The 55,128-nt window shown below is 71.5% G+C and carries 51 protein-coding genes and 2 pseudogenes (2 of these 53 running past the window's edge); 25 read left to right on the top strand and 28 right to left on the bottom strand.

Annotated features, from left to right (window positions below; all coding sequences use genetic code 11):
• From P3T39_RS04910 to P3T39_RS04895, 4 genes are all read right to left on the bottom strand, one after another.
• A protein-coding gene (locus tag P3T39_RS04910; protein WP_280696076.1) for a chorismate pyruvate-lyase family protein crosses the window boundary here: on the bottom strand, window positions 1–166 show its start. It extends 425 nt beyond the left edge of the window; the window shows 166 of its 591 coding nt (coding positions 1–166); it begins with the start codon at window positions 164–166; its stop codon lies beyond the left edge, outside the window.
• A gap of 178 nt (window positions 167–344) precedes the next feature.
• Window positions 345–845: a DinB family protein gene (locus tag P3T39_RS04905; RefSeq protein WP_280696075.1), complete on the bottom strand. Its 501-nt coding sequence runs from the start codon at window positions 843–845 to the stop codon at window positions 345–347.
• On the bottom strand, window positions 842–1,855 hold the full coding sequence (locus P3T39_RS04900) for a hypothetical protein (RefSeq protein ID WP_280696074.1): 1,014 nt from the start codon (window positions 1,853–1,855) through the stop codon (window positions 842–844). The genes P3T39_RS04905 and P3T39_RS04900 overlap by 4 nt, the downstream gene beginning before the upstream one ends.
• 53 nt (window positions 1,856–1,908) lie before the next feature.
• Window positions 1,909–2,451 carry a hypothetical protein gene (locus P3T39_RS04895; RefSeq protein WP_280696073.1) on the bottom strand — a complete coding sequence of 181 codons (543 nt, stop codon included), beginning with the start codon at window positions 2,449–2,451 and terminating at the stop codon, window positions 1,909–1,911.
• 283 nt (window positions 2,452–2,734) lie between these two features.
• Between P3T39_RS04895 and P3T39_RS04890 the strand changes: the two genes are divergently transcribed.
• Entirely contained in the window at window positions 2,735–3,589 is an 855-nt protein-coding gene (locus tag P3T39_RS04890; RefSeq protein ID WP_280696072.1) for a helix-turn-helix transcriptional regulator, read from the top strand.
• Between the two features lie 81 nt (window positions 3,590–3,670).
• Here the strand turns inward: P3T39_RS04890 and P3T39_RS04885 are convergent, their stop codons facing one another.
• From P3T39_RS04885 to P3T39_RS04875, 3 genes are all read right to left on the bottom strand, one after another.
• Window positions 3,671–4,876 (bottom strand): 4-hydroxybenzoate 3-monooxygenase, encoded by a 1,206-nt coding sequence (locus tag P3T39_RS04885; RefSeq protein ID WP_280696071.1) that lies wholly within the window; start codon window positions 4,874–4,876, stop codon window positions 3,671–3,673.
• A gap of 435 nt (window positions 4,877–5,311) precedes the next feature.
• Window positions 5,312–7,156, bottom strand: coding sequence for a M1 family metallopeptidase (locus P3T39_RS04880; protein WP_280696070.1), 1,845 nt, complete (start codon window positions 7,154–7,156; stop codon window positions 5,312–5,314).
• 223 nt (window positions 7,157–7,379) lie between these two features.
• Complete coding sequence (locus P3T39_RS04875; protein WP_280696069.1) at window positions 7,380–8,858, bottom strand: MFS transporter; 1,479 nt, start codon at window positions 8,856–8,858, stop codon at window positions 7,380–7,382.
• Window positions 8,859–9,249: 391 nt separating this feature from the next.
• Here P3T39_RS04875 and P3T39_RS04870 point away from each other — a divergent pair, with 391 nt between their 5' ends.
• Window positions 9,250–10,818 carry an AMP-binding protein gene (locus P3T39_RS04870; RefSeq protein WP_280696068.1) on the top strand — a complete coding sequence of 523 codons (1,569 nt, stop codon included), beginning with the start codon at window positions 9,250–9,252 and terminating at the stop codon, window positions 10,816–10,818.
• Window positions 10,819–10,908: 90 nt separating this feature from the next.
• Here the strand turns inward: P3T39_RS04870 and P3T39_RS04865 are convergent, their stop codons facing one another.
• Both P3T39_RS04865 and P3T39_RS04860 read right to left on the bottom strand, forming a co-directional pair.
• On the bottom strand, window positions 10,909–11,364 hold the full coding sequence (locus P3T39_RS04865) for a MarR family transcriptional regulator (RefSeq protein WP_280696067.1): 456 nt from the start codon (window positions 11,362–11,364) through the stop codon (window positions 10,909–10,911).
• A 100-nt stretch (window positions 11,365–11,464) separates the two neighbouring features.
• Complete coding sequence (locus tag P3T39_RS04860) at window positions 11,465–12,877, bottom strand: amidase (protein WP_280696066.1); 1,413 nt, start codon at window positions 12,875–12,877, stop codon at window positions 11,465–11,467.
• 561 nt (window positions 12,878–13,438) lie between these two features.
• On the opposite strand from P3T39_RS04860, the gene P3T39_RS04855 reads away from it, so the two are divergent.
• The 4 genes from P3T39_RS04855 (at window position 13,439) to P3T39_RS04840 (ending at window position 16,943) form a co-directional block, all read left to right on the top strand.
• A complete protein-coding gene (locus tag P3T39_RS04855; protein WP_280696065.1) occupies window positions 13,439–13,825 on the top strand; it encodes a hypothetical protein in 387 nt (128 codons plus the stop codon).
• A gap of 69 nt (window positions 13,826–13,894) precedes the next feature.
• Window positions 13,895–15,112, top strand: coding sequence for an acyl-CoA dehydrogenase family protein (locus P3T39_RS04850; protein ID WP_280696064.1), 1,218 nt, complete (start codon window positions 13,895–13,897; stop codon window positions 15,110–15,112).
• Window positions 15,109–16,032: a hypothetical protein gene (locus P3T39_RS04845; RefSeq protein WP_280696063.1), complete on the top strand. Its 924-nt coding sequence runs from the start codon at window positions 15,109–15,111 to the stop codon at window positions 16,030–16,032. Before P3T39_RS04850 ends, P3T39_RS04845 begins: the two co-directional genes overlap by 4 nt.
• Window positions 16,029–16,943 carry a ThiF family adenylyltransferase gene (locus P3T39_RS04840; protein WP_280696062.1) on the top strand — a complete coding sequence of 305 codons (915 nt, stop codon included), beginning with the start codon at window positions 16,029–16,031 and terminating at the stop codon, window positions 16,941–16,943. The genes P3T39_RS04845 and P3T39_RS04840 overlap by 4 nt, the downstream gene beginning before the upstream one ends.
• A gap of 119 nt (window positions 16,944–17,062) precedes the next feature.
• Here the strand turns inward: P3T39_RS04840 and P3T39_RS04835 are convergent, their stop codons facing one another.
• Window positions 17,063–18,508 (bottom strand): MFS transporter, encoded by a 1,446-nt coding sequence (locus tag P3T39_RS04835; RefSeq protein WP_280696096.1) that lies wholly within the window; start codon window positions 18,506–18,508, stop codon window positions 17,063–17,065.
• Window positions 18,509–19,174: 666 nt separating this feature from the next.
• The gene (locus P3T39_RS04830) at window positions 19,175–20,203 is read right to left on the bottom strand and encodes a PP2C family protein-serine/threonine phosphatase (protein ID WP_280696061.1); all 1,029 of its coding nucleotides are present in this window, start codon (window positions 20,201–20,203) and stop codon (window positions 19,175–19,177) included.
• A 507-nt stretch (window positions 20,204–20,710) separates the two neighbouring features.
• On the opposite strand from P3T39_RS04830, the gene P3T39_RS04825 reads away from it, so the two are divergent.
• On the top strand, window positions 20,711–22,150 hold the full coding sequence (locus tag P3T39_RS04825; protein ID WP_280696060.1) for an alkaline phosphatase family protein: 1,440 nt from the start codon (window positions 20,711–20,713) through the stop codon (window positions 22,148–22,150).
• 38 nt (window positions 22,151–22,188) lie between these two features.
• Here the strand turns inward: P3T39_RS04825 and P3T39_RS04820 are convergent.
• The 3 genes and pseudogenes from P3T39_RS04820 to P3T39_RS04810 form a co-directional block, all read right to left on the bottom strand.
• A pseudogene (locus tag P3T39_RS04820) lies at window positions 22,189–22,536 on the bottom strand (aldo/keto reductase); the annotation flags it as partial.
• A gap of 13 nt (window positions 22,537–22,549) precedes the next feature.
• Complete coding sequence (gene acs / locus P3T39_RS04815; protein ID WP_280696059.1) at window positions 22,550–24,526, bottom strand: acetate--CoA ligase; 1,977 nt, start codon at window positions 24,524–24,526, stop codon at window positions 22,550–22,552.
• A 71-nt stretch (window positions 24,527–24,597) separates the two neighbouring features.
• Complete coding sequence (locus P3T39_RS04810) at window positions 24,598–24,759, bottom strand: hypothetical protein (protein WP_280696058.1); 162 nt, start codon at window positions 24,757–24,759, stop codon at window positions 24,598–24,600.
• Between the two features lie 243 nt (window positions 24,760–25,002).
• Between P3T39_RS04810 and P3T39_RS04805 the strand changes: the two genes are divergently transcribed.
• On the top strand, window positions 25,003–25,401 hold the full coding sequence (locus P3T39_RS04805) for a hypothetical protein (protein ID WP_280696057.1): 399 nt from the start codon (window positions 25,003–25,005) through the stop codon (window positions 25,399–25,401).
• Window positions 25,402–25,611: 210 nt separating this feature from the next.
• Here P3T39_RS04805 and P3T39_RS04800 read toward each other — a convergent pair whose 3' ends face one another.
• The gene (locus P3T39_RS04800; RefSeq protein WP_280696056.1) at window positions 25,612–26,496 is read right to left on the bottom strand and encodes a universal stress protein; all 885 of its coding nucleotides are present in this window, start codon (window positions 26,494–26,496) and stop codon (window positions 25,612–25,614) included.
• Window positions 26,497–26,680: 184 nt separating this feature from the next.
• On the opposite strand from P3T39_RS04800, the gene P3T39_RS04795 reads away from it, so the two are divergent.
• The 4 genes from P3T39_RS04795 to P3T39_RS04780 all read left to right on the top strand — a co-directional run bounded on the left by P3T39_RS04795 (window position 26,681) and on the right by P3T39_RS04780 (window position 29,387).
• Complete coding sequence (locus P3T39_RS04795) at window positions 26,681–27,118, top strand: universal stress protein (protein WP_280696055.1); 438 nt, start codon at window positions 26,681–26,683, stop codon at window positions 27,116–27,118.
• A 158-nt stretch (window positions 27,119–27,276) separates the two neighbouring features.
• Window positions 27,277–27,921 carry a hypothetical protein gene (locus tag P3T39_RS04790; protein WP_280696054.1) on the top strand — a complete coding sequence of 215 codons (645 nt, stop codon included), beginning with the start codon at window positions 27,277–27,279 and terminating at the stop codon, window positions 27,919–27,921.
• Window positions 27,922–28,047: 126 nt separating this feature from the next.
• Window positions 28,048–28,350: an SHOCT domain-containing protein gene (locus tag P3T39_RS04785; protein WP_280696053.1), complete on the top strand. Its 303-nt coding sequence runs from the start codon at window positions 28,048–28,050 to the stop codon at window positions 28,348–28,350.
• Window positions 28,351–28,373: 23 nt separating this feature from the next.
• A complete protein-coding gene (locus tag P3T39_RS04780) occupies window positions 28,374–29,387 on the top strand; it encodes a hypothetical protein (RefSeq protein WP_280696052.1) in 1,014 nt (337 codons plus the stop codon).
• Here P3T39_RS04780 and P3T39_RS04775 read toward each other — a convergent pair.
• Window positions 29,384–31,075: a GAF domain-containing protein gene (locus tag P3T39_RS04775; RefSeq protein WP_280696051.1), complete on the bottom strand. Its 1,692-nt coding sequence runs from the start codon at window positions 31,073–31,075 to the stop codon at window positions 29,384–29,386. The two genes, P3T39_RS04780 and P3T39_RS04775, sit on opposite strands and share 4 nt — an antisense overlap.
• Window positions 31,076–31,343: 268 nt before the next feature.
• Here P3T39_RS04775 and P3T39_RS04770 point away from each other — a divergent pair, with 268 nt between their 5' ends.
• Entirely contained in the window at window positions 31,344–32,048 is a 705-nt protein-coding gene (locus P3T39_RS04770; RefSeq protein WP_280696050.1) for a pyridoxamine 5'-phosphate oxidase family protein, read from the top strand.
• A gap of 50 nt (window positions 32,049–32,098) precedes the next feature.
• Here P3T39_RS04770 and P3T39_RS04765 read toward each other — a convergent pair whose 3' ends face one another.
• Window positions 32,099–33,658, bottom strand: a complete 1,560-nt coding sequence (locus tag P3T39_RS04765; protein WP_280696049.1) for a HAMP domain-containing sensor histidine kinase — start codon at window positions 33,656–33,658, stop codon at window positions 32,099–32,101.
• The gene (locus tag P3T39_RS04760; RefSeq protein WP_280696048.1) at window positions 33,658–34,362 is read right to left on the bottom strand and encodes a response regulator transcription factor; all 705 of its coding nucleotides are present in this window, start codon (window positions 34,360–34,362) and stop codon (window positions 33,658–33,660) included. The genes P3T39_RS04765 and P3T39_RS04760 overlap by 1 nt, the downstream gene beginning before the upstream one ends.
• A 278-nt stretch (window positions 34,363–34,640) precedes the next feature.
• Here P3T39_RS04760 and P3T39_RS04755 point away from each other — a divergent pair, with 278 nt between their 5' ends.
• The 6 genes from P3T39_RS04755 (at window position 34,641) to P3T39_RS04730 (ending at window position 40,240) form a co-directional block, all read left to right on the top strand.
• Window positions 34,641–36,068 carry a ferric reductase-like transmembrane domain-containing protein gene (locus P3T39_RS04755; RefSeq protein WP_280696047.1) on the top strand — a complete coding sequence of 476 codons (1,428 nt, stop codon included), beginning with the start codon at window positions 34,641–34,643 and terminating at the stop codon, window positions 36,066–36,068.
• 100 nt (window positions 36,069–36,168) lie between these two features.
• Window positions 36,169–36,639 carry an FMN-binding protein gene (locus tag P3T39_RS04750; RefSeq protein ID WP_280696046.1) on the top strand — a complete coding sequence of 157 codons (471 nt, stop codon included), beginning with the start codon at window positions 36,169–36,171 and terminating at the stop codon, window positions 36,637–36,639.
• On the top strand, window positions 36,639–37,397 hold the full coding sequence (locus tag P3T39_RS04745) for an FAD:protein FMN transferase (protein WP_280696045.1): 759 nt from the start codon (window positions 36,639–36,641) through the stop codon (window positions 37,395–37,397). Before P3T39_RS04750 ends, P3T39_RS04745 begins: the two co-directional genes overlap by 1 nt.
• 255 nt (window positions 37,398–37,652) lie before the next feature.
• Complete coding sequence (locus tag P3T39_RS04740; protein WP_280696044.1) at window positions 37,653–37,907, top strand: DUF3311 domain-containing protein; 255 nt, start codon at window positions 37,653–37,655, stop codon at window positions 37,905–37,907.
• Complete coding sequence (locus P3T39_RS04735; RefSeq protein WP_280696043.1) at window positions 37,904–39,382, top strand: sodium:solute symporter; 1,479 nt, start codon at window positions 37,904–37,906, stop codon at window positions 39,380–39,382. Before P3T39_RS04740 ends, P3T39_RS04735 begins: the two co-directional genes overlap by 4 nt.
• 246 nt (window positions 39,383–39,628) lie before the next feature.
• Entirely contained in the window at window positions 39,629–40,240 is a 612-nt protein-coding gene (locus tag P3T39_RS04730; protein ID WP_280696042.1) for a GMC oxidoreductase, read from the top strand.
• Window positions 40,241–40,456: 216 nt separating this feature from the next.
• Here P3T39_RS04730 and P3T39_RS04725 read toward each other — a convergent pair whose 3' ends face one another.
• Entirely contained in the window at window positions 40,457–41,569 is a 1,113-nt protein-coding gene (locus tag P3T39_RS04725) for an amidase domain-containing protein (protein ID WP_348534307.1), read from the bottom strand.
• Between the two features lie 357 nt (window positions 41,570–41,926).
• Between P3T39_RS04725 and P3T39_RS04720 the strand changes: the two genes are divergently transcribed.
• Window positions 41,927–42,064 carry a hypothetical protein gene (locus P3T39_RS04720; protein ID WP_280696099.1) on the top strand — a complete coding sequence of 46 codons (138 nt, stop codon included), beginning with the start codon at window positions 41,927–41,929 and terminating at the stop codon, window positions 42,062–42,064.
• Here the strand turns inward: P3T39_RS04720 and P3T39_RS04715 are convergent.
• Window positions 42,031–42,144, bottom strand: a pseudogene (locus P3T39_RS04715) (SAM-dependent methyltransferase); the annotation flags it as partial. The gene P3T39_RS04720 and the pseudogene P3T39_RS04715 overlap by 34 nt on opposite strands.
• Before the next feature lie 164 nt (window positions 42,145–42,308).
• On the opposite strand from P3T39_RS04715, the gene P3T39_RS04710 reads away from it, so the two are divergent.
• From P3T39_RS04710 to P3T39_RS04695, 4 genes are all read left to right on the top strand, one after another.
• A complete protein-coding gene (locus P3T39_RS04710) occupies window positions 42,309–43,181 on the top strand; it encodes a type II toxin-antitoxin system PemK/MazF family toxin (RefSeq protein ID WP_280696041.1) in 873 nt (290 codons plus the stop codon).
• A 399-nt stretch (window positions 43,182–43,580) separates the two neighbouring features.
• Window positions 43,581–44,660: an iron ABC transporter substrate-binding protein gene (locus P3T39_RS04705; protein ID WP_280696040.1), complete on the top strand. Its 1,080-nt coding sequence runs from the start codon at window positions 43,581–43,583 to the stop codon at window positions 44,658–44,660.
• Window positions 44,657–46,246, top strand: a complete 1,590-nt coding sequence (locus P3T39_RS04700) for an iron ABC transporter permease (RefSeq protein ID WP_280696039.1) — start codon at window positions 44,657–44,659, stop codon at window positions 46,244–46,246. Before P3T39_RS04705 ends, P3T39_RS04700 begins: the two co-directional genes overlap by 4 nt.
• Window positions 46,243–47,289 (top strand): ABC transporter ATP-binding protein, encoded by a 1,047-nt coding sequence (locus P3T39_RS04695; protein WP_280696038.1) that lies wholly within the window; start codon window positions 46,243–46,245, stop codon window positions 47,287–47,289. Before P3T39_RS04700 ends, P3T39_RS04695 begins: the two co-directional genes overlap by 4 nt.
• 52 nt (window positions 47,290–47,341) lie before the next feature.
• Here the strand turns inward: P3T39_RS04695 and P3T39_RS04690 are convergent, their stop codons facing one another.
• From P3T39_RS04690 to P3T39_RS04675, 4 genes are read right to left on the bottom strand one after another with little or no spacing between them, the layout of a single operon-like run.
• A complete protein-coding gene (locus tag P3T39_RS04690) occupies window positions 47,342–48,010 on the bottom strand; it encodes a response regulator transcription factor (protein ID WP_280696037.1) in 669 nt (222 codons plus the stop codon).
• Window positions 48,007–49,302, bottom strand: a complete 1,296-nt coding sequence (locus P3T39_RS04685) for a histidine kinase (protein ID WP_280696036.1) — start codon at window positions 49,300–49,302, stop codon at window positions 48,007–48,009. The genes P3T39_RS04690 and P3T39_RS04685 overlap by 4 nt, the downstream gene beginning before the upstream one ends.
• A 34-nt stretch (window positions 49,303–49,336) precedes the next feature.
• On the bottom strand, window positions 49,337–50,161 hold the full coding sequence (locus tag P3T39_RS04680; RefSeq protein WP_280696035.1) for an ABC transporter permease subunit: 825 nt from the start codon (window positions 50,159–50,161) through the stop codon (window positions 49,337–49,339).
• Window positions 50,158–51,108: an ATP-binding cassette domain-containing protein gene (locus P3T39_RS04675; protein WP_280696034.1), complete on the bottom strand. Its 951-nt coding sequence runs from the start codon at window positions 51,106–51,108 to the stop codon at window positions 50,158–50,160. The genes P3T39_RS04680 and P3T39_RS04675 overlap by 4 nt, the downstream gene beginning before the upstream one ends.
• 226 nt (window positions 51,109–51,334) lie before the next feature.
• Here P3T39_RS04675 and P3T39_RS04670 point away from each other — a divergent pair, with 226 nt between their 5' ends.
• The gene (locus tag P3T39_RS04670) at window positions 51,335–51,739 is read left to right on the top strand and encodes a DUF2809 domain-containing protein (protein ID WP_280696033.1); all 405 of its coding nucleotides are present in this window, start codon (window positions 51,335–51,337) and stop codon (window positions 51,737–51,739) included.
• Window positions 51,740–51,982: 243 nt separating this feature from the next.
• On the opposite strand, the gene P3T39_RS04665 is transcribed toward P3T39_RS04670, so the two are convergent.
• The 4 genes from P3T39_RS04665 to P3T39_RS04650 form a co-directional block, all read right to left on the bottom strand.
• Window positions 51,983–52,501, bottom strand: coding sequence for a copper chaperone PCu(A)C (locus P3T39_RS04665; protein WP_280696032.1), 519 nt, complete (start codon window positions 52,499–52,501; stop codon window positions 51,983–51,985).
• Entirely contained in the window at window positions 52,498–54,810 is a 2,313-nt protein-coding gene (locus tag P3T39_RS04660; protein WP_348534306.1) for a heavy metal translocating P-type ATPase, read from the bottom strand. The genes P3T39_RS04665 and P3T39_RS04660 overlap by 4 nt, the downstream gene beginning before the upstream one ends.
• Window positions 54,807–55,013, bottom strand: coding sequence for a hypothetical protein (locus P3T39_RS04655; RefSeq protein WP_280696031.1), 207 nt, complete (start codon window positions 55,011–55,013; stop codon window positions 54,807–54,809). Before P3T39_RS04655 ends, P3T39_RS04660 begins: the two co-directional genes overlap by 4 nt.
• Window positions 55,014–55,088: 75 nt before the next feature.
• Window positions 55,089–55,128: the end of a D-2-hydroxyacid dehydrogenase family protein gene (locus tag P3T39_RS04650; protein WP_280696093.1), read on the bottom strand. 920 nt of this gene lie beyond the right edge of the window; only the last 40 of its 960 coding nucleotides appear in the window; its start codon lies beyond the right edge, outside the window; its stop codon occupies window positions 55,089–55,091.

Genomic DNA, 55,128 nt, shown 5'->3' with positions numbered 1-55,128 from the left:
TGGCTCGAAGGTCCGCGTCGATCCGCCGGGCCGACACGGTCTCCTGGTCCAGGACCTCCACCGAGAGTTCGGTGTCGAGCAGGGCTTCGAGCAGCAGGGTCGTGGATCCGTCGGCCGCCAGCAGCATGCGCGTGACGGCAGGCGGGAGGAACGTCGTTGGGCTCATGTGGCTTTCCCATGCTTTCCGGGCGGCGGTGCCGCGCCTGGTGGTTCTCGGCCGGGGGACCGTCCGGGTACGGGTGGTCCCCCGGCCGTGGGGCCGGCTTGGACCGACCGGCGACAGGGAGCGCGGGTCGGTCTCAGGGCGGGCTTGCGGGGTGGGTGTCCCGGGAAGCCCGCCCAGCTCAGCGGTACAGCGAGGCGATCTGCTCGACGTGCTCTTCCAGATGGCCCACCAGGAACTCGTCGACGATCTCCTCGACGGTCATCACCCCGTGGACCGCGTGCACGCCACGGCGATCCCACGCCTCGTCGGGAAGGAGGCCGAGCAGGGTGCGCAGCGTCCCGACGTCTCCGGTGAGCCGCGGGAGCACCTCCGTTCCGGTACGGGCGTTCTCGACCAGGACCGCCTCCAGGCGGCGTTCGTCGTCGAGGGTCCGGCCGAACGACGGCACGCTGTCCGCGGGTGCGGCGAGGACACCGCACATCTCTGCCGTCCAGTACCCGGGGAACTCCGCGACGTGGGCCCACGCCTGGCCGAGCCGCCACTGCTCCCCGGTGGCCTTGTCGGCCTCGGTGAGACGGTCCGTCGCGGGTGCCTGGGCGAGTGCGGTGAGCTCCGTCAGCGCGGCGTCGAGGCGGCGGACCAGTGCCTCGCGGCCGGAGGTGGTGCTGTGATCGGTCATCGGGCACTCCAGACATCGGGGTGGGAGGGAAGGGTGCCGGAGGCGATCAGGTCCGGCAGCTGGGTGGAGGCGTTCTCCCAGACCAGCAGCATCGACCGCTTGGGCGAGTAGCCCTGGTGCCGGATGTCGGCCGGCATGGCCGACACGTCCCCGGCCTTCATGACCACGGTGGCCCGCTTGGCTCCGGTGGCGCCGTCCTCGATCTCCCAGACCATCTCGTCGGAGAGCTGGATGAACCACTCCACGCGGTCGTTGCCGTGGATGATCGGCAGGATGTACTCCTCGGTGGTCGGGCAGGCCAGTGAGTCGCGGCAGGCCGAGACGACCGAGGGGTTGAACGTCACGGGGGAGCGGGAGAGGTAGGCGAACAGGTTGAAGGCGACCAGCTCGTCCGCGAAACCGGCTTCGGCCCGGACCACGGGTTCGTCCTGCGGGACGTCGCTGAACGCGGCGTTGACCGGGTGCCCGTTGTCGTCCGTGCGCAGCGGTTCGTCACCCGGTGCCCCGACCATACGCTCGGCGGTGACCCGGCGGCGGCGCAGCGCCTCGGGGTTGGATCCGTTCTTGCGGCCGAATGCGCTGCCGGTCTCCCGGGGGGCGACGAACGGGTCGAAGCCCTCGTTGGTCCAGTCGTCGGCGATGGTGAGGAAGGCCTCGGCCACCACCTCGGTGGGGAAGGTCTCGGTGTGGGCCATGCCCGCGGCCTGGTGCTCCTTGGAGAACCGGCCTGCGCAGACGTCCACCCGGCCGTAGTGGTTGACGGTGCCGAGGACGCCGTCGAAGTTGACGGTCCCGTAGAAGAACTCCCAGGCGATGTCCCGCTGGATGGCGCGCAGGAAGTCGTCGGCGCTGATTCTGTGGTGGCCCGAGGGCCAGCGGACGGTGGCGAAGTACTCGTCCCGTTCGAAGGTGAACGAGCCGAGGCCGAAGACGCCGTAGCCGTGGTCGTTGGTGCCGTGGTCGACGAGGCCGGCCACGGCGGGCAGGTCGGATGTGCTGAGCTGGGTCATGGTGCTGTCCTTCGCGGGTGAAGGTGCGGGTGGAGACGCGGCTGAGGGGCGGGTCAGGAGGTCTGGCAGATCTCGTTCCAGCGGAACTCGGTCTGCGGACCGGCGACCGTCTGGAACAGCAGCACGGCGGACGTCTCGGGGACGAAGCGGTAGGCACTGTGGGCCGGCAGCAGGACCATGTGGCCGCGACCGGCCTCGATGGTGCCCATCGGCACGCCCTCCGGCTCGGCGGTGAAGACCACGGCGCCGTCGTGGTCGGGTTCGACCAGCGGTGCGGTCGGCTTGCGCAGCCAGACCGTCACCCGGCCGTCCATCACGAGTACGAACTCGTCGTGCGCGGCGCTCCACCAGGGGCTGGGGCCCTCCGCCCGGGTGGCCTCCAGGACGTACTCCTGGTTGATCGCGACGGCCGTCCTGAGGTACGGCGCGCCGGCCTTGGCCACGGCGAAGACGTTGGAGAAGACGTAGTGGCGCGGGTCGTCGTCGATGACCTGGACGCCGCCGCTGGGGTGATGAGCCAGCGAGCCGAACGTGGTGGGGCCGCCAGGGGGGACGATCGCGGTCTGCGGCGGAGAGGTCAGCTGTGTACTGGACATGCGCTATTCAGCCCTTCGGGACGTCAGCACACTCCCGTCAATGTCCCGTCAAGGACGGGCGCCACCGGAAGTGAAAGTGTTGGTAAAACATCAGGGCCTCGGCGCACGGTATTTTGTCCGCCTTGTCGTGCGATGTCCGGAAAACCTGGACGAGAGGCACTGTATGTCTGTGGCCATTAGCGGGACCGGCCCGCTCCGTGACGCCTCCACTTTGCAATACTCGCGCGTTCTCAGCGAGATCACTAAGTATACTATTAGTCGTAGTGACGATTGGGAGGGAACTGTGGCAGTCGATTCACAGCGCGCGAAGGCACTAGGGGATTTTCTGCGGTCGCGGCGGCATCGCACGTCGCCCGAGGAGTTCGACCTCCCGGGCAGCCCGCGACGCCGCACACCGGGCCTGCGCCGCGAGGAGGTCGCCCAGTTGGCCGGGGTGAGCCTCACCTGGTACACCTGGCTCGAACAGGGGCGCACGGCCACCTCGAGGCAGGTGTTACTGGCGTTAGCGCGGACACTTCAGATGACCAGCGAGGAGACCGCGCACCTGATCAGCCTGTCGGAGCCGGCCCGGGCGGGGGCGCAGCCGGCCGCGACCGGGGTGTCGGAGCATCTGCAGGCGTTCGTCCGGGCGCTGGATCCGCACCCGGCCTACGTGGTCGACCGATGCTGGGACCTGCTGGCCTGGAATAGGGCGGAGGAAATTATGCTGGCCGGCTTCGAAACAATTCCGGAACACCGCAGGAACATGTTATGGATGATGTTCTGCTGGCCCCGCATGCGGGAAATGCTCGGAGAGTGGAAGCGTGAAGCGAGGATGCTTCTCGGGCAATTCAGGGCAAGGTCCGCCGAATACGCGGACGACCCCCGATTCAGTGAGATCGCCGAAGAGGTACTTGCGTCGAGCGAGGACGCCCGCGCCTGGTGGGAGAGCTACGAGATCCAGGCATTCAGACCGGCCGTGAAGAATTTCCAGCACCCGGTCGCAGGACACCTGCGCATGCGCTACGTCAAACTTGCCACCGTGGATCTCTCGAACCATTTTCTGGTGGCCTATGTACCGGCCGACCAGACCAGCGAGGCCCGGCTGCGCCGACTGGTCGCCGGTCACGGCGCCGTCGATCTCGCCTCGGCCAGCTGACCGTTCCCGCCGGGCGCGCGACGCCCGGCAGCGGTCTGCCCCGCCGGCCGGGGCAGACCGCGTGTCTTTCGTCCGGTGCGCTCAGAGCTCCGAGGACCGGCCGGGTGCCCCCACGTAGCTGTCCGAGAACATCATCGAGTACGTGGCGGAGTCCCGCAGCTGTGCCAGCCGGGACAGCTGGAGGCGGTGCATGAAGTCCGAGTCGGTCTGCCTGGCCGCAGGGCTGTGCAGCAGGTGCAGCATCCAGTGTGAGAACTCCTGCGCCTGCCAGATCCGCGGCAGGCAGGCGGCCGAGTAGCCGTCGAGCGCGTCGGCGTCCGCGCCGCCGTAGTGGGCGAGCAGTCTGACCGCGAGCTCCTCGGCGTCGGCGATGGCCAGGTTCATGCCCTTGCCGCCGGCCGGGGTGATGATGTGGGCGGCGTCGCCGACCAGGAAGAGACGTCCGTGCTGCATCGGCTCGACGACGAAGCTGCGCATGTCCAGGACGTTCTTCTCGGTGATCTCGCCCGGCTTCAACTCCTCCGGCGTCATGCCGAGTCGGCGCCACAGAGCGGACCAGATCCGCTCGTCGGGCCAGTTCTCCGGTACGTCCCCGACCGGGCACTGGAGATAGAAGCGGGTGACGGACGGCGTACGCAGCATGTGGCCCGCGAAGCCGTCCTCGTGCAGGGCGTAGATGATCTGCTCACTCGCCGGGGGTGTCTCGGCGAGGACGGCGAGCCAGCCGAACTCGTGGTGCTTGGAGAACGCACGCAGCCGTCCGTCGGGGACCGCCTGCCGGGAGACGCCGTGGAAGCCGTCGCAGCCGGCGACGAAGTCGCACTCCAGCTCCAGGGGTTGTGAGCCCTCGGCCGGCTCACACCGTAAGACGGGCCGGTCGCCGTCCAGGCCGTCCAGTGCGACCACGGGATGGGAGAAGAGCAGCTTTCCCCCGGCGTCGAGGTAGGACTCCACGAGGTCGCGTACCAGGAACTGCTGCGGATAGACGTAGTGGGAGCGGTCGCCGGCGAGGTCGCGGTAGGGGATGGAGAAGCGTTCTCCCTGGAAGCGGAACTCGCAGCTTCCGTGCTCGGCGCCCTCGGCCAGCAGCCGCTCCGCGAGCCCATGGCGGCGCAGGAACTCGACCGTCCGGTGTTCGATCAGACCTGCCCTGGCGCGTGCCTCGACGTAGGAGCGGGTCTGGCGCTCGACCACGACGCAGTCGATGCCTGCCCGTTGCAGAACGTTCGCCAGGACAAGGCCAGCCGGCCCGGCACCCACGATGGCCACCCGGGTTCCAAGACGCATAACTCCCCCTTGCTCGATCACGTCGGCAGCGGCGGCGGACCGTCGACCGGACGGTGCACCCGGTCCTGGGAACGCGGTCGCCGACGGGCCTGTGAGGTGCCGTCAGGTCGTCGCGCGATGCGACGGTCTGCCGCCCTGACCTGCTCGCCATCCTGCCGCCAGCGGAACCCCCTGTCGTGTTAGCAATACTGACGGCCGAGACGCCGGGGAGCCCCTTCGCTTCCGGGCCCGATGGATCATCAATATCCGTACTGTGCCGCTGAGCTGGGATGTTCGGGCCGGAAGTCGGGCGGTGGGTCGGCGGGCGGTGGCGGCCCGAGTGACGAGGCACACGTACCGACCGGTCAGCTCGCCGTCGTGCTCGGCCGTACCGCCTGCGCGGGAGCCGCACCGCAGTCGTTGGCGAAGCGTCGGAAGCGGCGGCCCGCCGCGACGTCAGCCGTCGATTCGGTGCTGGACCCAGAAGGAGGTCAGGTCGGTGCTGGTGGCGGCCTGGGCCGCGGCCTTGAACTCGGCCGTGGTCGAGACGCCGTACCAGTGGCTCTGCGCGTAGTCGTGGAGGAGCTTGGTCATCGCACCGTCGCCGATCAGGCGCCGGAGGTCGTGCAGGGCGCACTTGCCGTAGCCGTAGACGACGGTCGAGTACCGCGAGGAGTTGGCGTCCCAGTACGCCATCGAGTCGGTGATCTTCTCGGCCGGCGAAGCCCAGGAGACGCTGTTCCAGCAGCCGGAGCCGGTCTTGCCGAGGGCGAGGTCGGTGGCGTAGTCGGTGAACGCCTCGTCCAGCCAGGGGCCGTTGTACTCGTCGTCCCCCACGATGCCGTACCACCACTGGTGGCCGAGTTCATGGGTGAGCGCCGTGCTGTTGACCAGGTCGAGCACGAAGCCCGGGTACTCCATGCCGCCGAACCAGAAGTTGTTGTCCAGGACGGCGTCCACCTCGGCGTACGGGTAGGCGCCGAACCGCTGGGCGTGGGAGTCGATCGCCGATTCGGCGGTGCTCAGCATCGACTGGGAGTCCGCGGAGCTGATCCCGGTCACCGAGTAGACGTTGACCCGGACGCCGCCCGGGGAGCTGCCGGAGATCTTGCTGAACGGCCCTGCGGCCCAGGCGAAGTCGCGGACCTTGCTCGCCGTCGCCGTGGTGACGGTGCGTCCGGAGGACCCCGGGGTGTCCACCGAGGTGCCGGTGGCGGGTACCAGCAGATTCGAGGGGTGGTCGAGCGTGACGCTGAAGTCGGCGGCCAGCGAGTAGAAGGACTCGCCGTTGTTGGTGTAGGGGTCGAGGTGCCAGCCCGAGGCATCCCTGATCGCCAGCACCGGAAGGGCGTTGCCGAGGAAGTTGAACGCCCCGTCGTGGCCGAACCGGTCGGCGCCGCTCGGCACGCTGATACCCAGGTCGAAGCCGATCGTCCCGCTCTGCCCCTGGCCCAGCGGCGTGGGCAGCGTGACCTTGAGGGCGGTGCAGTCGACCGACAGGGCCGCCGGGGCGCCGCCGGTCAGGTTGGTCACCGTGATCGGTGTGGTGGGGCAGCTGCCGTGTGCGTTGTCCCACAGCCGCAGGTACACCTCGCCGAGCGGAGCGGCCGAGGCATTGGTGAAGCTCACGCTCTCGTGCCCGTTCCAGGTGCTGCCCGAGGAGTCGCCGGTCAGGTTGACGGTGTAGGCGGGCGATGCGGGCGTACGCGTCGAGTCGGCCGGCGGCGGGGGCGGCGGCGTGCTGCCTCCGGAGGTGTCGAGGGCGACGTCGTCGAGGACGAAGCTGGTCTGCAGACCGGAGTCCTCCGTGCCGGTGAAGGAGAGGGTCACCGTCCGGCCGGCGAAGGAGGACACGTCGAACGACTTCTGCACGTAGCCGGACGCGGCGTCCAGATTGGAGTACGTCGCCAGCGTGGTGCCGCCGATTCGGGCGGTCAGCGTGTCGTAGGCGACCGAGGTGCTGGTCTCGGCGGTGTCGACGTGCAGCCAGAAGGTCAGGGTGGCTTTGCTGCACCCGGCCGGCAGGGCGACGGTCTGCGACAGGGTGTCGGTGTGGGACGAGCCGTACCCGTCGAGCCAGGCGAATGAGCTGCCGGAGTGGGCGCTCTGGCCCCCGCCGCCCGTGATCACCCCGCTCGATGCGGACCACGGCGAACTACCGGACTCGAAACCGCCGTTGGCGACCACCTGGGCCGGCGCGCAGTCGGCGGCACTCGCCACGTTGGGGGTGGCGAGTGCCGCCGTGCCGGCGGACGCGAGCAGTGCGGCGGCGGTGACGAAGGGAAGGAGTCTGCTTCTCATCGGAGCCTCTCAGGAGACAGGAGCGCCCGTCGGCCCGGTGGGTGACGAACCGTCACTCATGTCGGCGGAACGTAGTGTTGCCCCGGACACCACCCGTGCGGGCGGCCGCAGAGAGGCGCTCCCCGCCCCTGAGGCCGAGAGAAAGCCTGGCAGTAAACCCCTGCTATTGAAAGGGTCATGCCATGACTCTCCCTTCGGCGGCACGGCGCGAAGTCCCCTCGGTTCAGCGCGCTGCCCCGCGTGACCGGGCGACGAAGAACAGGCTGAGCACCAGGCTGGCCGCCGCCACCCCGCTGGTGGCGACGAACCCCCAGCGGAAGCCGGCGGCCAGTGCCTCCTTCGCCGGGTGGTGCAGTGCGGTCAACTGCTTCGCGTGGCCGAGGGCCAAGGTGATCACTGTCGCCATGCCGAGCGCGGAGCCCGCCTGGCTGATGGTCCTGAGCAGGCCGGAGGCGAGTCCGGAGTCGGCCGGCGGCACGTCGGTGACGCCCATGGTCAGCAGCGGAACGAAGCACAGCGGCATCGCGAACCCGATCAGCCCGAGTCCCGGCAGCAGACCGGCCGTGTAGGAGCCGTGCGCGCTCAGCCGGGTGAGATCGAGCGCGCCGAGCAGAAAGAGCGCCGCACCCACGGGATACAGCCACTGGGGAGCCCACCGGCCGACGATGCGGGGGAGCACCACGACGACGGCCAGCGCCGGTACTCCCATGGCCAGCATGCCGAGCCCGGCCTTCAACGGGCTGAATCCGAGCACCTGTTGCTGGTACAGGCTGGCCATGAAGAACACCGAGATCTGGCCTGCCCAGGTGAACATCAGGCCGACCGAACTGGAGATGAGCGAGCCCATGGTGAGCAGCCGCATCGGTACCAGCGGATCGCCGCTGCGCTGCTCGACGACCGCGAACACGGCGAAGAGGAGCACCGAGGCCCCGAACGAGCCGAGCGGCGCGGGCGTGAGCCAGCCGTCCTCTCCGGCGGTGATCAGGCCGTACACCAGGAGCAGGAGCGCGGCCGTGACGAGGAGTGCGCCGGGGATGTCGAAGGAGCGGCGCGGGCCGTCCGCCGCCGGGCGCAGTGCCGGGACCACCGGGATACCGGCGAGCAGTACGAGGGCCGCGATCGGCGCGTTGACGAAGAACGCCCAGCGCCAGTCTAGGTAGTTGACGATGACTCCGCCCGCGACCACCCCGAGCGTGCCGCCGAGTACGGACAGGCCGCTCCAGATCGACAGTGCGACCCGGCGCTCGCGCGGGTGCCGGAAGACGGTCACCACGATGGACTGGGCGCCGGGGGTCAGCAGGGCGGCGCCCAGTCCCTGGACGGCGCGGCCGACGATGAGCACCGTCGGGGAGCCGGCGAAGCCGCAGGCCACCGAGGCGGCGGCGAAGAGCACAAGGCCGGTGTGGAAGGTGCGGCGGCGGCCGAGCAGGTCGGCCATCCGGCCACCCAGCAGCTGGAGGCCGCCGAAGACCAGGATGTACGCGTCCAGCACCCACTGCAGGTCGCCGGCGGTGGCTTTGAGGCGTGACTCGATCGCGGGCAGGGCGACATTGACCACCGTGCTGTCCAGCATCGCCATGAATCCGGCGATGCCGACCACGACGAGAATCGCCCAGCGTCGGGGGTGGCCACGGTCCTCCGCGACGGGTGCTGCCGCCGGGTCGGCCGCGACCGCACGCTCGGGGGGAGTCGGGTGCGGCATCTGGGTTCCCTTCGAAGTGGTGGTCAGGTCGCACGGCCCATGGACGGTGACGGGTGCGATACCTGGGGAGGGGGATGAGGGGGCGCGGTTCCCGGGTCGGTCGGGTGCGGGCCGAACACACACGGCCCGCGCCCCCGCACCGATCTCCAGGGCCTCCGCCCGGCGTCATGCTAGCTGCAAATTAGATGCCTGCGCACGCACATTGACACTCTTTCGGAACGCTGCCTAGGGTGAGTGCCGCTCTCCGGCCCGAGCTTGGTGGCGGCCGATGCTCCGAGCCGCCGCTCACCCCAGGGCCGGCGGCTCTTCCCATGAACGCTCGCGCACATGCCCCGCGCCGCTGTCCCGGCAGGCGCCGTACAACGACCGGGAAGCAGACCGAAGGAGAAGAATGACCGAGCAGACCACCGGCCACGAGACCTATGCCGAAGGGCTGTTGGACTCGCTGGCCGCCGCCGGCACCCGCGACGTACTGCACCACGGCCCGCGGAGGATCAGCGGCGCCAAGGCACATAACACCGTGATCCGGCTGGCGAACGCCCTGCTGTCCGCCGGGGTGCGCAAGGGTGACGGAGTGGCGGTCCTGGCCACCAACAGCCCGGAAGCCGTCCTGCTGAGTATCGCCGTCCACCTCGCCGGCTGCCGGCTGGTGTTCGTCCGGACCGACCGCGGGCTCGGCGAACAGGCGGCGTTCATCGAGCAGGCCCAGGTCACCACCCTGGTCTGGGCACCCGCGCTCGGGGAACGGGCCTCCCGGCTCGCCGGCGACCTCGGCATCCCCCTGGCCTTCTCCCTGGGGCCGTCCGCAACGGGGCGAGACCTGCTGGAGAGCGCGGTCGCGGGCCCCACGACCTTCCAGGGCGAGCGGGCCGCGCAGCAGGACGTCGTCACCCTGCTCTACACCGGAGGGACGACCGGCCGGCCGAAGCTGGTGGCCCAACGGCACCCGTACTACCAGGGCCTGGTCGCGGGATCGGCCCGCCAGCTCCTCGCGGACTCCGACGCTCCCCGGCTGCTGCTCCCGATGTCCGTGACACACACCAGCGGCCATCTCGGCGCCATGGCAGGACTGATGGCGGGCGGCACGGTCGTCCTGATGGACTCCTTCGACGCCAAGGCGGCCATCGAGGCCCTGCGCCACGAACGGATCACCGGCCTGCTGCTGACCCCGCCGATGCTCTACGAGATCCTGGACCACCCCGACTGCCCGGCGGACGGATTCCCCGCCCTCAAGCGGCTGTTCTACACCGGTGCGGCGGCCGCCCCGGCGCGGCTTCGGCAGGCGATCGAGCGATTCGGCCCGGTGCTGCACCAGATCTACGGGACGAGCGAAGCGCCGGGCATCACCGCGCTGCTGCCGGCCGAGCACGACCTCGGCAAGCCCCACTGGCTGCGCAGCTGCGGCCGACCCGGCCCCGGCCTCGACGTGGAACTGCGCAACGCCGACGGCACGGTGACGCCAGGCGGCGAGGTCGGTGAACTCCACGTGCGCGGGGGAGTCGTGATGAGCGAGTACTGGGGCGACCCGGAGGGCACCCGCCAGGCACTGCGCGACGGATGGCTGGGTACGGGCGATCTGGCCTACCAGGACCGCGAGGGCTACCTCTACCTCGTGGACCGCGCCAAGGACGTGATCGTGACCGGCCGGACGTCCTCCAACGTCTACTCCCGGCTGCTCGACGACTTCCTGGTCACGCTGCCGGGCGTGGCCGAGGCGGCGGCCGTCGGAGTCCCCGACGACCTGTACGGCGAGGCCGTGCACGTGTTCCTGGTCGCGAACGGCGAGGCCCCCATCGACCGTGACACGGTGCGCGCCCGGGTCGCGGAGGAACTCGGCGAGCTCTACCGGCCGAGGGACATCTCGGTGCTCGACGCACTTCCCTGGACCACCGTCGGGAAGATCGACAAAAAGGCGCTGCGCGCACTCGTCGTCCCCGCTCCGGGCCCCGCACCCGTGTAACAGCGGTCGGTCAAAGCCGCGCCGAGATCCCGCGTCAGCCGGCGCGCCTGCCCACCGCTCGTGGCCGCAGGCGCGCCGCTCGACGTGGCCTCAGACCGCTGTGGCTGCCGGAGCGGCACCAGCCGGGCCGATCAGGCCCCGGAGAGCGGCCATGCCGGCGATCTCCTCGGCACTCAGCCTGCTCAACACGGTCTGGGCCAGAGCGTCCTGGACCGCGGCCAGGGCCTGCGCGTGCAGCTCGCCGCCCTTGTCGGTCAGCAGGACCTCGGTGGAGCGCGCATCCGTGGGGGAGGAGGTACGGGTGACCACGCCCCGCTCCTCCAGAGCATGCAGGACCCGGCAGGTGCGTGAGGGACTGAGTGTCACCTGCTGCGAGAGATCCGACACGCGGATGGGCTCGGACTGGCGGGCGAGGACTTCCAGGACCTCGAACCAGCTGATGGAGAGCCCGTGAGTCTTCGTCAGGGCCCGGTCCATGTGGTCGCTGATGTGGTGATGGGCCTGGCTGAGGCCCCACCAGGCCTGGAGGATTCCGCTTCTCGGCATGCCCCTATCGTAGCGGCTCGATAGGTGCACGCGCAGGCACCTAACTGTCACGGACCGGCCGGGGCCGAGGGCGCTGGCCCTCGGCCCCGGACGAATCGGACTACCAGAGTGCCGGCCGTCGCCCGGACCACGGCTGCGCCGCCTCCAGCTGTGCGGCCAGCGAGATGAGGAGCGGCTCCGCGCCGTGCCGTGCGGTCAGCATGGAACCGACGGGCAGCCCCTCGGAGTTCCAGTGCAGCGGGACGTTGACGCTCGGCAGGCCGGTGATGTTGGCCAGCGGTGTGTACGGCATGAACGCGGCCATGGCCGCGAACTCGGCCGTCGGATCGCCGTCGTCGCGCAGTGCCCCGATGAGGCCGGGCAGCTGACCGAGGGTCGGCGAGAGGATCACGTCGTACTCGGCGAACAGCGTGTCGGCCAACCGCTGCCCGGCTTCGTGGAACAGACTCACGGCCTGGGCGAACCGGGCACCCGGGACGCTCGCGGCACCGGCCCTGAGGGACCGGGTGAAGGGCATCAACACGCTCTCGTCCGGCACGGACGGCAGGGCCGACAGCACGGCGAGGACGTCGGAGAACGCCTCCACCAGCAGCGGATCCGACGGTGCGTCGAGTTCGGTCACCCGGTGACCGAGGGCATCGAGCAGGAGGGCGGTCCGCCGGTAGCCGTCGGTGCAGTCCGGGTGGGGTGCCACCCCGGGGACCATGGGCTGCAGCATGGCGGCCACTCGCAGCGAGCCCGGCTCGCGCCGTGCGTGTTCGAGGAAGGTCTCACCGGCGGGCAGTGCCAGGGCGGTCCGACTGTCGCCCGGCGCCGGGCCGCTCATGACGTCGAGGAGTGCGGCGGCGTCGGCGACCGTACGGGCCAGCGGGCCGTGGACCGAGAGTCCGGCCACGTCCGCCGAGGGCCCGTTGCTGACGCGGCCCCGGCTCGGCTTGATGCCGACAAGGCCGCAGGCGGACGCGGGGATCCGGATCGACCCGCCCGCGTCGGTGCCGTGGGCGATCGGGGCAAGGCCGGCGGCCACCGCTGCGGCGGAGCCACCGCTGGATCCTCCGGGGGAGCGGGTCGGGTCCCACGGGTTCCGGGTGGGGGGCGCCAGGCGGTTCTCGGTGTAGCAGGGCAGTGCGAACTCCGGGGTGTTGGTCTTGCCCAGCATGATCGTGCCGGCCTCCCGGAGCCTGGTCACGACATGGTCGTCCCATGAGGCCACATGCTCGGCGTAGGCCAGGGAGCCGAAGGTGCAGCGCACCCCCTCCACCGCGGTGAGGTCCTTGACCGGGACGGGCACCCCGAGTAACGGGGACGAGCAGGTGTCGTCGCGCAGTGCCGTTTCGGCGGCAGCGGCCTGAGCGCGCGCGAGTTCGGGTACCACCGTCAGATAGGCCCCCACCTCGTGGTCAAGACCGGCTATTCGGTCCAGATAGTGCTCGGTGAGTTCACGGGGTGATACCTCTCGCTTACGCACAGCTGCGGCCTGTTCAAGTGCGGAGAGTTCGTGAATTTCGGTCATATGGCTTTCACTTCCCGTTCGGCCGACGACTCGGTCGGCACTGCCAAGGGGATCTCGCGGGTCGGAACCGCGTTTGTGGCACCTCTCCCGTTCTCGACTTCCTCAAACCGCTGGATCGTCGCCGACTTGCCGTGAGTCAGGTCACGTGTTCTGCCGCCTGGCTGCCGAAGCCGATCATTGGCGGAGATTTCGGTAAAATGGGACGCTTCGGTGGCCGAACAAAAGGTGTAATACAGGTCGAACTGCGCAAGATTTCAAGCTTGACGCTTAGATGCGTACGCACCTAAGGTCGATTCCGAAGGGCTGGCGGGGGGCTGGCAGCCGTCTCCACGTTGCCGTCGAAGGCGATGCGGGATGACTCGAAGAAGGCCGTCCGGAAGCTTTCGTGGTGGGATTTCCCAGGAAGCATCACTGATCCGGAGTTGGCAGACGTTCGAGATTCTCGGCGTGCCTGGTTTCCATTCTCCTGGGCGTCGAACAGTGTGTGGAAATCCGAAGAGCGCGCCCCGGGCAAGCCTTTCACTCATCATTGGCCAATGCGTCACGCGTCCGAGGAGTGATATGTCCATCGAAGCCATTGGGAATTCGACGACCGAGACCCTGGGCCGGCTTTTCACCGAGCTCGCGCAGGACGACCGTTTCACGGCCGGGCTGCGCGACAGCGGTATCAGCCTTCTCATGGAGCACAGCAGGCCGGATCTGCGGATCTTCGTCTCGGCCGAGGGGGCCGTCGTGGGTGACGGGGCCCCGGAGTACGCGACGCTCACCATCAAGTCCACCGCAGCCACCGCCCATGAGCTCTGGCTGGGGCGGACGAGTTTCCCGGCCGCGATCACGTCCGGCCGGCTGAGGATCTTCGGCAAGGTCGCGAAGGTGCTCGAGCTGATGCCGATCCTCGCCCCGGCCTTCGAGCGCTACCCCGCGATCGTCACCGCCGTCGGCGCCTGAATTCCTGACATCCGCAAGACATCTGACGGAACGTCTCACAACCGTGAAGCCGCTCGACCAAGGAGAATCGTGACCATCACCGCCCCTTCGTTCGAACTCAACTTCGACGTGCTGCCGCCCGAAATCCAGCGGTTCAAGGAGACCGTACGGGAGTTCGCGCAGGAGGTCGTGCTGCCCAGGGCGCAGCAGCTCGACCAGGCACCTGCGGCGGACTTCGACTGGGACCTGGTCAAACAGGGCCACGCCCTCGGGCTCACCCGGGTCGCGGTGCCGAAGCAGTACGGTGGCCTGGGCCTCGGCATGCTGGGCATCTCCGTCGCCATGGAGCAGGTCGCGGCGGCCTGCCCCGGCACCGCACTCATCTTCGGCGCCACCATGCTGGGCCAGACGCCGATCCTCTACTCGGGCGACCCTCAGCTCCAGGCCCGCTACCTGCCCCTGTTCGCCGGTGACGAGCCGATCCTGGCCTGCAACGCGGTGACCGAGGACGAGGCGGGCTGTGACCTGATCATCCCGGAGAACGCCAGGCACGCCGTCAACGTGATGAGTGCCAGGCGTGAGGGCGACCACTACGTCCTGAACGGCAGCAAGAAGTTCATCACCAACGCCAAGTTCGCGACGTTCGCCTCGGTGTTCGCCAACATGGAGGGCCACGAGGGGGCCACCGGGCTCACCTCCTTCATCGTCGACCTCGACCAGCCCGGCGTGACCCGCGGTCCCGTCGCCGACAAGATGGGCTACCGGGCCTGCCTCGGCAGCGAGTTGACCTTCGAGAACGTCATCGTTCCGGTGGAGAACGTGATCGGCGGAGAGCTCAACGGCATGGCGATCAACATCGCGCAGAGCAACATGGCGCGGGCGTCGGTGGCCGGCATCTCCACCGGGGTCGCCCAGGGCGCCCTGGACAAGGCGCTGAAGTGGTGCGGCGAGCGGGTCCAGGGCGGCCAGCTGCTGTACAAGCACCAGTTCAGTGCGCAGAAGATCGCCGAGATGGCCTCCAAGATCGACGCCTCCCGGATGCTCTACATGTACGCCGCCAACAAGGTGGACAACCAGCTGCCCGCGCCCGAGTACGAGCCCGCGGTGGCCAAGCTCTTCGCCGACCGGGTGGCGATCGAGGTCGCCGACACCGCCGTCTCCCTCATCGGCGCCCGTGGCTACCTGCGTGAGTACGGGGTGGAGAAGATGCTGCGCGACTCCTACGGCGCCCGCATCTACGAGGGCACGCCCGAGGTCCTCGCCCTGGCCATCACGGACTGCCTCTACCGCGTCAGCGAGGCGGAATGACCAGAACCTTAACGGCCGACCAGCCCACGGCAGTTGCCGGGAGATACACCGCCTCGATCCTCCGCCTCCACGAGAGGCTGCACTACCCGGGGCTCCTGGAGGCGGTCCGGGGGGAACCCCTGCACCACCACGATCACGGCGACGGGCTTGTCACTCTCGCCGTCCGGGATTCACAACTGCCGCTCCGTTACCTCCGGGGAATACTCGGCTTCCGACTGGCCCAGTATCTGCGCCTGGGCTGGATCTGCCCCTCGCTGGTGCAGCGGGCCGCCCTCTTCCACGAGCCGTTCCGGCCGGCGCACGGCGTGGAGGACGTGCACATCGTCACCCTCTCGGCGGAGAGCGGCAGGATTCTCGGCTATGTCGGACTCTCCGGCTCCTACGATCCCGAGCCGCTGCCGCTCGACGCACCCGGCCGGCCGAGGCTGGCGACCGAACTCGCACACCGCATAGATCTGCTCGGCCCTTACGCGGCCCCGGAACTCCACACGCACCACGCGTTCGAGGTCAAGCGGTTCCTCCGGGACCAGAGCATGCCGCCGGGAGCCCTGGCCTCGCTCGTCCCCTGGCACATCGTGCTGGGATTCGGGAGGTCGCTGCTCGCACTGGGCGGTCCGCAGCGCCGGATGCTGGCTGTCGGCGATGCCAAGGAGGAGGTGGCCATCCGTCATCTGACCCTCATGGGACTCGATCTGACCGTCGTCGACGGCACCTCGCCGAGCCTGCCCAGGTCCGAGCTCATGTGGCCGATCTACGAGCAGGACACGATCGCCAAACCCTTCGTGGGCCGCCTCCCGGAGGGCTTCCGGGCCGACATGGACACCATCGAGACCTATCTGACCGAGGCCCGAGGCACCAGAAACGCTCACGCGCTCGTCGAACAGCTCGCACGGCGACGGAAGGAAGCGACTCAGCCATGACGCCCATCCAGGACGCCGACCGGCGACAGGAAGTCGAACGATCCGACTACTACGATGAGTTGACGCAGCGCAATCTCGGAATCGTCAGTCGGCGCCAGCAGGAGGCACTCCGCCGGGCCACCGTACTCGTGGCGGGTTGCGGATCCATCGGCGGTGCGGCCGTCCAGCCGCTCGCCAGGCTCGGTGTCCAGCGCTTCCTGCTGGCGGAGCCGGGCACCTTCGAGCTCAACAACCTCAACCGTCAACAGGCGACCGTCGAGGACATCGGCAGGAACAAGGCCGAGGTCGCGGCGGACCGGGTCCTGGGGATCAACCCCAAGGCCGAGGTCAAGGTGTTCGCCGACGGGGTCACCGCCGACTGCGTCGACGAACTGACCGCATCGTGCCAGGTCGTCATCGACGGCGTCGACGTGACGACGATGTCCGGCCTGGAGGCGAAGTTCCTGCTGCACCAGAAGGCCCTGGAGCGCAGGCTGCCCCTGCTGACCGGGTGGGACATGGCCGGTGTGCAGTACCTCCAGTGCTACGACTACCGGAAGCTCACCAGGCCGTTCGACGGTCGGATCATCGAGCGGGACCTCGACCGGCTCGGCGCATGGCAACTGATCATGCGGCTGATCCCACTGCGCAGGATCCCGGCCGAGATGCTCGCCGACGTGAGCCCCAACATGCAGAACCCCGAGTACAGCGTTCCCCAAGTGGTCTACGCCGCCCTGATGTTCGGTGCGGTCAGCTCCCACATGGTCGCCAGGATCCTGGCCGGAGAGGCTGTCCGTGACGAGGTGAGCTTCGACATCCATCAGGCGGTAAGGCCCGCCCCGGAGCAGTGGTCCAACCGGCTGCGCTGGCCCAGGGAGGCACTGCGCATGGTGCAGGCACTGCAACAGCTGGCTCGCGAACTCGCGCGCTGAACCACCCCCTGGGCCACCGCTCCGGTGGCCCAGGTCCGGACGTGGGCCCTGTCGGACGGTTCGACAGGGCCCACGCCGTCCGGGCTCCCGTCCGACCCGGGTCGGTTCGATGCCGGCGGTCAGGCTCCGGGGGCGGGCCGACGGTGAGGGAGGGTGGTGGCGAGGGCGAGAGCGGCGAACGCGGCCAGGACGGTGGTGGCGGCGAGGTCTCCGGCGTCGCCGGGGGCGAGGTGGAGGGCGAGGGTGACGGTGGCGACCCCGACGGCGGTGCCGAGCCCCCGGGTCATATTGACCATGCCTCCGCCCGTACCGGCGGAGGAGGCCGGGACGGCCTTCATGACCAGGGTGTTGTTGGCGGGAACGAACACGCCGAGCGCCAGCCCCAGCAGCGCCAGCGGGTAGGGCATCGTGCCCGCGTCCGGTGGCAGCAGGGCGAGCAGTACGAGGGCGGCGAGGCAGCCGATCGCACCGGTGCGGCTGCGGACGGAGTCGCTCCAGCCGGTCGGCAGGAACCGGTCGGCGGTGGTCGCGGCCAGCGCGAAGCCGACCGGAAGAGCGGTGAGGACAAGGCCGGTGATCAGCACGGGGGCGCCGTGCCGGGCGAGTTCGACCGGTACGAGGACGAGGGGCCCGAACAGGACGAGGTAGCCGCACAGTCCGGCGAGCAGCCCGGGACCGATGCGGCCGGTGCGCAGCAGGGCGAGGTCGATGAGCGGATCGGGACATCGGCTCTGGCGCCGGGTGAAGGCCCAGCCGGACACGACGGCCGCGACGGCGAGGACGAGTGCGCTCCGGACGGGCAGGCCGAGCCCCGAGACCACCGAGAGGGCGAGCAGTGCCGAGGTGGTGGAGGCGCCGAGGAGCAGGACGCCCGGGATGTCGATGCGGGAGGCGCCGTGGCGCCGGCGGGTGCGGGGCAGCAGGTAGTGGCCGGCGACGAGGGCCGCGATTCCGATGGGGACGTTGACCCCGAAGACCCAGCGCCAGCCGAGGGCGGAGACCAGGGCACCGCCGACGGTCGGCCCGAGGGCGAGGCCGAGGGCCTGCCCGGCGGCCTGGATGCCGAGGGCGGCGCGCATCCTGCCCGGCGGTGCGCTGGTGGTGACCAGGGCGACGCTGTTGGCCTGCATGAGGGCTGCGCCGACGGCCTGGACGACCCGGAAGGCGACGAGCGCCCCCAGGCCGGGCGCCAGTCCGCAGGCCGCGGAGGCGAGGGTGAAGACCGCGAAGCCGTAGAGGTAGAGGAGCTTGCGGCCGTGGACGTCGGAGAGGCGGCCGACGGGCACGAGCAGTGCGACAAGGGTGAGCAGGTAGGCGAGGGACACCCACTGGACGGCGGCGAGCGCGGTGTGGAACTCGGTGCGCAGCGGCTGGTAGGTGAGGGTGACGATGCTGGCGTCGAGCTGGCCCATGAAGGCGCCGAAGCAGACGGTGGCGACGGCCAGGCGCCAGGCGCGCGGGTGCTCGCGGATGCGGTCGGGCCGGGCCCGCTCGGTGGTCAGCAGGGCGGGAATCCGCAGTGGCGGGACCGGCGGGCGGTGGGTCCGATGGCCGCGTACCGGCATGGCGACGTCCCCCAGGGCTGCTGTCCGCGACGTGTTCGCGCCGGGGTGCCGTGCCGAGCGGGGTGCTCGGACGGTCACGTCCCCATATTACATCTGCTGCCGACATAATCTGTGGGAGAAGTGTTCTGTGAGGGATGGATCCCGGACGCCTGTCCCCGGCGCGGGGGAGTCGCGGCCCGTTCCGAGGGGGTGCCTCCCCCGTACGAGTGAGACGGCGGATCACCGTCACCGGCGATCCCCGGCACCCGGTTTCCGAGCATGGTCGTCTCTGTCGCAAGCCGTCAGTCGTCAGCCGTCAGTCGTCAGCCGTCAGCCGTCAGTCGTGAAGACGGAACACCTCGGAAAGGCCGGACATCGTGCAGTGTGGCCGACGGTCAGCGAGTGCTGGCGGCTCTCCAAACTTCAGCCGGACGGCCACCTATGTGTGCGCGGGACCGAGTTGGGTGCGCCGGTCACAAAGTCAGTGCTGAGCATGAGTGTGTGCTCCTTCGACGGGTCCATGTCGGGGGTGCTGCTCCGCAGGTCACGCCAGTGCGCTCCCCGATCCGAGCCGGTCTGGCACGGGCCACTGACATACCGTCCGATCCACGCTGCCGGGCTCGGGCGGGCGCAGCGTGCCGTCGCGGTGTCAGGTACCGCAGCGGTGGCAGTGGAACGGAGCGCTGTTCAGCGCACCCGGCGGATCGCCAGCAGCGCCGCGTCGTCACCGAGGCCGCCGTCGACGTAGGCGCGGACGTCCGCGACGAGATGGTCCAGCACGGTTCCCGGGTCGTGCCCGTTCAGGTGGGCCAGGCGCTCGGCCAGCGGGTAGAACCGGCCGCTGTTGTCGCGCGCCTCGGAGACACCGTCGGTGTAGAGGAGCAGCAGATCACCTTCACCGAGCCACAGACTGCCCGCGGAGTAGCGTCCTTGGCCGGACATGCCCAGCAGACCCAGTGGCGGAGCGTAGCCGGGCGGCTGCACCTCGCTGACACCGGTGGCCGTCGCCAGCAGCGGCGGTGGGTGACCGCAGTTGACCACCAGTGCCGGGCCCGTTGTCTCGGGTACGTCGAGCAGCACCGCCGTGACGAAGTCCTCGGCGGTCAGGCGCCGGTTCAGCGCCGAGTCCAGCCGGACGGCGACCTCGGCCAGATCGGGTTCGGCCAGCGCGGCCTCGCGGAACACCCCGAGCACGTCGGCCGCCGTCTCCACGGCCGTCAGCCCCTTGCCGCGGACGTCGCCCAGCAGCAGGCGGATCCCCTGCGCGGTGCGGACCACCTCGTAGAGGTCGCCGCCGATCCGGGCCTCGGCGGCCGCCGCGAGATACCGTACGGCGATCCGCAGCGTGCCGACCCGGTCCGGTACCGGCCGGAGCAGCGCCCGCTGGGCGGTTTCGGACACGGTACGCACCTGGACGAGCTCCCGCTCGCGCATGGCCACCAGCGAGACGTTCGCACTGCTGATGAGGGCGACGGCGAGGACCGCGGCGGCGGCTGTCGCATGGACGATCTCGGGCACCTGAGGGTTGAGGAAGACCAGGAGCACGACCACGGCGGCGGTGAGCAGGCCGGCGAACAGTGGCACCAGCGCCCGGCGGGTGCCCACCCCGGCCAGCACGGGCACCGCCGTCAGCACGGGTGAGAAGGTCGATTTCGGCCCGGTCGCCAGATCCACCGCGACGATGGCAGCCGTCAGCAGTGACCCGCCCAGCACCATCCACCTGAAGCTCGAAGGTGCGAGCGGCGCGGTCTGCCACCGCCGGCCGTCGGACACCGCGGCTGCCTCTCTTCTGGACGGTCCCTCCTGCCGGGACCGTTCCTTTCCTCTTACTGTTCACCACCCGGCCGCCGCTTGCGACAGGGGCGGGCGCCGGGCGGGAGTGAACGTCCTCCCGCTGCGGGTTCGCCGGGGAAAGCCGGGCTAGGCCATTTGAGTGCGCGCATGATTGCGCACGGCAGCCATTCGTGTACACTCGGCGACCGTCGGCGGGTGTGGGCATCGCCGCGAACGCCTGTCGCCGCGCCGCGCAGAACTGACAGTCGGACCGGCGCCAGGTGCTTCGACCGGGGCCCGGTCGGCCGCCGCTGTGACAAGTCCCTGACATTGGCCGACTGTTCATCCGTCACCACCCGCACGGTGGACCACCCGTGCGGCAGAGTCATATCGGTCTGGCGCAGCCACACCTCGGAACACTGTGTGAAAGTGACAGAGAGGGAGGATCCGATGACCGGGATGACCCGACGCAGGCTGCTGGGTTCGGTGGCCTCGGTTGTGGGCGGGGCGGCGGCGATGAGCCTGCTGCCGCCGAGTGTTCAGCAGGCGGTGGCGGCCGGGGTGCCGCAGCACGGTTCGATGAGGGACATCGAGCACGTGGTCCTGCTGATGCAGGAGAACCGTTCCTTCGACCACTACTTCGGGACGCTGGCGGGCGTCCGCGGCTTCGCGGACCCGGACGCCCTGCGCCTCGACAACGGCCGCTCGGTCTTCTACCAGCCCGACAGGGTGAACCCGGACGGCTACCTGCTGCCGTTCCACCTGGACACCCGCACCACCAGCGCGCAGGCGATTCCGTCCACCAGCCACGCCTGGTCGGTGCAGCACCGGGCCTGGAACGGCGGGAAGATGGACCAGTGGCTGCCCGCGCACCGGGCGGCGGACGGCGTCAACGGCCCGTATGTGATGGGGTACTACACCCGCGACGACATACCGTTCCAGTTCGCCCTGGCCGAGGCCTTCACCATCTGCGACAACTACTTCTGCTCCGTGCAGGGGCCGACCTGGCCGAACCGGCTGTACTGGATGACGGGTTCGGTAGACGCCGCCGGCACCCACGGCGGCCCGATCATCCAGAACTCCGCCCCCAAGCCGCTGACCTGGACGACCTACGCCGAGCAGCTGGAGTGGGCCGGGGTCAGCTGGCAGGTGTACCAGGAGTCCGACAACTACGGCACCGACGTGCTGTCGCTCTTCCGGAACTTCCAGCGGGCCAAGCCCGGTGACCCGCTCTACGAAAAGGGCATGACCGCGCGACCGGCCGGGACCTTCGAGGAGGACGCCCGCAACGACCGGTTGCCCGCCGTCTCCTGGATCCTGCCGACCAGTTACCAGTCCGAGCACCCGGACTACCTGCCGGCCGCCGGTGCGGACTACGTCGCCTCCAAGATCGAGGCGGTCGCCTCGAACCCGAAGGTCTGGGCGAAGACCGCATTCATCCTCAACTACGACGAGAACGACGGGCTGTTCGACCATGTCGCGCCGCCGGTGCCGGAGGCGGGAACGCCGGGCGAGTTCGTCGGCGGTCTGCCGATCGGCGGTGGATTCCGGGTGCCGTGCATCATCATCTCGCCCTGGACGGTGGGTGGTTGGGTCGCCTCCGAGGCGTTCGACCACACCTCGGTGCTGCAGTTCCTGGAGTGCTTCACCGGTGTCCGGGCGGCCAACATCAGCGACTGGCGCCGGGAGGCCTTCGGGGATCTCACCTCGGCCTTCCGGTTCCACCGCCGCGTCGGCCGGGCGCCGAGGCTGCCCGACACCGCGGCCCAACTGGCGCTGGCCGAGCGGGAGGTGGCCACTCTTCCGGCGCCGACTCTGCCCGGCGCCGTGCAGCACTTCCCGCACCAGGAGCACGGCCACCGCCCGCACCGCCCGACGCACGGGGACTGAGCGGGCGCTCGGCGGGGCGGCGTTCCGGGGCGGGCGGTTCAGCCGAGGATCGACGGGTTCAGCCGTGTGAAGCCCTCCTGCCGCTGGTAGGGGAAGTGTGGGTAGGGCGCCGTGCGGCTGCTCGCCGAGTCGAGGCGCGCGACCTGGTCGGGCGTCAGACTCCAGCCCACGGCGCCGAGGTTCTGCCGCAGCTGCTCCTCGTTGCGGGCGCCGATGATGACCGAGGACACCGTCGGGCGCCGCAGCAGCCAGTTGATCGCGATCTGCGGGACGGTCCGGCCGGTCTCCTGCGCGATCTCGTCGAGGGCGTCGACCACCCGGAAGAGCTGCTCGTCCTCGACCGGCGGGCCGAAGGAGGCGGTCTCGTGCAGCCGGCTGCCGGCCGGCCGCCCGAGGCGCTCAGTCCTCGGTGGCGGCGGGCAGTCTCTCCCTGATCAGCTGCATGACCGAGCTGTCGGTGAGGGTGGTGACGTCCCCGAGCTCGCGGTGCTCGGCCACGTCCCTCAGCAGACGGCGCATGATCTTCCCCGACCGGGTCTTCGGCAGTTCGGGGACCACCATGATCTCCCGTGGCCGGGCGATCGGGCCGATCTCCCTGGTCACGTGGGCCCGGAGTTCCCGGACGAGTTCCTCGGCGGACTCGCCGTCCTGAGCGGCGTCGTCCCGGGTGGCGCTGCGCAGGATGACGAACGCGACGATGCCCTGCCCGGTGGTGGCGTCCGTCGCGCCCACGACCGCCGCCTCGGCCACCCTGGGGTGGGAGACCAGTGCCGACTCCACCTCGGTGGTGGAGATCCGGTGACCGGAGACGTTCATGACGTCGTCCACCCGGCCGAGCAGCCAGATGTCGCCGTCCTCGTCCTTCTTGGCGCCGTCCCCGGCGAAGTAACTGCCGGGGAAACGCGACCAGTAGGTGTCGATGTAGCGCTGCCGGTCGCCCCAGATGGTGCGGAGCATGGCCGGCCACGGCTCGGTCAGGACCAGGTAGCCGCCCGCGCCGTTGGGTACCGGCGCCCCGGAGTCGTCCACCACCTCGGCGCTGACGCCGGGCAGCGGGCCGAGCGCCGAGCCCGGTTTGCACTCGCTCACCCCCGGCAGCGGGCTGAGCAGCTGCGCCCCGGTCTCGGTCTGCCACCAGGTGTCCACCACCGGGCAGCGGTCGCCGCCGATGGTGTGCCGGTACCAGATCCAGGCTTCGGGATTGATCGGTTCGCCGACCGAGCCGATGATCCGGAGGGTGGAGAGGTCGTAGCGCGCCGGGATCTGCGCACCCCACTTCATGAAGGTGCGGATCGCGGTGGGGGCGCAGTAGAGCACGGTGACCCCGTACCGCTGGACGATCTCCCACCAGCGACCCTGGTGCGGAGTGTCGGGGGTGCCCTCGTACATGACCGAGGTGGCGCCGTTGGCCAGCGGCCCGTAGACGATGTACGAGTGGCCGGTGACCCAGCCGATGTCGGCAGCCGTCCAGAAGACGTCCCGCTCGGGTTTGAGGTCGAACACGGCCCAGTGCGTCCAGGCGACCTGGGTCAGATAGCCGCCCGAGGTGTGCAGGATGCCCTTGGGCTGTGCCGTGGTCCCCGAGGTGTACATGATGTACAGGGGGTGCTCGGAGTCGAAGGGTTGGGCCCGGTGTTCCGGTGACTGACGGTCCACCAGGTCGTGCCACCAGACGTCCCGGCCCTCGGTGAACGGCACCTGCTGGCCGGTGCGGCGGACGACGATGACGCTGCGTACGTCCGGGCAGTCCGCCACGGCCTGGTCCACGGCCGGTTTGAGAGCCGAGGCGGCGCCCTTGCGGTAGCCGCCGTCGGCGGTGATCACGACCCGCGCGTCGCAGTCGAGGATCCGCCCCTTGAGCGCGTCGGCCGAGAAGCCGCCGAAGACCACGGTGTGCGGTGCCCCGATCCGGGCACAGGCCAGCATCGCGACGGCGGTCTCGGGAATCATCGGCATGTAGATCGCGACCCGGTCCCCCTCCCGGACACCGAGTTCGATCAGTGCGTTCGCCGCCCGGCAGACCGTGTCCTTGAGCTCTGCGTAGGTGACCGTACGGGTGTCGCCGGGCTCTCCCTCCCAGTGGAAGGCCACCCTCGACCCTCGGCCGGCCTCCACATGCCGGTCCACGCAGTTGTAGGCGACGTTGAGGCGGCCGTCCACGAACCAGCGGGCGAACGGCGCCTCGGTCCAGTCCAGTACCCGGCTCCAGGGCTGGGCCCAGGTCAGCCGACGGGCCTGCTCCTCCCAGAAGGCCAGCGGGTCCTCCCGTGCGGCGCGTACGGTCGCCGCGGTGACGTTGGCCGTCGCCACGAGCTCCGTGGGCGGGGGGAAGCGACGGTCCTCGTGCGACAGATTCGACAGCGTCTCCTCACTCATCGCCTCTCCTCGCCTTGCCTCTGCTCGTCGGGATCGTCCAGGACCGCGCGGGGGACGGGTCTGCCCGAGGGTCAGCCGAGTGGCCAGACCGGCAGTGCCGTCCGTTTCCAGGTGCTGTTGGTGACCGTGGCGAAGGAGGCGTACCAGGCGACCAGCGCGGACGGTGGTGTCGGCCGGAGTCGGGCTGGGGCGGACGCGGCGCTGAGGGTGACACGGAGGTCGGGCTGCAGCACCCACCGAAGTGGTGGGCGCCGGTAATGGCCAGCGTCTTTCAGGATAAATCGGACCATCCTGGAGTGCTCCGCCGACGGCTCGCCGCCGGTGCAGCGGTGGATCCCGGCCGTGCCTGCGGGGACGGTGCGGACCATGCTCTCCGCGCCGATGATGCCGTTGCGCTCTACGATGGAGTCTCCAAGATCTTCCCGGGTGGCCCGAGTGCCCGCCGGACGGCCGACTTCGATTAAGGAGTTCAGCCCATGAATGCCTCATCAGGAACTTGGAAGTCGTTGGTTCGCCCCGGGCTACTGGCAGCCGGTGCCGCTCTGCTCACGTTCGGCATCGCCGCGTCCGGCGCTCCGGCGCAGGCTCAGGCGAACGGAACCTGCGGCACCCTGACCACCGCCGCCGGCCTCCCCGCCGTGGTCAAAGTCCAGCACGGCCCGGCGAGTTGCCACGACGCCCGGAACGTCCTCTCGCTGTACTACTCCTACCTGAGCGCCGGTCTGGCGCCGGGCAACGGCGGCGGCGGCCCGGTCAAGGTACTGGGTTGGGTCTGCCAGTCCCCGCCGTACACCGAGCGGGACCTGCCGGCGACCTGCGTCAACGGCGCCAAGGTCCTGAACGCCTACGCGCAGCCGCAGGCGCAGTCGAAGTAGCGACGAGCGGGCGCCCGGGCCTGTCGCGCATTGACGGGTCGTCAAAAAGCTGGCGACGGCCGGGCGATGGTCGTGCGGATCGGTCCGTCATGGACCGGAACGCTTCCGTGGGTGGCGAGTTGGCCAGGCGAGGCGACCGGGCGCAGAGCGACACTACGGCCACCGTCCGCGGAAGACCCGCCGCCCGGGCCGCGGCCCGTCACATGAGCGTCACGTGAGTACACGGCCGTGTGCCGACGTGGGAACGACGACGACCGGGCAGTGGGCGTGGTGCAGCAGCCCGTGCGGGACGGAGCCGAGTCGCATACCGGTGAACCCGCCCCGGCCCCGGCGGCCGACCACCACGGCCAGCGCGTGGTCGGCGGCCTTGCCCAACTCGTCCACCGGATGCCCGGACACCACCTCGTGGGTCAGCACGACGTCCGGGTAGCTGCCGGAGCGCCCCGCCGTGGTCTCGTACAGCATGCGCCGGACCTCCTTGAGGGCGGCCTGCTCGTCGACGGGCACGATCAGCGGCGGCTGCCAGACCCAGATGGCCCGCAGGTCCGCGCTGCGCAGGGCGGCGGCGTCGAAGGCGAAGTCCACCGCGGCGGTGGACGAAGCGCTGCCGTCCACCCCGACCACCAGATAGGGCGACTCCTGGGTGATGTGCTCCGGGCCGTGGACCACCACCACCGGACAGAGGGCCTGGGCGCTCACCGGGACGGCCACCGAGTAGGCACTGAGCACTTCCTCGGCCCGGGAGAGCCGCCGCGAGCCGAGCACCACGAGCTCGGCATGTGCGGACTCCCGGATCAGCGCATGCCCCGGACTCCCGTCCAGGACGGCGGTGGACACCTCCAGGCGCGGGTGTCGCTCACGGGCGAGCAGCACGGCCTCGTCGAGCAGCCGGTCGCCGTTGCGCCGGAGCTCGGCGTGGTACCTGGACTGCTCCAGACCCCTGATGTCCCGGATCATCGCCGGTACGGCGTGGACCAGGCGCAACGGCAGGTCCCGCCGGGCGGCTTCGTCGGCGGCCCAGGACGTCGCGAGCGGACTCGGGTCGAGAGCGTCGACGCCGAGCACGATCGGACAGCGTTCGCTGGTGGCTGTCATCGTTCCTCCACCGGTGTGCGGGCCAGCGGGCCGGCGGTCGGATGTCGGTCCTTTTCGTACTGTACGGAGGCGTCCGACCCGGGCGACAGGGCCGAGCGGCCCCACCGGAGCGACGGGCACTGCTGGCGGATCCGGCGGGACAAGCGCAGCGTGGAGGAGACGGAGACGGAGCGAGGTGATCGGTGTGGCCGGGAACGACTCTGCTGCCCGCATCGTGGTCGGCGTCGACGGTTCGCCCCCGTCGTACGCCGCGCTGCGATGGGCGGTCGGCCAGGCGGAGTTGACCGGGGCGACGGTGGACGCGGTGGCCGCGTGGGAGCCGGTGGCGCTCTACGGGTGGTCGGCGCCCGTGGTCGACTCCACGTTCGACGAGGACGTCGCGCGCCAGGCGCTCGGCCGGGAACTCCGGGACGTGCTCGGGGCGGACCGGCCGGTGGAGGTACGCGAACACCTGGTGCTCGGCAACCCGGCCCAGGTCCTGCTGGACGCCGCAGCGGGCGCCGAGCTCCTCGTCGTGGGCAGCCGTGGCCGGGGCACTTTCGCCCGTACCGTGCTCGGCTCGGTGAGCCAGCAGTGCGCGCTGCACGCGCCCTGCCCGGTGGTCATCGTCCGGCCGGACTGACCATGCCCGCCCACACCGTGAGGCCCCGCCCCGGGGCCCGGCAACCCGCGACAGGGCCGGCCGGCCCCTGGTCGGGGGCCGGTTCCCGCCGACACACTGGATCGTGAGACCCGCCGGCACCGTCCGGTGGCCGCAGCTCCGGACCGAGGAGGCGTGCCATGACAGCCGCATCCGAACCGCGCAGGCAGCCGGCCGCTCGCACGTCTCCCGCCTGCCATCTGCGGCGGGCCCTCGCCCGGGAGGCGAACCCGCTCTGCCGCCCGGTCGACCGGGCACGCAGCAGACTGCTCCTCGGTATGTGGCTGGCCCTGGCTCTCTCCCTGGTCATCGCCACAGTGGTCTCCCTGGCACTTCTGAACGGCATGCGGACCGCGGCGGGGCAGATCGCCCTGCACCGCCACCTGGTGACCGCGACCACCCTCGCCGCTGCGCCCGCCAAGCCGGTCCAGGCCGATGGCCGGGGCCCGGTCAGGGCCGCCTGGACCTACCCGCCGGTCGGCCGGACCAGTGACGTGATCGAGGTGCCGATCGGTACGGCGGCCGGTACGGCCGTCCCGCTCTGGGTCGACGACGGGGGTGTCCCGGCGCCGCCGCCGCGCGCCGACATCGAGATGACGGTGTCGGCGGGCATCTACGGGCTCGGTGTGCTGAGCGGTCTGGGATCGGCGGCCTGGGTCGGCTATGCCGTCCGCTGCCGTGCGCTCGACCGCCGTGCCGAGCGCACCTGGGAGCCCGCCTGGGAGCTGGTGGAGCCGTTGTGGTCCGGGCGCGGCCACCGCTGGCCGGACAACGGCGAGAGCTGACCACGGCACCGGGGTCCGCCAGGTTCGGCAGATTGAGCCGATCGGCCCAAGCGCTGACGGGACCGCAGGCGGCACTGTGGGGCTGTGAGGGCGACAGCCCCCACCACACCAGGCCAGGAGCCCGCGATGATGTACTGGCACGACCACGGTATGGACGGCTGGGGCTTCGGTCTGCTGGCCATCAGCATGCTGATCTTCTGGGGGCTGATCATCTTCGGGGTCGTCGCACTGGCCCGCTACCTCGGCCGGGCCCCGCAGCACCGGCCCACGGCCTGGTCCGCCGGCCCGCCCCCCGGGCGGCCCTCGCCGGAGCGGCCTTCACCGGAGCAGCTGCTCGCCGAGCGCTTCGCCCGGGGCGAGATCGACGCCGACGAGTACCGGCACCGCTTGGAGGTCCTGCGCTCTTCACGGGGACCGACCCCCGGCTGACCGAACCGTCCAGGGAGACCGCCATGCCCACCATGGCCCTTGATGCCGCAGCGCTGGAGAAGCTGGTCTCCGCCGCCGTGGCCGCACCGTCCATCCACAACAGCCAGCCCTGGCGCTTCCGGCTGCGGCCGGAGACCTCCACCCTGGAGGTGCACGCCGTCCGCGAGCGTGCGCTGCCGTCCGCCGACCCCGAAGGGCGCGCCCTGCACATCTCGGTCGGTGCGGCGGTCCGCAACCTCTGCACGGCCGCCAGCTATCTCGGCCGGGACCCCGAGGTCCGGCTGCTGCCCGACCCCGGTGAGCCCGACCTGCTGGCCGTGATCGAGCTGGACCGACCGTCCCCGGTGGCGGCGTCCGCCCGTACCGCCGAGCTCTTCGCGGCGATCTGGCGGCGGCACTCCGCCCGGACGCCGTTCACCGGCCCGCCGGTGCCGCCCGCGGTCCTGGACGAGCTGGCGGAGGCCGCACGGGCACAGGACGTACAGCTCCACTTCCCGGCCGGCGAGGAGCGGGACCGGCTTCTGCACCTGACCGCCGAGGCCGAGCGCCGCAGCACCACGGACCCCGAGCGCAGCGCGGAGAGCCGGAGCTGGATCCAGGGGCCGGGCGCCCCGCCGTACGGAATCCCGGCGACCGCTCTCGGCCCGCAGGACTCGGCCGGACGGATGCCGATGCGGGACTACTCGGCCATCCATCCCGCCGAGCACCTGCCCGCCGCCGCCTTCGAGACCGAGCCGTGCATCGCCGTCCTGGCGACCGCGTACGACCGGCCCGTGGACTGGCTGCGCGCGGGGACGGCCCTCGAGGACGTCCTGCTGCTGGCGACCGTGCACCGGATCAGGGCCTCACTGCTGGACCAGGCGATGGAGTGGCCCTATCTGCGCTGGGAGGCCCGCGATCCACGGCAGGGCCCGGGTTTCGTGCAGCTGCTGATCAGGCTCGGCTACGGAGCCGAGGGGGCGGCCACGCCGCGACTGTCGGTGGCCGACGTCCTGGACACCGGTCCCGACCGGCCCCGGCCTGCCGGAGCCTCTTAGACCGAGGTCAGCGGGACCCGCCAGACGAGCTCCGTACCGCCGTGCGGGCCCGCTCGCGCCCGGAACGTGCCGCCCAGAGCCTCGGCGCGCTCGGCGAGGTTGGCCAGTCCGCTGCGGCGGCCGCCCGTCGGCAGTCCCACGCCGTCGTCCGTCACGGTGACCACCAGCTCGGAGCCCGCCGCCAGCGAGACCTGCACGCTGTCGGCGCGGGCATGCCTGGCGGCGTTGGACAGCGCCTCCTGCAGGACGGCGACCGCCTCGTCCGCGATCGGCTTCGGCACGGCGACGTCCAGCAGACCGGTCATCCGCAGGCCCGGTGTGAAGCCGAGCACGGTGCCCGCACGCTCGACGGCCTCCACCGCCCGGGCGCGCAACCCCCTGGCCCGGGGACCCGTCTCACGGGCGCGCAGACCGAAGATGGTGGCGCGGATGGTCTTGGCGGTCTCGTCGAGGTCGTCGATGGCGCGCAGGACCCGGTCGGCGGCCGCAGGGTGACTGATGAACCGGGTCGCCCCCTGCAACGTCATCCCGGTGGCGAACAGACGCTGGATCGCCAGGTCGTGCAGGTCGCGGGCGATCCGGTCCCGCTCCTGCAGCAGGGCGACCCGCTCGAAGTCGCGACGGCGCTCCGCCAGCTCCATCGCGAGCGCCGCCTGCCCGGCGAAACCCAGGAGCGGCTCCGACTCGCCCGCCTCGAACGACGGCTGCCCCGCCGCCCGGGCGAGCATCAGCACTCCGTGCACCCCGCCCGCCGCCGTCCCGATCGGTACGGCCATCGCCGGGCCCAGACCCTCCCACCGGGGCGGTCCGACGGTGATCCGCGGATCCTGCCGCACATCGGCGCTGACCACCGGTTCGCCCGTGCGGGCCGCCGTTCCCATGAACGAGCCCGACAGCGGCAGGAGAAGTCCGGCGTGCTGCTCGGCGTCGAGCCCCACCGCGATCCGCACCTCCAGCTCATCCGCGTCGGGTACCGGCAGGGCGACGACGGTGAGATCCGCGCGGGCGATCGCGGCCGCCCGCGCCACCAGCAGGTCGAGCACCTCGGCCTCGCCGCTGCCCGAGAGCAGGCTGGCCGTGATCTCGGCACTGGCCGCCAGCCACCGCTCGCGCAGCCGGGCCTGGGCGTAGAGCCGGGCGTTGTCGATCGCGACCCCCGCCGCCACGGCGAGGGTGGACAGCACCGACTCGTCCTCCGCGTCGAACTCGACGCCGCCGCGCTTCTCGGTCAGATAGAGATTGCCGAACACCTTCTCCCGGACCCGGATCGGCACCCCCAGAAAGCTGTGCATCGGCGGATGGCCGGACGGAAAGCCGTACGAGGACCCGTGCTCGGAGATCTCCGCCAGGCGCAGCGGCGCCGGGTGGCGGATCAGCTCACCCAGCAGCCCGTGCCCGGTCGGCAGACGGCCGATCCTCTCCACCTGTTCGTCGGCCACCCCGACCGGGATGAACTGCGAGAGCCGCTGGTCCTCACCGATCACGCCGAGGGCGCCGTACTCGGCGTCCACCAAGGTGACGGCCGCCTCCACGATGTGCCGCAGCACCTGGGCAAGGTCCAGGTCCCGGCCGACCGACAGGACGGCCTCCAGCAGGCTGTGCACCCGGTCCCGCGTGCGGCGGGCGACGTCCAGCCGCGCCTGCAGCTCGCCCAGCAGGTCGTCCAGATGGAGCTGCGGCCCGGGCATCGAACCCTCTCCCGCTGCGCTGCCCACCGGCGCCCTCCGAGGCTCGCGAGGCTCAGCAGTTGCCACTGCCCAGGTTAGACCGACCGGCAACGGGGCACGCGGCGGCGGGGGTCCACCGGCCCGCCTCGGGGCCCCGACCCATTGGCGCCATCGTGCCCGCAGGGGAACGCTGAAGATGAACGGGGCGGACACGTCACCGCACCCGGGGCGAGGTACCCGACCCCGCCGGCCGCTCCGAGGCACGGCATGGCACGAGCGAGGCACGACCATGAACGAGAACGCCGAATCCACGCCCGTCCGGGCCGCGCAGGAGCCCGACCAGGGCGCCATCGCGCAGCGCATCGCCCAGCGGAGAGCACAACTCGGGCTCACTGAGCAGGAGTTGGCGGCCCAGGCCGGTATGGCACCGCGCTATCTGCGGTACCTGACCGAAACGGGACCGGGTTTCGACCCTGCCGGGCTCCTCCGGATCGCCGCGGTCCTGCGTCTGACCTGCCGGGAGCTGCTCGAAGGACGCAGTGACGCCCCGCCGGGGCAGAGCACTGCGGCGACGCCGCCCGTGCTCCTCCGCCTCGGCACCCCCGAGTGCTGGGAGAAGCTCGGCACCCACGGCATCGGCCGGATCGCCCTGCCCGTCGATCCCGGCCCTGCCGTGTTCCCCGTCAACTACCTGGTCGACGACGGCACGGTCGTCTACCGGACGGACCCGACCGGCTCCGCTGCCGCCGCAGCCGGCAGCAGGCTCTCCTTCGAGGCGGACCGCATCGACGAGCACATGAGCAGCGGCTGGAGCGTGCTCGTCGTCGGCACCGTCGAGCACATCACCGATCCGGAGACCATCGAGCGGCTCTCCAGGGCACCCGGCTGCGAGCCCTGGGCCGGGGGAAACCGCCCGCTGTGGGTGCGCATCCGGCCCTCGCAGATCACCGGGCGGCGCATCGCCACGGCGGAACGAGGGTCCCCGGCCCCTTGACGGAGGCCGCCCGCGCGCCGCCGTCCCGACCGGTACGGCCGTCGCCGGGCTCAGGGCAGCTCGACGGTTGCGACGGTGCCACCCTCCGGTCCGGGGGCCAGCCGGACCGTGCCGCCGTGGGCGGCGACCACGGCGTGGACGATGGCGAGGCCGAGCCCCGTACCGCCGCCGGCACGGGTCCGCGACCGGTCGCCCCGGACGAAGCGTTCGAAGACGTGCGGGGCGACCTCGGGCGGGATGCCGGGGCCGTCGTCGGTGATGGTCAGCCGATGGCCCTCGATGCGCAGCGTCACGGTCGTCCCGTCGGGCGTGTGGCGGTGGGCGTTGGTGAGGAGGTTGGACACCACCTGGTGCAGGCGGTGCTCGTCGCCGGTGACCAGGACCGGTTCGGCGGGGAGTTCCAGTCGCCAGTGGTGGGCGGGGGCCGCGGCTCTGGCGTCCTGGGTGCGGTCGAGCGCGATCCGGGTCAGGTCGACCTGGTCCGAGGCGAGCGGACGGCCGGCGTCGAGCCGGGCGAGCAGCAGCAGATCCGCCACGATCGCCCCCATCCGGTGGGTCTCGGCCTCCACCCGCTCCAGCGAGTGCCGTACCTCGGTGGGGACTTCGCCCGGGTAGCGCAGGGCCAGCTCGGTGTGGGCACGGATCGTCGCGACGGGGGTGCGCAGTTCGTGGCTGGCGTCGGCGGCGAAGGAGCGCAGCCGGTTCTCCGAGGCATGACGCTGGGCGAGGGCCTGCTCGACGTGGCCCAGCATGCGGTTGAGCGAGAGGCCGACCCGTCCGGTCTCGGTACGGGGGTCGGCCTCGGGTGCCCGCTCGGAGAGGACGACCTCGCCGGTGGCCAGGGGGAGGGCGCTGACCCGCTCGGCGGTGTCGGCGATCAGGTCGAGGGGCCGCAGGGCGATACGGACCCATAGCGCGCCGGCGATCCCGGCGGTGGCGAGGGCGATCGCGAAGGCCGCCAGCTCCAGGACGAGCACCTGGTGCTCGGTCTCGCCGACCTGGTGCAGCGGCAGACCGGTGACCAGGACGTCGCCGTCCTGACCGGCGACCGCCCGCACCCGGTAGGGGCCCAGGGCGGACAGCCGGACGGAGACGGGCGGGCCGCCGACCGCGAGAGAGGCCAGGCGCTGCTGGTCGGCCGGGTCCAGCCGCACCGTGTCGTCGGTGTCGGCCGGTACGGTGCCGTTGGCGACATCGGTGTCGTCGGCATCGCCGTCCACCACACCCGCGTTGGTCACGGTGCCGTGCAGGAGCCTGGCGCCGAAGGTGCCCGGGGACTGCGCCCGGGTGTCACTGCGGGCACCGGCCGAGGAGGCGGTGCCGTGCTCCAGGCTGGCCGCATAGCGGCCGCCCGCGTCGGTCAGCCGCTGGTCGAGCTGCTGCACCAGGTAGTGCTGGAGCGCGGTGGTCACCGCCACGCCGACCCCGGCCAGGGTGACGAGCAGCAGCGCGAGCAGCCCGGCGATCAGTCTGGCGCGCAGGGTCCGCAGGGCGAAGCGGTCGGTGAACCGTCCGGCCGACCGTTTGGCGGACCGGGCGGTGATCCGCCGCAGTGGTCTGCCGGGTGCGGTGGGGTCCCGGTGCGCGGTGGGGTCCCGGCGTGCGGTCATCAGAGCGGAGCCTTGATCAGATAGCCAGCGCCGCGCACGGTGTGGATCATGGGCGCCCGGCCGGCGTCGATCTTCTTCCGCAGATAGCTGATGTAGAGCTCCACGACATGGGCCTGGCCGCCGAAGTCGTAGGACCAGACGGCGTCGAGGATCTGGTCCTTGCTGAGCACCTGACGCGGGTGCTTCATCAGATAGCTGAGCAGCTGGAACTCGGTCGGGCTCAGGTCGATCGGGTCACCGTCCCTGATCACCTCCCTGGACTGCTCCGCGAGGACGAGGCCGCCCAGGACGAGTGCCCCCTCGGGCAGCAGGGCGGAAGAACCGGCGCCGGGTGTCTGCGCACGGCGGAGCAGCCCGCGCAGCCGGACCACGACCTCCTGAAGGCTGAACGGCTTGGTGACGTAGTCGTCGCCGCCCGCGGCGATCCCGGCGATCCGGTCCTCGACGGCGTCGCGGGCGGTCAGGAACAGCACCCGGACCTGCGGCCGTTCGGCATGGATACGGGCCAGCACCGTCATCCCGTCCATGCCGGGAAGCATCATGTCGAGCACCACCGCGTCCGGCCGCCACCCGCGCGCCTCCTCGACGGCGGCCTCGCCGGTGGCCACGCCCCGGGTCTCCCAGCCCTCGTAGCGAAGGGCGGCGCACAGCACCTCGACGAGATCGGGCTCGTCGTCCACGACCAGGATGCGGTGGGCAGGCATGGCTTCCAATCGGACGGGTGTCGCTCGCCGGAGCCGGGGGTGTCCCGGACGGCCGGACTCGGCGGCCATTCTTCCCTGCGGCCGTGAGAATCCGGTGAGAGATCAAGACCGGCGATACTGCTCTGACCTGCGAAGATGTAGTCATCGTCGCAGGTGGGCGCAGTTGTTCAGAGGAAACTGAGAGGTCCGGATGCCAGGGTTGGCGCTGCTCGGGCGCCCGCCAAGGCGGCGGTGGCCCGGGGAGGAGTCCGGCAGATCCGAGCAGCGAGGAACGGCCCATGAGCACAACCGTCCGGCGAACGCGCGGGACCCCGGCCGCCACCTCGCACCGGACCCGAGGTCGGTCGGTGCCTGGTCGGGGCAGGCCGCGATCCGCACCGGGCCGATGGCCCCTTCCGCCGCAGTCGACCGCCGGGCCGGCCCTCGCGCTGATCGGCGCGGGCGGTGCGGGGATCCTGGCCCTGTGGTGGCGCGACACCTTCGCGGTGACCGGCGCCGACCAGTGGCTGACCGACGCGGGCCGGATCACCGGCCTGCTCGCCGGCTACGCAGCCCCGGTCCTGCTCCTGCTGATGGCCCGGATACCGCTGCTGGAGCGGGACATCGGCGCCGACCGGCTGGCACGTTGGCACGCGAACGGCGGACGCTACCTGGTCGGCCTGGTCTCCGCCCACGTACTGACCGTCATCTGGGGCTACGCGCTGACCGCACACCGCGACGTCGTCGGCCAGGGCGTCCAGATGGTCTTCCACTTCCCGGACATGCTCAAGGCCGCGCTGGCCACCCTGCTGATGTTCGCCACCGGTGCGCTCTCCGCGCGGGCAGCCCGCCGCAGGTTCGGCTACGAGACCTGGTACCACCTCCACCTGGCGACCTATCTGGCGATCGCACTCGGCTTCGCCCACCAGCTGACCAACGGTGCGGACCTCGGCCAGGGCCCCGGTCGCGCCGCCTGGTACCTGCTCTATCTCGGCACCTTCGCCCTGCTGGGCTGGTACCGACTCGCCGTCCCCTTCCTGCGCGACCGGCGCCACCGGCTGCGGATCGCGGAGGTCCGCCAGGAGAGCCCCGGCGTGGTGTCCGTCTTCCTCACCGGCGAGCGGCTCGCCGAACTGCGCGCCGAGCCGGGGCAGTTCTTCCGTCTCCAGTTCCTGGCGCCCGGGCTCCGCTGGGCGGTCAACCCCTACTCGCTCTCCGCGCCGCCCACCGACAGCTTCCTGCGCTTCACCGTCAAGGACCTCGGCGGCCACAGCGCGGCGGTCGCCCGGCTGCGTCCCGGCGTGCGGGTACGGGCCGAGGGCCCGTACGGGGCCTTCACCCCCAGGCTGCGGCGGTCCCGGAAGGTCCTGCTGATCGCGGGCGGGGTCGGCATCACCCCGATCCGCTCCCTCTTCGAGGCTCTGCCCGCCGCACCCGGGGACCTCACCCTGCTCTACCGGGCCCGGCACCAGGAGGACCTGCTGTTCGGCGCGGAACTTGAGCACATCGCCGCCGCACGCGGTGCCCGGCTGACCTACCTGGTCGGGTCCCGCAGCGAGATCGGCGACCCGCTCACCGCACCGTCCCTGACCCGGCTGGTGCCGAGGCTGGCGGAGCACGAGGTGTTCCTCTGCGGTCCGCCGGCACTGGCCGAGGCCACCGTCCGGGCGCTGCGCGAGGCAGGCGTTCCGCGCCACCGGATCCACCACGAGTCGTTCGTCCTCTGAGCCGTCCTGACCCGTCCCCTGAATCCGTCCCCTGAATCCGTCCCCTGAATCCGTCCCCTGAATCCGCCCCCTGAATCGTCCTCCGAAGGGAGACCCCGACATGCGTCGAGCCGTCCTGACCGGCACGGTCACTGTGGCCGGAGTCGTCCTGCTGCTCTCGCTGAAGCCGCACGGTTCCGCGTCCGCGCAGAGCGCGCCGGTCATCGCCTCCGACTCGGAGCGCACCGCCGCCTCGGGCCCGAGCGCGGCGCCGAGCCCGTCCGCGGGCTCCACCACCGCGCCCGCGAAGGCCGGCACCCGTACCGTCACCGGCAATGCCGTCGACACCCGCTACGGCCCCGTCCAGGTCCGGATCACCCTCAGCGGCAGCCGGATCACCAAGGCCGAGGTCCTTCAGTACCCCTCGGAGAGCCGGCACGACCTGGAGATCAACCAGTACGCCCTGCCCCAGCTCAACCAGGAGGCCATCTCCGCCCAGAGCGCGCAGATCGACAGCGTCTCGGGAGCCACCTACACCAGCCAGGGCTACCAGCGCTCCCTGCAGAGTGCCCTGGACCAGGCGGCGCACTGATGCTCCGTCACGCCGAGCCCGTCATGGGCACCGTCTTCTCCTTCGCGGTCCGCGATGCGACCCTCGCCGACCTCGCGCCCGCGCTGGCCGAACTGCACCGACTGGACGGCATCTTCTCCACCTACCGGCCGCAGAGCGACATCAGCCGCCTGGCGCGGGGCGAGCTGGAGCTCGGGCAGTGCGACCCGCTCGTCGCCGAGGTGCTCGACCACTGCACCGCCGTCGGCCGGGAGACCGACGGCTACTTCTCGGCCCGGGCCGCAGGCGCCCTCGACCCCTCCGGCTGGGTGAAGGGCTGGGCGGTCGAGCGTGCCTCCCGGCTGCTGACGCAGGCAGGCTTCACCCACCACAACGTGACCGGGGGAGGAGACGTGCAGTGCACGGGGGAGCCGACGCCCGGCCGGCCCTGGCGGATCGGCATCGCCGACCCGGCCAGGACCGGACAGCTGGCCGCCGTGGTCACGGGACGACACCTGGCCGTCGCCACCTCGGGAACGGCCGAACGCGGCCCGCACATTCTCGACCCCCACACCGGGCGGCCCCCCGTCGGAGCCCTCTCACTCACCCTCGTCGGCGAACGCCTCGCCCGCACCGACGCCTGTGCCACCGCGGCCTTCGCCATGGGCCCGCACCGCGCCCTCCACTGGGCCGAGCACCGACCGGACGTCGAAGCCCTGGTGATCCTCGACGACGGCACCCGCCTGGCCACCCCGGGCCTCGGACGGTACCTCGCTCCCGGCCCGGCCGGGCAGGACTAGGGCCCCGAGGGAGCCGCGGCGAGCCGTCGGATCGGCGCCGGGTCGGGCGTTCAACGACCTGCTGGGCGAGGAGAAGCGGGTCGAGGCGGTCCTGCTCGCCGTCGCGGACGGGCTGACCCTCGCACGCCGGTGGGCTGACGGGAGGAAGCCGGTGGGCAGGTAGCCCCCGCGCGGGTGGCATGGACACCTCCCGGAGGTGGGTAGGTCGTGGCAAGTCGTTGCTTCGCCCAGCCACCAACCTTCGGGGGAGTCCGGATGAGTCCTGCCCGCAAGCCCGGTTCGACGAGAACGAGCCGGGTGCTGCTACCGCTGCTCGGTGCCGTCCCGTTCGTCGGGATCCTCGGCGGCATCTTCTTCGTCAACCGGGTCACGCCCTATGTCCTCGGGCTGCCGTTCATTCTGTTCTGGGTCGTTCTCTGGGTGGTGCTGGGCTCCGTCGTCACCGCGGTGATCTACCGGCTGGATCCCGGTAACCGGGAGCCGGTCGAGGCCGAGGAGGTCTCGTCATGACCGCACTTGTCGTCATCGCGGCCTTCCTGCTGGTCGCCATCGCTCTCGGGGTGCGGGCGCGGAGCGGAAGGGACATGAGCCTGGAGGAGTGGTCGGTGGGCGGCCGGGGCTTCGGCACGGTCTTCGTCTTCCTGCTGCTCGCGGGCGAGCTCTACACCACGTTCACCTTTCTCGGCGCCTCCGGCTGGGCGTACGGGAAGGGCGGTCCCGCGCTCTACATCCTCGGCTACGCCTCGCTGGCGTACGTGATCTCGTACTGGCTGCTGCCGCCGGTCTGGCGGTTCGCCAAGGAGCACCGCCTGGTCTCCCAATCCGACTTCTTCGTGCAGAAGTTCGACAGCCCGGTGCTCGGCGCACTGGTCGCACTGGTCGGTGTGGTGGCCATGGTGCCCTATCTGGTGCTCCAGCTCACCGGCATGGGGATCATCGTCTCCGCGTCCTCGTACGGGCATGTCTCCCCCCATGTCGCGGTCGTCATCGGCACTCTCGCCCTCACCGCCTACGTCACCGTCTCCGGCATCCACGGCTCCGCCTGGACCGCGGTGGTCAAGGACGCGCTGATCCTCGGGATCGTGGTGTTCCTCGGCATCTACCTGCCGCTGCACTACTCCGGCGGCATCGGGAAGATGTTCCACTCGATCGACGCGGCCAGGCCCGGCTTCCTGACGCTCCCGCACAGCGGGCTGAGCCCCGCCTGGTTCGCCTCGACCGTGCTGCTCTCCGCGCTCGGCTTCTACATGTGGCCGCACACCTTCAGCGCCGTCTACAGCGCCAAGGACCCCCGGGCGTTCCGCCGCAACGCCGTCTTCCTGCCGCTGTACCAGCTGGTCCTGCTGTTCGTGTTCTTCGCCGGGTTCGCCGCGATCATCGCCGTCCCCGGCCTCAAGGGCTCCGACATGGACCTCTCGCTGCTGAACACCACGGTCAAGACCTTCGACCCGTGGTTCGTGGGAGTGGTCGGCGGCACGGGGATGCTGACCGCGCTCGTCCCCGGCTCGCTGCTGCTGATGACCTCGGCCACCTGTCTGGCCAAGAACGTCTACCGGCTCGCCCGGCCGGACGCCACGGACCGGACGGTCGGACGCCTCGCCAAACTGCTGGTGCCCGTGCTCTCGGCGGTGGCGCTGCTGTTCACCTTCAACGGCGGCAGCACCATCGTCAACCTGCTGCTCATGGGGTACGCCCTGGTCACCCAGCTCTTCCCGGCCCTGCTGCTCAGCCTTCCGTCCCGGCGCTTCGTCACCAAGCAGGGCGCCGCGGCCGGAATCGTCTCGGGTGTCGCCACGGTGGCCGTGGTCACCCTCACCGGCACCACCCTCGCCGACCTGCTGCCCTTCCTGCCGCAGCCGGTGAAGGACCTCAACGTGGGTGTCGTCGCCCTGCTGGTCAACACGGCCGTGCTGTTCGCGGTCTCCGCAGCCACCCGTGCGTCCACCGTGCCGAGTGCGGTTCCGGTGGCCGGCGACGCAACGTGACTCCCTGAGCCGTCGTCACCTCGCCTCGCCCCACCGGTCCGGCGCCTGTCGGCGCAAGGGCGCCGGGCCGGTGCTTCCGTGCGCCGGGCCTGTTGCGGATGCGGCGCGTGGGGCGGGCGATGGCGAGGAATGCTCAGGGGGTCATGGGCACGGCACCCACGCGGCGGGCTTCGGCAGTTGGGCCAGGGCGCCGAGGACGCTCCGGGAGCCCGGGGAGACCGCGCGGACCGGCGGGGAGGCTCACCGATGAGCGCGACCGCGCAGGACGCCGCCGCGCAGGAGGTCGCCGCACGCCGCTGGGACGCGATCGTGGTCGGGGCCCGGCTGGGTGAACTCGGCCACCGGGTACTCGTACTGGAGGCCGGCCGGCAGACGTCGGGCACCGATCAGGCCCATCGCGAGGCGGTACGGGCGTTCCACGAGGCCGTGGTCAAGGTGCCCAACTCGCCCTACCTGACCACCGTGCGGGCCGTCTCCGGCCAGATCTTCGCCCTGCTCGGCGCCGAGGACCACACCCGCCACGAACCGGGCCCCGCCTGTCCCGGCCACTTCGAGTACCGGGGCCGCTCCTACGGCTACCGGGGTGCGGGCCACGGTGGCGGGACGCACATCATGGGCGACTCGCCCGCCACCTCCGTGGTCGACCAGTGGCAGCGCTGCTGGGACCACCCCAACCTGTACGCCGTAGGCTGCGGCAGCATGCCCTCCCTCGGCACCTCCAATCCTTCGCTGACCATGGCCGCACTCGCCCTGCGCAGCGCCGATCGCATGCACCGCGAACCCGCCGGGGCCTGGACGTACCAGTCGGCGCCCGGCGCAGCCCACAACCGCCCGTACTACCTCCCGCCGAAGATCTGACGGCTCCCGCCCCGGCTGGTGCTCTGACCGCGAACGTTCGCCGGGTTGGCACCGGTGACGCCGTGCGCGGTCGGATTCGGCGGACATCCGATGTGCGCGGGAGACGTGGCGGCGGCAGGGGTGGGACCCGCCGTAGCGGGCCCCACAGGCGCTTGCGCACCGCCCGTCGTCCGCGCTCGTCGCAGATGTGGACGGCGGGGGCTGCGCTGCGGGCCGTCAGGTGCGGTAGGCGTAGTACACCGCGTGCGGGTAGGACATCACGAGGCTCGCCACCGACCTGCGGTAGGTGTTGTTCGAGTGGTAGGTCACGTACGGCATGCCGCCCATGCCCCGGTAAGTGACGATCATGGAGTGGTTCTTGGAGCCGTCACGGTCGAAGTCCATCTGCAGGATGTCCCCGACGCCCAACTGGTAGACGTTCGCCAGGTTCGACACCCGCTTGCTGGAGAGCGCGTACCAGGACCAGTCGTCGGCCCCCACCCAGGACCAGCTCTCGGCGGAGGAGTTGTACCACCAGTTGTGGTAGTCCGAGTCGGTGCCGGGGGCGTTCTTCCAACCGCCGGCCTTCAGCGCCTGGCTGATGAAGTTGGTGCAGTCACCGCCGGCGCCGTTGAACTCCCGGTAGGCGGGGTTGTAGTGGTTCCAGTACTTCTCCGCGTAGGCCGCCATGGCCGTGTAGTCGTACCCGCCGCTCCGTGCGGCCTTGGGGCGCGGCGACGCCGGCCACGAGGTGGCGGCGGGGGTCCCCTGCGGGGGGTCGGCGTCCACGGTTTTCGACACGTGCGGGGCGGGCTGGTTGACCTCCGGGAAGCCGGCGTTCTCGTCCGTGATGCCCGTCAGTTCCCAGCGCCCGTGGGACGTGGCGGCGAAGGTCACGTCGTGGCGTGCCTGGAAGCCTGTCGTCGCGGGCTCGTCACCGCGGATCTTCTCGTAGGTCAGGGTCGTGGTCTCGGTGACCTCGACGTCGGCACGCCCGTCGCTGATCCGGACCCTGTCCACGGAGACCTGGGTGCGGCCGGCGCTGTACGCCTCCCCCACGGCCGCCAGTCGTGCCTTGCGGGCCTGCAGCGAGGAGACCACGGTGTTCTCGGTCTGCGCCAGGTCGGCCGCCAGGCCGACGCGCGCGTCGGATCGCAAGGCGTCGTGCTGAACCGGAGCCGTGTCCAGGAGCGCTGCCGTCCGCTGGGTCAGAACGGCCTGGGCCATGCGGTCGAAGGAGGCGACGGTCGCCTTGTCCGCTGTGCCGGCGGCCGCCCCGGTGGTCCCGGCCGCACTCGCGGCCGAAGCCGACGGGAGCGCTGCGGCCGACAGGACCGCTGCCAGTGCCACTCCCACAGCGGATCTCAATATGGTTCGTCTCACGTGGCTCTCTCCTCTAACGCCCGGTCAGCTCTGACCGGGAAGAGGAATCCTCGCATCCGTTCGGGGGCCGCCGCCCGGGAACCGTCCAAACCGGCACCCGGTGACCGCTTGCCGGCCGGTACCCCAGCCAGCCGGCAGAACCTCGCCCGGGAAGTGCACGACAGTTCCGGCCTGGATGAACACGGGTATTCGGTGCTGCCGTTCGAGGTGATTCCGTCACTCGATGGAGTCGGTGGACATGTCCGCGCACAGCCGGTCCCTCTCCCCTCGGCAGGATCGCGAGCGGCTGGACACGGCCTATGACTCTGAGGAGACGCAGCGTTCATGAACAACAAGAAGACGTGGACGGCGGCGGCAGCCGTGGCGACTGCGGTGGTCGGCCTGGTGGCCGCCTCGTTCGGGCCTGCGGGTGCGGCGCAGCCGGGCAAGGGGACCATCCAGATCACCTTGCGCAGGAAGTAGACCACGGCGCCGATGTCGTGGAACTCCGTCCGCAGGGACTCGAAGCGCAGGTCCACGACGTCCAGTCCGGCGGCCTCGGCGACCAGCTCGTCAAAGGTGCGTGGTGACATACCGGCATCATTACGGCAGAAGGACGGACGGGCCAAGGCCATTTCGGCGTGGCCTGCGAGCAGGGCTCCGAACGCCTGCCGCCCGGGATCGACCGTATTCTGGGCAACGTCCGCCGTGTTCAAGGGAGTTGGGTATGACGTTCTGGGACAGGGGCAGACGGGCCCTGGGCGTGGTGGTGCTGATCCTCGTGTGGATCCTCCAGGCGGAGTCCGCGGTGTTCGCCGGGAGCGCCTTCCACGGCGCCCCGTCCCTCGCCGGGAAGTCGGCCACGGTGGCGGACGGGCTGCTCGTCATGCTCCTCGCCTACTGCGGCGTCTGTGCCGTGATCGCACTGTTCGGCAGGATCGAGGAGCGGCGGTTCCCGCGCCTGGCGAAGCTGCTCCGGTGGCCTGTGCCGGCGGTCGCGGGCGTTCTGGTCGGCGTCAACCTCGTGCTGTCCCTGGTGGCGGGCGCCCTGTCCGCCCCCGGCCAGGAGGCCTCGATAGGCCCCGGCATGCTGGTCTCGCTGCTCTGCCCCGGAGTGCCGCTGACCGTCCTCGCCTTCCTGCGATGGACCTCGCACGTGCCCTGGCGGCTGCCGGGTACCGGACCGCGTACGCCCGGTGCCCGTGTTCCGCATGCCCCGCTGCCGCCCTTCCCTCAGCCCGGCAGCCGGCCGGTGCCCGGCCAGGTGTGGGAGGTGACCTATCCGTACGAGGAGCAGCCGGGTGGCAAGCGCCGTCCGGCTCTGGTCGTCGGCGCGGGCCGGCAGGGGCTGCTGGCGCTGAAGATCACCAGCCAGGACAAGAGCCAGTGGAGTGCCCACTACGCGGAGATCTCCACCGCCCGCTGGCGAGCCATGAACCACAACGGGAAGCGCAGTTGGCTTCAGCTGGACCGGCCGCAGCTCGTCCCGTGGCAGGACGTCCACCGGCCGCTGGGGCTGTGCGAGCCGCAGCTGCTCTGGGACTCCACGGCCCACCGCCACCGGCTCGGCCGGCGGACGGAGAACGCCCCTCGCCGGTAGGGCCGGCCGGGAGTGCGGGGGCAGCGGGTGGGTGGCAGGGGCCCGGGGGCGGCGCGGCAGCCGGTGTGGATCCGGTGAAGCCTTGCGGACAGCGGCCGGTGAGGGTGGTGTGCCCCGTCGTCGCAGGGTGGTGCGTGTGCCACCCGGTCTGCGACAGCTCCCTTGGGTTTGCCGGTGGTTGACGTTACGGGGATCGAAGCGTGTCTCGGCCGAGGCCGGGGCGAGATCTGACGGTCCGAAACTTGTTAGGCAAGCCTTCCCTGCCCTAGGTTCAGTGTCGCCAGGCCGGGTCCGGAAGTTGTGACCGGGGTGCGCGGAGTGCATTCGCGTCCGGCCCGACCCAAGCCACCCGGGGTGCTGCCGTCCGGCCATCCCTGCTCACTGCGGAGGACCCTCGCCATGCTCGGATCCGTACGGCCTGTCGCTGCCCTGTCCCTCGCGACCGTCTGCGTACTCGCACTGGCCGCCTGCGGCAGTTCCGGCGGTGGCACTTCGACCGACACCTCGACCGCCGCCTCGTCGGCGTCCACCGGCCAGTCGCTCGCCGGCCAGACCGTGACCGTCTACAGCGGCCAGCACGAGCAGACCGTCAAGGCTCTGGCCGCGGACTTCGAGAAGCGCACCGGCGTCAAGGTCGAGCTGCGCTCCGGTGACGAGGCCGAACTCGCCAACCAGATCCTCCAGGAGGGCAAGGCCTCACCGGCCGACGTCTTCTACGCCGAGAACCCGCCGGCCCTGACCGTGCTGGAGGAGCAGGGCCTGCTCGCGCCCGTCCAGCCGGACACCCTCAAGTCCGTTCCCGCCGAGGACAGTTCCCCCAAGGGCGACTGGGTCGGCGTCTCCGCCAGAACCGCGGCCTTCCTGGCCGCCGAGGGCAAGGGCGCCGACACCGCCCCGCCGGCCTCGGTGCGCGACCTGGCCAAGCCCGAGTGGAAGGGCCGCCTGGGCATCGCACCGAGCGAGACCGACTTCGCCCCGATCGTCACCCGGATGATCAAGACCGACGGTGCGGACGCGGCCAGGCAGTGGCTGCTCGGGCTCAAGGCCAACGCCAAGTCCTACGGCAGCAACGAGGACCTGTCCGCCGCGATCAACAGCGGTGAGGTCGAGGGCGGCGTCATCGACCACTACTACTTCTACCGGCTGCGCGACGAGAAGACCACCGCCCAGACCCACAGCAAGCTGCACTACTTCGCCAAGAGCGACCCGGGTGCCCTGATCGACGTCTCCGGTGCCGGCGCCCTCAAGAGCGGCAAGCACCAGCAGGCCGCGCAGGCGTTCCTCGGCTACCTGGCCAGCGCCCCCGCACAGACGCTGATCGCCACCTCCGAGAGCTACGAGTACCCGCTGGTCGCGGGCGTCAAGGCCAAGGCCGAACTGCCCGTGCTCGACACCATCGGTTCCGTCGCGTCCGTCGCCGACCTCGGCGACGGCAAGGAGGCCCTTCAGCTTCTCCAGGACACCGGCCTCCTCGCGTGACCGGACCCGCCCGCACCCTGCCTGCCGGCCGGTCACCGCTGCTGCGGTGGCGGGCCGCAGGACGGCTCCCGGTCCTGCCGCTGCTCGCCTTCGCCGTCGTCGCCGTGGTGGCCTCGCCCCTGGTCTTCGTCGGCGTCCAGGCCGCCCAGTCCGGCTGGGACCAGGCGCAGCGCCTGCTCGGCCGCCCACTGATCGCCACCCTGCTCTGGAACACCGCCACCCTCGCAGCCGCCGTGACCGCCGCCACCGCGGTCCTCGGCTTCGGCGCGGCCTACCTCGTCGAGCGCACCGACCTCCCCGGCCGCCGCTGGTGGACGGTCGCACTCACCCTCCCGCTGGCCGTGCCGGAGTTCGTCCGCGGCTACTCCTGGGTGTCGCTCTTCTCCTCGGTGCGCGGCTACTGGGGGGCGGTGCTGGTGATGACCTGCTCGCTCTACCCGCTGGTCTTCCTGCCGGTCGCCGCCACCCTGCGGCGCGCCGACAGCGCGGCCGAAGAGGTCTCCCGCAGCCTGGGCCGAGGACCGCTGGCCACCCTGTGGCGCGTCACCCTGCCGCTCACCAGGACCGCGCTGGCCGGCGGTGCGCTGCTCGTCTCGCTCTATCTGCTCGGCGAGTACGGCGCCTTCGCGATGCTGCGGTTCACCACCTTCGCCACCGCCATCTTCACCCAGTACAAGCTGGGCTTCGACGCCGCGTCGGCAGCCCTGCTCACCCTGGTCCTGGTGGCCCTCGCCCTGCTGCTGGTGCTGCTGGAGGCGGGGACGAGCCGCCGCGGCCGGGTCGCCCGCCGGGGCACCGCAGGGCGCCGGGCCGCCCCGGTCCGGCTCGGGCTCTGGCGGCTGCCCGTCCTCGTCGCGCTGACGGCGCTGGTGGGTACCGCGCTCGGTGTCCCGCTCTACGCCCTCGGCTACTGGCTGGTGCGCGGCAGTTCCACCACCCTGCCGTCCGCCTCCGTCTTCTCCGCCGCGCTCACCACGCTCGGCTACGCCGCCACGGCCGCGCTGGTCGCCACGGCCGCCGCCGTCCCCGTGGCGCTGTACGCCTGGCGGCGCGCAACCCGCCTGGCCCGGACCGCCGAACGCGCCGCCTACCTCACCCGGGCACTGCCGGGCATCGCGGTCGCCCTCTCGGTGGTCCACTTCGCGATCCGCTACGCCCAGCCGATGTACCAGCAGCCGCCGCTGCTGGTCGCCGGGTACGTGATCCTCTTCTTCCCGCTCGCGCTCACGGCGGTCCGCGCCGCACTCGCCCAGGTCCCGCCCGGCGTCGAGGAGGTGGCCCGCTCGCTCGGCACCCGGCCGCTCGCCGTGCTGCTGCGGGTCACCCTTCCGCTGGTCCTGCCCGGACTCGGGGCCGCCGCCGCGATGGTCGCCCTCACCGCCAGCACCGAACTGACCGCCACCCTGCTGCTCCGGCCGACCGGCACCCAGACCCTGGCCACCCAGTTCTGGGTCTACACCAGCGGCCTCGCGTACGGCGCGGCCGCACCGTACGCGGCGCTGATGGTCGCCATGTCCGTCCCGCCCGTCCTGCTGCTCACCCGCCGCACGCTCGGCCCCAACCCCCGTACGGAGACGAACAGATGAGCGGGCTGTCGATCACCGGCCTCCATGCCGCGCACGGCCGTACAGAGATCCTGACCGGAGTCGAGCTCGATGTGGCCGACGGCGCACTGGCCTGCGTCCTCGGCCCTTCGGGGTGCGGCAAGAGCACCCTGCTGCGGGTCATCGCCGGATTCCACCCCGCCACGGGAGGCCGAGTCGCCCTCGGTGAACGGTTGTTGGACGACGGCCGCCAGCGACTGCCCGCCGAGCGGCGGCGGATCGGCTATGTGCCCCAGGACGGTGCGCTCTTCCCGCACCTCACCGTCGCGGGCAACATCGGTTTCGGCCTCCCGCGCGGCCGCCGCAGCGAGAGGGTCGCCGAACTCCTCGCCCTGGTGGGCCTCGACGGCCTCCAGGGACGCCATCCGCACCAGCTCTCCGGCGGCCAGCAGCAGCGCGTCGCGCTCGCCCGCGCACTCGCGACCGAGCCCGAACTCCTGCTGCTGGACGAGCCGTTCGCCGCCCTGGACGCGGCGCTGCGGACCGAGCTGCGGGCCGAGCTCGCCGCCACCCTGCGGCGAGCCGGAGCCACCGCGATCCTGGTCACCCACGACCAGGAGGAGGCGCTGTCCTTCGCCGACACGATCGCGGTGATGCGCGCCGGGAGGATCGCGCAGCAGGCCTCGCCGCAGGACCTCTACCATGCGCCCGCCGATGCCAAGGTCGCCCGACTCCTCGGCGAGGCCAACCTGGTGCCCGCCCAGCTGGACGGGTCGAAGGCCGACACTGCCTTCGGCAGTCTCCCGCTGACCTCGGACGCGGGCGGCGCCCGTCGCGGACTGGTGGTGCTGAGGCCGCGTCAGCTCAGGCTCACGGCCGAGCCTGCGCCCGGGGCGGTCCGTGCTCTGGTGCGGCAGTCCCAGTTCCGCGGCCACGAGCACCGGATCGAGTTGCAGCCACAGGGGCAGGACACACTGCCCACCAGCCTGATCGCCTACGCCGACGAACCCTGGCCCGCCGACGAGGCGTTCATCCGGGTCCACGGCCAGGCCCACCCGGTGGACGAGCCCGGCAACCCCAACTGAAGCCCATCTTCAGTGGGGGCGCGCGGGGAGGGTTTTACGGGCGCGGGGAAGGTCAGGCCGGGAGGACGAGGCGGTTCTCGTAGGCGAAGACCACGGCCTGGACGCGATCGCGTAGGCCGAGTTTCAGCAGGATGCGGCTGACGTGTGTCTTCACGGTGGCCTCGGCGAGGCTCAGCTCGCTCGCGATCTCGGCGTTGGACAGGCCGCGGGCGAGCAGGACCAGCACACTGCGCTCGCGTGCCGTCAGTGCCGCGACCACCTCCTCGGCGCGGGCCGCGCTGCCGCCGTCGGTGGGCAGCTGGGAGGCGAAGGTGTCCAGCAGGCGGCGGGTGATCCGCGGTGCGACCACGGCATCACCGGCGGCGACGCAGCGAATGGCGGCGAGCAGTTCGTGCGGCTGGGCGTTCTTGAGCAGGAAGCCCGAGGCCCCGGCGCGCAGGCCGGCGAAGGCGTACTCGTCGAGGTCGAAGGTGGTGAGGATCAGGACCTTGGTCTCGGGATTGGCGGCGACGATCCGGCTGGTGGCCTCGATCCCGTCCATGACGGGCATCCGGACGTCCATCAGCACCACGTCGACCTGCTGCTCGGCAACCAGCCGGACGGCCTCCGCGCCGTCCTCGGCCTCGCCGGCCACCTCCATGTCCGGCTGGGAGCCCAGGACGAGGGAGAACGCGACGCGCAGCAGCGGCTGGTCGTCGACCAGCAGGACTCGGATGGTCATGGGGTCTGCAGCTCCTGCGGGTCGTCGAGGGAGAGGGTCGCGGCCACCCGCCAGCCGCCGTGGGGCAGCGGGCCTGCCGACAGTTCGCCACCGTACGCCGCGGCGCGCGAACGCATCCCGGCCAGCCCCTGGCCGAGGTGACCGATGTGGCCGGTATGGCTGACGGAGCTCTCCGCCCGCCGCACCGGACGGCCGTCGTCGCAGACCTCCATGGTGACGGTGGACGGGCCGCAGACCACCCGGACCCGCGCCCTGGCGCCCGGGGCGGTGTGCTTGAGGGTGTTGGTCAGCGACTCCTGGACCAGGCGGTAGACGGTGAGCTGCGCGCCCGCGGACACCGCCGAGTGATCCCCGTCGAGGTCTAGGTCGGTGGCCAGGCCGGCGGCTCTGACCTGCTCGGCCAGTGCCGCGAGCTGGGCGATCCCGGGCTGGGGGTGGCGCAGCGCGTCCGGTTCGTCCGCGCGCAGGACACCGAGGAAGCGGCGCATGTCGGTGAGGGCGCGGCGGCCGGTCTCGGCGGACTGCCGCATCGCGGCGGTGGCCTTCTCGGGCGCGTGGGCGTTGGCGTAGACGGCGCCGTCGGCGAGGGCGACCATCACGGAGAGGTTGTGGGTGACGATGTCGTGCATCTCGCGGGCGATCCGGGAGCGTTCCTCGGCCACCGCGAGCGCCGACTGCTGGTCGCGCTGCCGTTCGAGGTCGTGGGCGCGCTGTTGCAGCGCGGCCAGCTGGGCGCGCCTGGCCCGGACGTTGAGGCCGAGCACGGCGGCGGCGGTGACGGTGCCGGAGAGCAGGATGAAGACCCTGACGACGGTGGCGAGCAGGCCGCTGTGCTCGCCGTCCGGCGTCCAGCGCAGGACGGCCAGGACGACGCCGAGCTCGGCGACCGCGTACGCGGCCATGGTCCGCCGCCGACTGCAGTGCGCCGCCACGGTGTAGAGCGCGAACAGGACGACGACATCGGCGGGCATGCCTCTGGTGGTGAGCCACTGCACGAAGGCGACGACCGCGGTGACACCGAAGACCGCGAACGGTGCTCTGCGGCGGAAGGTCATCGGCAGGATCAGGCCGAGCTGCAGGACCGAGAGCCAGGGGTGCTCGTACAGGGACTGGTGGCGGGGCACGGAGGTGACCAGCAGCAGCGCGACGGCGCAGCCGAAGTCGACCAGGGTGGGGTAGCGCTCGGTGAGTATCCGTACCCGCAGCCGGCCCAGCAGCTCGGCGAGCCCCTGGGCGGCGCCGGTGCGGCGCTGCCCAGGGGCTGCGGAGGAGGTCTGGTCGAGACCGGTCATCGGACCATTCTCTCCCAGGGCTCGGGTGTGCCCGTCACGCGTCGCGCCGCTTGAGGACGACGGCCGCGCCGATCAGGGCCGCCACGACGTACAGGCACAGCACGCCGAAGCCCGTCCAGGGGGCGAGGTCGTGCGGGCCCTGGTGCAGGGTGGCGAGCGCCTGGCCCGCGTTGCCGGGCAGGTACGGGACGATGTTGTCCTGCCAGGAGCTGGGCAGGGCCTCGGCGAGCAGCGGCAGGACCAGCAGCGTGCCGAAGACGGCGGCGATGCCGCCCGCGGTGTTGCGGATCAGGGTGCCGATGCCGACGGCGAGCAGGCCGACGGCGGTCAGGTAGAGGCCCATGCCGAGGACGACGCGGGTGACACCGGGCGCCGAGATCGTGGTGTCCAGGTGCTTGCCCGCCAGGATGGCCTGGCCGAGGAAGAACGCGACGACGCAGGAGACCGTGGCGACCACCCAGGTGATCGCGCCGAACACGGCGGTCTTGGCCCACAGCACCGGCAGACGCCGGGGCACGGCGGACAGCGAGGCGCGGATCATGCCCGTGGAGTACTCGCCGGTGACGACCAGGACGCCGAGGACGCCGATCGCCATCTGGGCCAGGAAGTAGCCGCGCAGGCTGTGCTCGACGGGCGTGAAGTGGGCCCGCTCGTCGGGCGGCAGGTGGTCCCAGCGGTTGACGGTGGCCCAGCAGAACAGTGCGCCGAAGCCGATGGTGAGGACCACGGTCGCGGCGAGTGTCCAGTAACTGGAGCGCAGTGAACGGAACTTGATCCACTCCGAGTTGACCACGCGGGGCAGGGTCACCCTGCCCTCGCCGGCCCGGGTGGAGATCACGGTCGCGGTGGCCGTACTCATGCTGCGGCCTCCTCGACCGAAGTGGTGGGGCTGACGATGGCCTCGTACTCCACGGCGTCCCGGGTCAGCTCCATGAAAGCCTCCTCCAACGACGCCTGCTGCGGCGTCAGTTCGAAGAGCACCAGTGCGTGCTCGGCGGCGAGCCGACCGATCTGCTCGCTCTCCGCGCCGGACACCTCCAGCACCTGGCCGTCCTCGCCGTCGGCCGACTCGACCTCGACGTCCGGCAGCTCGCGCAGCAGCTTGGCCAGGCGGTCCGCATCGGGGGTGCGGACATGGACCTTGCCGCTGGACGCCTGGCGGGTGAACTCCTCGACCGAGGTGTCGGCGATCAGCCGGCCCCGGCCGATCACGATCAGGTGCTCGGCGGTGAGGGCCATCTCGCTCATCAGGTGCGAGGAGACGAGTACCGTGCGGCCCTCGGCGGCAAGGGACTTGAGCAGGTTGCGGATCCACAGGATGCCCTCGGGGTCGAGCCCGTTGACGGGCTCGTCGAGGATCAGGGTCGCAGGGTCGCCGAGCAGCGCGGAGGCGATGCCCAGGCGCTGGCCCATGCCGAGGGAGAAGCCGCCGGCCCGCTTGCGGGCGACCTGGCGCAGGCCGACCAGGTCGACCACCTCCTCGACCCGGCGGCGGGGGATGCCGTGGGTCGCGGCAAGGGCGAGCAGGTGGTTGAAGGCGCTGCGGCCGGTGTGGACGGCGCGGGCCTCCAGCATGGCGCCGACCTCGCGCAGCGGGGCTGCGTGATCGGCGTACCGGCGGCCGTTCAGGGTGGCGTGGCCGGAGCTAGGGGTGTCCAGACCGAGCAGCATCCGCATGGTGGTGGACTTCCCGGCGCCGTTGGGGCCGAGAAATCCGGTGACGATACCGGGGCGGACGGTGAAGCTCAGGTCGTGGACGGCGGTTTTGGGGCCGTAGCGTTTGGTCAGGCCAACGGCTTCGATCATGGTGGTGTCCTCGGGGGAGGGACTGTCGGGTGCAGTCCAACGCTATTTTCCTAATACCGCCGGAACGAGCACCGCCGGGACGATCCCTTCGGCGCGCCGGTGCGACGCGCGATGCAGCCCGGGTACATCTCAAGACGTACATGATCGTCGGGCGGCGCTTCGGGTGCTTCGAGTGCTCCGGACCCGGAGCGCACGGTCGCGGTGGGCGGCCCATAGGGTGTGGGGCATGAGTGATCGTCACGGCAGACTGCTGCGGACCCGTCTGACGGCAGCCGGGGCGGCCGTGTTGACGGTAGCCGCGGGGCTGGGGATCAGGGCCGGAGCCGGGGGAGAGGTCTCCAAGGTCGCGGGGGACGCGCTCTACACCGTCCTGGTCTACACGCTGGTCGTTGCGCTCGCGCCCCGGACGAGGCCGGTGAAGGCGGCAGGGGTCGCCCTGGCGATCAGCTGGGTGGTCGAGTTCGTGCAGCTCAGCGGGGTGCCCGCGGAGCTGTCGCAGCGGAGCGTCGTCGCCCGTCTGGTGCTGGGCACCACCTTCAACGCACCCGACCTCTTCTGGTACGTCGTGGGTGCCGCGGGCGGCTGGCTCGTCCACCGTGCGGCGAGTGCCCGCGGGGCAGCCGCGCGCTGATCCGCCGATGGGCACAGCCGTCGAACCCGTGTCCGTATCGCCCTCGCCTCGGCCATCCCCGTCCTGCTGGCCGTTCCGCTCTCCTACCGCCTGGCCGGGAGCGGCAGTGTGTCCGCGGCGTTCCTGGCCTCCGTGCCGATGGCACTCGCCGTACAGGCCGCGATCACCTTCGTCCGGCTGGGCCGCGCGACGTCCAGGCGCTGAAGCCGGCGGCCCAGCCGGGCGGTCGCCCCCAAGGGCCGTTCAGTTCGTCGCCCGGGAAGGTTCTCTCGCGGTGGAGGCCGCGGTGGAGGCCAGGACGGCCGAGAGTCCGCCGGGCGGTACGGCCTGGGCACGGACGCGGAGTTCGGGACTGCGGCGGAAGCGGAGGGTGAACTCCACCGACTGGCCGACGTGCAGCGGTGGCGGCTCGGAGACCAGGATGTCCGCGCCCTCCGGTGACATCGCCAGCTCGCCCCGGGCGGGGACGGTCAGGGCCGGGGCGAGGGCCCAGGTTCCGGTGGCGCCGAGGTGCCGGTGCTCCTTCAGCGCGACGTGCCCCGGCAGGTCCCAGTCGGCGCCCACCAGTTCGTCGGGCACGTCGCCGGGGTTGCGGATGGTGAAGAAGGCCGCGGCCGGGGCGGCGCCCGCCGGGACGAGGATCCAGCCCTGCTCGGCCTGGACCGGACGCGCCCGGCCCGCGCCGCCGACCGCCGTCCAGCCGGACAGCAGGGTCAGCGCCGCCGCTGCGGCGGCAAGGGGCGGAAGGGCGGCCCGGTTCATCGCGGCCCCCTGTCCGTCGCGCTCGGCCGGTTCGCCGTGCTCGGCCGGGCCGTCGTGTCTGCCCGGTGCGGGGTGCTCACCCGGTTGGGGGCGGGCTGCCAAGTGCGCAGTCGCAGGCTGTTGCCGACCACCAGCAGTGAGCTGGCCGACATGGCGACGGCCGCGAGCATCGGGTTGAGCAGACCCACGGCCGCGAGCGGGACGAGGACGAGGTTGTAGCCGAAGGCCCACAGCAGGTTGACGCGGATCGTGGTCAGTGTTCGCCGCGCGAGGCGTACCGCGTCGATCACGGCCTCGATGTCGCCGCGCACCAGGGTCAGCCCGGCCGCGCCGATCGCGGCGTCGGTGCCGGACCCGAGGGCGATGCCGAGGTCCGCCGAGGCCAGGGCGACCGCGTCGTTGACGCCGTCGCCGACCACCGCCGTGGTCCGGCCGGCCGCACGCAGCTCCGCGACCACCTCCGCCTTGCGGTCCGGCGAGGCCGAGGCGTGCACCTCGCTGATGCCCAGCTGTTCGGCGGCGGCCCGGGCCGCGCCGGGTCCGTCGCCGGTCAGCAGGACGGTCTCCAGGCCCATCCCGCGCAGTCGGTGCACCGCCCGGTAGCTGCCGGGCCGCAGGGTGTCGCCGACCGCGAGGACCGCCGCCGGGCTCCCGTCCAGCTCGACCACCACGGCGGTGCGGCCCGCGGACTCCGCGCGCCCCAGGGCATCGCGCAGGGGCCGGGCCAGGTCCGACGGTCCGCCCGGTCGGCCGATCCGCACCGACCGGCCCTCGACGGTCCCCTGTACGCCGACGCCCGGAGTGGCGGCGAAGTCGGACACCTTCGGCAGCTCCAGGCCGCAGCGCTGCCGGGCCGCCGCCGCGACGGCCCGGCCGATGGGATGCTCCGAGTGGTGCTCGACGGCTCCGGCCAGGCGCAGCACCTCGTCCGCCGACTCACCGCCCGGGGCCGTGACGGTCTCGGCCAGCTGCATATGACCGCTGGTCAGGGTGCCGGTCTTGTCGAGGACGACGGTGTCGATCCGGCGCAGACTCTCCAGGACCTCGGGCCCCCGGACCAGGACGCCCAGCTCGGCGCCCCGACCGGTCGCCGCGAGCAGCGCCGTCGGGGTGGCGAGGCCGAGCGCGCACGGGCAGGCGACCACCAGCACCGCCACTGCGGCGGTGACCGCCGCCTGCGAGTCGGCTCCCGCTCCCAGCCAGAAGCCCAGCACGCACACCGCCACCGTCAGCACGCAGGGCACGAACACCCCCGCGACGGCGTCCGCCAGTCGCCCAGACCTGGCCTTGCCGGTCTGGGCGTCGGCCACCAGGGCGGTGATCCGGGCGAGTTGGGTGTCCGCGCCGACCGCCGTGGCCCGTACCACCAGTACGCCGCCGACGTTCACGGTGGCCCCGGCGACCCGGTCGCCAGGGCCGACCTCCACCGGCACGCTCTCCCCGGTCAGCAGGCTCAGATCCAGCGCCGAGCCGCCCTCGGCCACCACTCCGTCGGTGGCCACCTTCTCGCCCGGCCGGACCACGAACTCCTGCCCGGGCAGCAGCTGTTCGATCGGGATCAGCCGCTCAGCGCCCGCCTCCCGGATGCAGACCTCCTTCGCCCCGAGCCGGGCCAGTGCCCGCAGCGCGGACCCGCTGCGCCGCCGTACCCGGCCCTCCAGTGTCCGCCCGCACAGGACGAAGAGCGGGACGCCGACCGCCGCCTCCAGATAGACGTGCGCCGTACCGCCGTCGGCGGTCGGCGAGAACGGCATCCGCATGCCCAACTCGCCCGCGCCACCGAGGAACAGGGCGTACGCCGACCAGCCGAAGGAGGCGACGATACCCAGGCTCACCAGGGTGTCCATGGTGGCGGTGGCATGCCGGAGCCCCTGCCAGGTCCGGCGGTGGAAGCCGTACGAGCCCCAGCTCACCACCGGTACCGCAAGCCCGAAGCAGACCCACTGCCATGCGCGGAACTGCAGCGAGGGCACCATCGACAGCACGATCACCAGGACGGCGAGAAGCGCCGTCACCGCCAGGCGCGGCCAGTCCTCGGGAGGTTCGGCGGGTGTGGACGCGGTCCGGCCACCGTGGGCCACCGGCTCGGCGGTGTACCCGGCGCGCTCGACCGCCGCCACCAGATCGGCCGCCGACACCTGAGCCGGGTGCACCACCCGGGCGCGGCCGGTCGCCAGGTTGACGCCCGCGCTCACACCGTCGAGCCGTGCCAGCCGCTTCTCGACCCGTGACACGCAGGCGGCGCAGGTCATTCCGCCGACCGCCAGGTCGGTGGTGACGAGCGCGCGGTCCTGCACGCGCGCGGTCACCGGCCCGCCCCCGTGCCGTGGCCGCCCATGCCCGGCATCTCGTCACCGGACCGGCCACTCCCGCCGCTGCCGGGGACCAGGCCGGGTGAGACCGGTCCGGCGGCTCGCCCGGCCGCGAAGGCGCCGACGAAGACGAGGACGAGCAGCAGGGCGAAGCCCAGCAGGACGAGTGAGGGGCGGATGCCCTGTTCTGTCGCTTCCACACCACAGCAGTCGGGCGGGTTCGCCGCACAGTTCCCGGGAGTTCGCCGTGACGTCAAGGGCTCCCCGCCGAGGACTCAGCCCAGGCGGCGGATCGGACTGCCCGCCAGGAAAGCG

The sequence above is a fragment of the Kitasatospora sp. GP82 genome (assembly GCF_029892105.1).
GTDB lineage: Bacteria > Actinomycetota > Actinomycetes > Streptomycetales > Streptomycetaceae > Kitasatospora.
Note: the sequence above shows the minus strand (reverse complement) of the source record. Positions and strands in the feature narration are given on the sequence as shown.

What these genes read in the sequence shown, in the direction of transcription:
- P3T39_RS04685 (WP_280696036.1), bottom strand. Translation starts at nt 49,302, where the DNA reads ATGACCGGTCTCGACCAGACCTCCTCCGCAGCCCCTGGGCAGCGCCGC.
- P3T39_RS04765 (WP_280696049.1), bottom strand. Translation starts at nt 33,658, where the DNA reads ATGACCGCACGCCGGGACCCCACCGCGCACCGGGACCCCACCGCACCC.
- P3T39_RS04895 (WP_280696073.1), bottom strand. Translation starts at nt 2,451, where the DNA reads ATGTCCAGTACACAGCTGACCTCTCCGCCGCAGACCGCGATCGTCCCC.
- P3T39_RS04680 (WP_280696035.1), bottom strand. Translation starts at nt 50,161, where the DNA reads ATGAGTACGGCCACCGCGACCGTGATCTCCACCCGGGCCGGCGAGGGC.
- P3T39_RS04905 (WP_280696075.1), bottom strand. Translation starts at nt 845, where the DNA reads ATGACCGATCACAGCACCACCTCCGGCCGCGAGGCACTGGTCCGCCGC.
- P3T39_RS04785 (WP_280696053.1), top strand. Translation starts at nt 28,048, where the DNA reads ATGATGTACTGGCACGACCACGGTATGGACGGCTGGGGCTTCGGTCTG.
- P3T39_RS04900 (WP_280696074.1), bottom strand. Translation starts at nt 1,855, where the DNA reads ATGACCCAGCTCAGCACATCCGACCTGCCCGCCGTGGCCGGCCTCGTC.
- P3T39_RS04800 (WP_280696056.1), bottom strand. Translation starts at nt 26,496, where the DNA reads ATGACAGCCACCAGCGAACGCTGTCCGATCGTGCTCGGCGTCGACGCT.
- P3T39_RS04730 (WP_280696042.1), top strand. Translation starts at nt 39,629, where the DNA reads ATGAGCGCGACCGCGCAGGACGCCGCCGCGCAGGAGGTCGCCGCACGC.
- P3T39_RS04770 (WP_280696050.1), top strand. Translation starts at nt 31,344, where the DNA reads ATGAACGAGAACGCCGAATCCACGCCCGTCCGGGCCGCGCAGGAGCCC.
- P3T39_RS04690 (WP_280696037.1), bottom strand. Translation starts at nt 48,010, where the DNA reads ATGACCATCCGAGTCCTGCTGGTCGACGACCAGCCGCTGCTGCGCGTC.
- P3T39_RS04735 (WP_280696043.1), top strand. Translation starts at nt 37,904, where the DNA reads ATGACCGCACTTGTCGTCATCGCGGCCTTCCTGCTGGTCGCCATCGCT.
- P3T39_RS04755 (WP_280696047.1), top strand. Translation starts at nt 34,641, where the DNA reads ATGAGCACAACCGTCCGGCGAACGCGCGGGACCCCGGCCGCCACCTCG.
- P3T39_RS04695 (WP_280696038.1), top strand. Translation starts at nt 46,243, where the DNA reads ATGAGCGGGCTGTCGATCACCGGCCTCCATGCCGCGCACGGCCGTACA.
- acs (WP_280696059.1), bottom strand. Translation starts at nt 24,526, where the DNA reads ATGAGTGAGGAGACGCTGTCGAATCTGTCGCACGAGGACCGTCGCTTC.
- P3T39_RS04845 (WP_280696063.1), top strand. Translation starts at nt 15,109, where the DNA reads ATGACCAGAACCTTAACGGCCGACCAGCCCACGGCAGTTGCCGGGAGA.
- P3T39_RS04885 (WP_280696071.1), bottom strand. Translation starts at nt 4,876, where the DNA reads ATGCGTCTTGGAACCCGGGTGGCCATCGTGGGTGCCGGGCCGGCTGGC.
- P3T39_RS04865 (WP_280696067.1), bottom strand. Translation starts at nt 11,364, where the DNA reads ATGCCGAGAAGCGGAATCCTCCAGGCCTGGTGGGGCCTCAGCCAGGCC.
- P3T39_RS04675 (WP_280696034.1), bottom strand. Translation starts at nt 51,108, where the DNA reads ATGATCGAAGCCGTTGGCCTGACCAAACGCTACGGCCCCAAAACCGCC.
- P3T39_RS04855 (WP_280696065.1), top strand. Translation starts at nt 13,439, where the DNA reads ATGTCCATCGAAGCCATTGGGAATTCGACGACCGAGACCCTGGGCCGG.
- P3T39_RS04775 (WP_280696051.1), bottom strand. Translation starts at nt 31,075, where the DNA reads ATGCCCGGGCCGCAGCTCCATCTGGACGACCTGCTGGGCGAGCTGCAG.
- P3T39_RS04875 (WP_280696069.1), bottom strand. Translation starts at nt 8,858, where the DNA reads ATGCCGCACCCGACTCCCCCCGAGCGTGCGGTCGCGGCCGACCCGGCG.
- P3T39_RS04835 (WP_280696096.1), bottom strand. Translation starts at nt 18,508, where the DNA reads ATGCCGGTACGCGGCCATCGGACCCACCGCCCGCCGGTCCCGCCACTG.
- P3T39_RS04880 (WP_280696070.1), bottom strand. Translation starts at nt 7,156, where the DNA reads ATGAGAAGCAGACTCCTTCCCTTCGTCACCGCCGCCGCACTGCTCGCG.
- P3T39_RS04745 (WP_280696045.1), top strand. Translation starts at nt 36,639, where the DNA reads ATGCTCCGTCACGCCGAGCCCGTCATGGGCACCGTCTTCTCCTTCGCG.
- P3T39_RS04670 (WP_280696033.1), top strand. Translation starts at nt 51,335, where the DNA reads ATGAGTGATCGTCACGGCAGACTGCTGCGGACCCGTCTGACGGCAGCC.
- P3T39_RS04710 (WP_280696041.1), top strand. Translation starts at nt 42,309, where the DNA reads ATGACGTTCTGGGACAGGGGCAGACGGGCCCTGGGCGTGGTGGTGCTG.
- P3T39_RS04825 (WP_280696060.1), top strand. Translation starts at nt 20,711, where the DNA reads ATGACCGGGATGACCCGACGCAGGCTGCTGGGTTCGGTGGCCTCGGTT.
- P3T39_RS04665 (WP_280696032.1), bottom strand. Translation starts at nt 52,501, where the DNA reads ATGAACCGGGCCGCCCTTCCGCCCCTTGCCGCCGCAGCGGCGGCGCTG.
- P3T39_RS04870 (WP_280696068.1), top strand. Translation starts at nt 9,250, where the DNA reads ATGACCGAGCAGACCACCGGCCACGAGACCTATGCCGAAGGGCTGTTG.
- P3T39_RS04830 (WP_280696061.1), bottom strand. Translation starts at nt 20,203, where the DNA reads ATGGTGCTGGGCGGGTCACTGCTGACGGCTGCCATCGTCGCGGTGGAT.
- P3T39_RS04740 (WP_280696044.1), top strand. Translation starts at nt 37,653, where the DNA reads ATGAGTCCTGCCCGCAAGCCCGGTTCGACGAGAACGAGCCGGGTGCTG.
- P3T39_RS04790 (WP_280696054.1), top strand. Translation starts at nt 27,277, where the DNA reads ATGACAGCCGCATCCGAACCGCGCAGGCAGCCGGCCGCTCGCACGTCT.
- P3T39_RS04705 (WP_280696040.1), top strand. Translation starts at nt 43,581, where the DNA reads ATGCTCGGATCCGTACGGCCTGTCGCTGCCCTGTCCCTCGCGACCGTC.
- P3T39_RS04860 (WP_280696066.1), bottom strand. Translation starts at nt 12,877, where the DNA reads ATGACCGAAATTCACGAACTCTCCGCACTTGAACAGGCCGCAGCTGTG.
- P3T39_RS04805 (WP_280696057.1), top strand. Translation starts at nt 25,003, where the DNA reads ATGAATGCCTCATCAGGAACTTGGAAGTCGTTGGTTCGCCCCGGGCTA.
- P3T39_RS04750 (WP_280696046.1), top strand. Translation starts at nt 36,169, where the DNA reads ATGCGTCGAGCCGTCCTGACCGGCACGGTCACTGTGGCCGGAGTCGTC.
- P3T39_RS04840 (WP_280696062.1), top strand. Translation starts at nt 16,029, where the DNA reads ATGACGCCCATCCAGGACGCCGACCGGCGACAGGAAGTCGAACGATCC.
- P3T39_RS04720 (WP_280696099.1), top strand. Translation starts at nt 41,927, where the DNA reads ATGAACAACAAGAAGACGTGGACGGCGGCGGCAGCCGTGGCGACTGCG.
- P3T39_RS04780 (WP_280696052.1), top strand. Translation starts at nt 28,374, where the DNA reads ATGCCCACCATGGCCCTTGATGCCGCAGCGCTGGAGAAGCTGGTCTCC.
- P3T39_RS04760 (WP_280696048.1), bottom strand. Translation starts at nt 34,362, where the DNA reads ATGCCTGCCCACCGCATCCTGGTCGTGGACGACGAGCCCGATCTCGTC.